Below are 57,671 nucleotides of genomic sequence, written 5' to 3'. Positions count from 1 at the left end.
AGATACAGGCCGGATTGTTTGCCCTGCACTACTCCCGCGAGCGGGAAAGCGGTTGTAACGGTTTTGTTGTGGTCGTTTCTGATATCCAGCACACCAGCCCAGACGCGGGTAAGCTGCGCATTGTGCAGGGACAGGAACTCCCATGAAGACATGGAGGTGGCGGACAGGTCGATCCGGGGGCCGTTATCGGTTGTTCCGCTCATGCGCAGGGAGGACGCCTTGGGCAGACGCCATACGACAATACGTGCACGATCCATGTTGACGCTCTGCACATCGACCCCTGCGGCGGTCAGGCGCGGCAGGATATAGCCATTTCCTGTCAGGGCCAGTTGCGGCATGCGGTCGCCCGTGGCAACGGACACGTGGACAGGTACAGCCAGTTTGCCGCCCTCCATGTCGCGCAGGCCGGGGGAAAGGGCGATCTGGTAGCGTGTGTTCCAGCCCAGCCCCCCAAGGCACAGATCTGTACCACTGACCCGTACATCGGGTTTGAAGCTGGGGGTCAGGGTCAGGTGGTCGGCGTATTGCGGGGCAGCTGCGCTGTCCAGAGGCTGGTCAAAGCGCAGGCAGGCCTCTGGCGTATCTCCACCCGTGTTGAGGGTAAGGCGCTGGAAGTTTAGCCGGGGTGAGCCGGGCATATCAGGTGGTGTGGGTGTTTTTGCGGCACACAGGGGCGTTGCAAGGTAGGCAGTTGCCAGAACGATCAGGGCAGTCTGCTGTAGTTTCATGTTGAGTGTGCTTCCCGTGGTAGCCGGATGGCTGACTGGAGCCACCTTCAAAATAAGGGGCGATAATAATCGCGCCAGTGGAAATGGTAAAACAAATTGTTTCTGGCAAATGATTTTCTGTTTTTACTATTCTTTAATCTGCCCAGCGCATAGTCTCCTGCCCGGATTGCGTAATACACGCAGTATTGCTTGCACAGTGCAGCCCATGGCGGCGTGCCCGCCTGCCAGATATGCACGCCAGCAGCCAAATTTTGTGTTTCCCCGCGTATGGTGTGTGGCACTATGGCCGCCGGTCAGGAAAAGGCTAGATAAAATCAGTCTGTTCTCAACAGGAGCAGGATTGAGTAAAAATTTCAGGGAGACGATCATGAAACTGAGCGCGCGCAACCAGATCAAAGGCACCGTCGTTAAAATTGAAAAAGGGGCTACGACATCGCATGTCAGTATCGAAATCGGTGGCGGGGTCGTGCTCATGGCGTCCATCACCAATGAAGCCGTGGCCGATCTCGCCCTGACACAAGGCGCTTCCGCTTATGCCGTTATCAAGGCATCGGATGTCATGGTAGGGGTTGAGTAAGGCTTACGGTCTCTGGCAGACTGCATAAGTCAGGTGAATATCCGGTGATGTTCACCATCCCTCATCCCATTCCGGTCTGCCCCTGAAATAATCGGCCAGAAAATCCGATAATACCCGCACCTTCAGTGCAAGATGGCGGGCAGGCGGGTAGAGCGCATGCACGCCCAGAGGTGGAGCCTGTGCCTCCAGCAAGAGGGGAACCAGCCTGCCTTCGCGCAGTTTTGGCCCGGCAATGAAGCTGGGCAGTAGTGCCACGCCCAGTCCACGTTCAGCCGCCATGAGACAGGCCTCGCCATTGGAAAGGGTAATCCGCCCCGTAACCGGAATGGTGATGGACTGGCCCGATACCGTATTGCGGAATGGCCAGCTATAGGGGTTACGGAAATTGGTGTCGATAATGCATTCGTGGTGCGTCAGGTCTTCGGGTGTTGTGGGGGTGCCATGCGCTTCGAGATAGGCGGGAGAGGCAACCATGACAATTCTGGCATCGCAAAGCCTGCGGGCAATCAGGCTGCTGTCTGATAACTGGCCAATGCGCACGGCAAGGTCAAAACCATCCTCGACCAGATCAGCCAGACGGTCGGAAAAACTGACATCGAATTTCAGGGTCGGGTAGCGTTCGGCAAAGTCCAGAAGGGCGGGCATGAGCTGGGCGGAGCCGAACGACATGGGAGCCGTGATGCGTAGGCGGCCGGAGGGTGCGCCGCTGGTGTTGCGTATGGAGGCATCCAGCTCATCACGCTGTTCGAGCAGAACCTTGATACGCTCGTAATAAACCTGCCCGATTTCCGTTGGGGACAGAGCGCGGGTGGTGCGTTTGATAAGCTGGACACCCAGATCGGTTTCAAGCCGGGACAGCATTTTGGAGGCCTGACCGCTGCTGACCCCCATGCGCTCGGACGCCGCGACGAAACTCCCTGTTTCGAGAACGGAGACGAACAGACGGTCCAGACTGATGCGGTCAACCATACATGGCCCCTAGGCTAAAGGCTCCGCTGATGCCGGAGGCAGGCAAGTGTGAATGAAGGCGGCCGCCTGCGCAACGCCCTCTGCGGAGAGTGTATGCTCAACACCGGGCAGGATAACGGTTTTGACGGCTACCCCTGCCTGCTCCAGCGCCTGAGCTGCGCGGGCGGCCTCCTTTACCGGCATGATGGGGTCCGCATCGCCATGCACCAGCAATACGGGGGTATGCAGGGCTGGCGTGTAAGGGAGTGGTGAGGCCAGACGGCCAGAAAACGCCACCACACCCGCAACAGGCCAGCGGCCGGAAACAACCGCGTCCAGCGCCATGATCGAACCTTGTGAAAACCCGACTAGCACCATGCGCTCTGGCTGACCCGTCAGACCGGCATCATCCATGCAGGCCAGCAGGGTCGTATCAAACGTGGCGCGGGCCGAGGCAACCCGCTCCGCTCTGTTGGTGTCTGTCACACCCTGAATGCTGAACCATTGCCGCCCCATTGGGGCATGGTCAAAGGCAAAGGGCGCATCGGGGGCTGCAAAGGCAAGGTCTGGCCTCTGGGTGGACCATTGCCGGATAACGGGGGCAAAAGCGGCCCCGTGGCTGCCAACACCGTGGAGCAGAATGACAAGGCCGCGGCTCATGGCTGATAGCCCTTTCCGCGTGCCGTAGGGCTTAGATAGTGTGCCCAAGCAAGATCAGGCCCGAGCGGGACGATGGTGGTGGGGTTGAGGGCTTTGATAGAGTAGTAGCCTGTTTTGATGTGATCGAGGTTGACCGTTTCCGCAATGCCGGGCACCGCCAGCATGCGCTCAAGGTGGCGGCTGAGCGCTGGGTAATCCGCGATCCGTCGGCGGTTGCATTTGAAAAGCCCATGATAGGCGGCATCAAAACGCACCAGTGTGACAAACAGACGGATATCGGTTTCCGTCAGTGTGTTGCCCACAAGCCAGCCATCGTGCTGGTTCAGCAGGGCTTCGAGCGTGTCGAGCATGCCAAAGACATCAAGAAAGGCCTCGTCATAGGCTTCCTGCGTTGTGGCGAACCCGGCGCGGTAAACCCCGTTGTTAAGACGCTGGTAGAGGCTATCGTTCAGGGTATCGATCTGGGGTTGCAGGGCTATGGGGTACAGATCGTATTCAGCCGAGGCCAGAGCCCCAAAACCGGCATTGAACATGCGGACAATATCGGCGGACTCGTTGTTGACGATGGTGCGGGTTTTCTTGTCCCACAGCACCGGTACGGTTGCGCGGCCGGTAAAATGCGGGTCTGCACGGGTATAGAGCTCATGTATCCACGTGGCGCCATTGAGCGTGTCTTGGTCGGCTCCCGGATAATTGCCAAAGCGCCAGCCCTGATCGGTCAGGAACGGTTCCACCACAGACAGGGACACGCTCTCTTGCAGCCCTTTCAGCCTGCGTGCGATCAGTGTGCGCGAGGCCCATGGGCAGATCAGCGCCACATACAGGTGGTAGCGGTCTTTTTCGGCGGTAAAACCACCCGTACCGGTCGGGCCGGGGCGTCCGTCCGGTGTTACCCAGTTTCGGAAGGATGAGGTCTGGCGGACAAAACCGCCCTTTGCATCCTTGTTCTGCACGGGTTGCCAGTTTTCAACCCATTTTCCATCCACGAGCATAGGGGGCCTCTGTTCCTGTATTGGGGGACCATATGGCTGAAACGGCCCTGAAGGACTTGTGTTTCAGGCGCATACTGCATGAACCCCTGTGTAGGCTCTCCTGCCTGTGCTGAGTATCGGGGCGAATGGCACTGCATTTCTTCCGTAAAGGAATGAATGGGGGTGGTCACATCCTGCCGATGAAAGGGCATGCAATCAGTGTTCAGGTGGGATAAAAGGTTTTCAGAAAACAAAGGGCCATTCAATGAATACCGGATGCGCATCACTGCCGGGCCTGAGCGCGCCATTGTTCGGGCTTGTGCTGACTGGAGGGCAGAGTCAGCGCATGGGCACGGACAAGGCCGCCCTGCCATATGCGGGCCAGCCGCAGCTTGTGCGGGCGTTTACCTTGCTGAGCCCGCGGGTGGCATCCTGTTTTGTCTCGTTGCGTGAGGCGCAGCGCAACGACCCGTTGCGGCGGCACTATCCTGCCATTGTCGATACGCTGGAGGGGTGTGGGCCCATTGCGGGGCTTGTTGCGGCCCATACGGCGTATCCTGACGCGGCGTGGCTGGTGCTAGCCTGTGATATGCCACTGATGGACGGTGCCAGTCTTGATGTGCTGATCGCGCAGCGTGCGCCCCGCTACCATGCGGTGGCGTTCAGGAGTGAGCATGATAGCCTGCCCGAACCATTCTGCACGATCTGGGAACCTGCGGCCCTTGAGCTGCTGGGTCAGCAGGTGGCGGCGGGCAGGCTGAGCCCGCGCCGGGTGCTGGTGGATGAGGCCACACGGGTTGTACCGGCCCCTAGCCCCGTGGTGCTGCATAATGTCAATACCGGGCAGGAGCGTGAAAGAGCCGTGGAGATGATGAACACCATGCGGAATGTAGCCAGAAATGGGTGAGGGTTCCGGCACGCGGCTTTCGCCCCTGCGCCCCCTGTTTGAAACGCTGGACGTGACAGCGCTGGACAGCCCCGATGCGCCAGTTGCACTCAATGTTGCGGATGAAGTGCCAGTCAGGCTGGTTTTCAACGATATTTTCCCACACGGCACCATGATGCTGACGCCTGATGATCTGGAGGATTTCGCGTTTGGTTACTGCCTGACCGAACAGATTGTGCTGGGCGTGGAGCAGATCCGTTCTGTCAGGGTGGTGGATGAGGGCGATGGTCTGGCATTGCATATCGTCATAACGGGAGAGCGGCTGGCTCTGCTGCTCCGGCGCAGGCCCCGTGCCCAGACAGGCCATTCGAGCTGCGGCCTGTGCGGGAGCGATGACGTGCCTACTCCTGAAAATGTGGGCTGCGCGCCGCTGGCATGGGGGGGAGAAATTGCCGCTGAGGCCGTGCGGGATGCCCTGCACGCGCTTGAGGCGTGCCAGATGCTGAATGCCGCAACCCGTATGGTGCATGGTGCGGCTTGGGCTGACCCACAGGGGCGGATTCTGCTTATCCGTGAGGATATCGGGCGGCACAATGCGCTGGATAAACTGATTGGTGCGCGCATGCGCGCTCATGCCCGGCCTTCAGCCGGAATATGCGTGCTCACCAGCCGGTACTCGTTTGAAATGGCGCTCAAGACCGTGCGGGCAGGCATGGATATGGTTGTGGCGGTTTCTGCCCCCACGGGCCGGGCTCTGCGGCTGGCTGAAAGCATGAACCAGACCGTAATCGCCATTGCGCGGCCGCATAGGCAGTTTGTCTTTTGTGGGGGGCAGCGTCTGGTTGGGCGATAGGGAAAACAGGCGTGGGGAGGTTAAAAACGCCAGTATCCGGGTATTGAGGGAAATAGTACTAAGTTAATCACTATAATTTCCCATATATAGATAAAGTGACGGTATTCTTAAAATTTGAAATTATAAGACACAATGTCTTGATTAGGATCAAAGACATAGTAAACCGTACGTGTTTCAAATATTATCCATTTTGTAGCGATCAGAATAACAGGACACATCCTTATGACGAGCCTTGGGCGCAGAGCGTTTTTGGTGAACACCGGCACATGCGTCGCGGGTGCCAGTGCTATTGCTCTGGGGTTTGTCCCGCCCCGCGCGCAGGCGCAGGAAACGCGGCAGTACAAGCTGCTCCGCGCGCGTGAGACACGCAATAACTGCACCTACTGCTCGGTTGGCTGCGGTATTCTGATGTATTCTCTGGGAGACGGCGCAAAAAACGCCAAGCCTTCCATTTTCCATATCGAAGGGGATCCGGATCACCCCGTAAGCCGTGGCTCCCTTTGCCCCAAGGGTGCCGGGCTGGTCGACTTCATTCACAGCGAAAGCCGCCTGCAATACCCGTCCTATCGTGCGCCCGGTAGTCAGGAATGGAAGCGCATAAGCTGGGAAGAAGCGACCGACCGCATCGCCCGTCTGCTCAAGGATGACCGCGACAAGAACTTTATCCAGACCAACGCGAAAGGTGAGCGCGTCAACCGCTGGGTCAGCACCGGCATGTTGGCTTCTTCCGCCGCCAGTAACGAAACAGGGTTGCTGGATTTCAAGTTCGCCCGCTCGCTGGGTATTGTGGCGCTGGATTGTCAGGCCCGGCTTTGCCACGGGCCAACCGTTTCCGCGCTCGGTTCAAGCCTTGGCCGTGGGGCCATGACCAATAGCTGGGTGGATATCAAGAACGCCAATGTCGTGCTGATCATGGGTGGCAACCCGGCGGAAGCGCACCCGGTTGGTTTCAAATGGGTTATGGAAGCCAAGATCCGCAACGCCGCCCATGTGATGGTGGTGGACCCGCGCTTTAACCGTAGTGCAGCGGTGGCGGATTTCTATGCGCCAATCCGGGCCGGGTCCGATGCCGCTTTTCTGCTCGGTGTCGTCAATTACCTGCTGACCCATGACAAGATCCAGCATGAATATGTTGCGGCATATACCAATGCAGCCCTGATTGTGCGGGATGATTTCCAGTTTCATGATGGGCTGTTTACTGGGTACGATGCGAAAACCCGCAGCTATGACATGGCCTCGTGGGAATATGAGCGTGATGAGCAGGGCTATGCGAAAAAAGACCCCACGCTGCAAAACCCGCGCTGTGTGCTCAACCTGCTGCGTGAACACGCAAGCCGCTACACGCCTGAGCTTGTCTCTCAGATAACCGGCACGCCGGAAAAGGATTTTCTCCATGTTTGCGAAACACTGGCCGCCACCAGTGTTCCCGATCGCACCTCCACCATCCTGTTCGCGCTGGGGTGGACCCACCACACCAATGGTTCGCAGATTATCCGCACGGCGGCCATTGTGCAGATGCTTCTGGGCAATATCGGTATGCCCGGTGGTGGCATGAACGCCTTGCGGGGCCATTCGAACATTCAGGGCTATACCGATCTGGGCCTGCTTTCCACCCGCCTGCCCGGTTACATGAACCTGCCCAAGGACAGCCAGCAGACACTTGATACCTATCTGCAGGACACGACCCCCAAGGCTGATGAACAGGGTGAGGTCAATTACTGGCACAATACGCCCAAGTTCTTTGTCAGTCTGATGAAAACCCTGTGGGGCGATCATGCGACGGCCGCCAATAACTGGGGTTATGAATGGCTGCCCAAATGGGATCGCAGCTATGACATGCTGGCCTATTTCGACCTGATGGGGCAGGGCAAGGTTAACGGCTATATCGCGCAGGGTTTCAACCCGCTGGCTGCCATGCCGGACAAGAACCAGATGCGCGATGCGCTCTCCAAGCTCAAATTTCTGGTCACGATCGACCCGCTTGATACGGAAACAGCCAATTTCTGGCAGAATCAGGGTGTGTATAACGACGTAAAACCCGAAGATATTCATACCGAGGTTTTCCGTCTGCCCTCCACCTGCTTTGCCGAGGAAAATGGCTCCATCGTCAATTCCGCGCGGTGGCTGCAATGGCACTTCGCCGGGGCGAAACCGCCGGGCGATGCATGGGGCGATGGCCGTATTCTGGGCACGATCTTTACCAAGCTGCGTGCTCTTTACGCCAAGGAAGGCGGCGTATGCCCCGAGCCTGTGCTGAACATGCAGTGGAACTACCGTGACCCTGAAGAGCCCACGGCAGAAGAAGTGGCGCGCGAAGCCAATGGGTACGCTCTGGCCGATATTCAGGATGCGTCTGGCGCGGTTGTCGTGCGCAAGGGCGAACTGCTGCCTGATTTCTCGGTTATGAAAGATGATGGCACGACAAGTAGCTATTGCTGGATTTTTGCCGGGTCATGGACGCAGGCTGGCAACCAGATGGCCCGGCGCGACAATACCGATACCGGGCTTGGCAACACACCGGGCTGGGCCTGGGCGTGGCCTGCCAACCGGCGTTTGCTCTATAACCGCGCCTCGCTTGACCCGCAGGGCCGCCCATGGGACCCGCGCCGCCAGATTATCGAATGGAACGGACAGCGCTGGACAGGGGCCGATGTGGCGGATTATCCGCCTACCTCGCCGCCGGGCAGCGGAGTTGGGCCTTTTATTATGCAGAGCGAAGGCGTGGCGCGCCTGTTCTCGCGCAAGGGGCTGGTGGATGGCCCGTTCCCCGAGCATTACGAACCGACAGAAAGCCCCATTATGGGCGGTGCATTGGGCAAGACCGTGCGGCACAACCCGGTTGCACGCATGTTCCCTGATGACGTGTCGCGCATGGGCAAGCCTGAACAGTTCCCTTATGTGGCGACAACCTATTCCGTTACGGAGCTGTTCCGCCACTGGACAAAACATTCACGGCTGAACGCCATTATGCAGCCCGAACAGTTTGTCGAAATTGGTGATCGTCTGGCGGGCAAGCTGGGTATTGCGGCGGGGGATATGGTGCGCGTTTCCTCACAGCGTGGCTATATCGAGGCCAAGGCCGTGGTGACCAAGCGGCTCAAGCGGTTGAATGTGCTGGGTCAGGAACTCGATCAGGTGGGTATTCCCTGCCACTGGGGCTTTAAGGGGGCTACGCGCAAGGGCTTTCTGGCCAATACGCTTACACCGGCCATGGGAGACGTGAACTCCCAGACACCGGAGTTCAAGGCGTTCCTTGTTAATGTCGAGAAAGTCTGAGGAGCGCTGAACAATGGGCATGCAGTCACAGGATATTATCAGACGCTCCGCCACCAACGGTTTTACACCTGCGCCACAGGCACGCAGCCATGAAACCGAGGTGGCTAAGCTGATCGATGTTTCCCTCTGCACGGGGTGCAAGGGGTGTCAGGTCGCGTGTTCCGAATGGAACGACCTGCGCGATGAGGTCGGGCATAATGTGGGTATTTACGATAACCCCGCCGATCTGACGTCTGAAACATGGACCGTCATCCGGTTTGACGAGGTGGAGGACGAAAGCGACAAGCTGGAATGGCTGTTGCGCAAGGAAGGCTGCATGCATTGCGAGGACCCGGGTTGCCTCAAGGCCTGCCCGAGCCCCGGTGCCATTTTGCAGTTTGCCAATGGTATTGTCGATTTCCAGTCCGACCAATGTATCGGGTGCGGTTACTGCGTGGCGGGCTGCCCGTTTGATATTCCCCGTATCAGCAAAACGGATAACCGTGCCTATAAATGCACACTTTGTGCAGACAGGGTGGCGGTGGGGCAGGAACCAGCCTGCGTGAAAACATGCCCCACAGGCGCGATTTCTTTCGGCTCCAAGGCAGAAATGAAGGATCTGGCGGCAGACCGCGTGGATGAACTCAAAGGGCGTGGCCATAATGGTGCTGGCCTGTATGACCCGCCGGGTGTTGGCGGCACGCATGTCATGTACGTGCTGACCCACGCTGACAAACCCGAGCTTTATCATCGCCTGCCAGCCGACCCGACTATCAGCCCTGTTGTGCGGGGCTGGAAGGAGTGGCTCAAACCACTCGGTGCGCTTGGTTTTGTCGCAACTGTGGCCGGGGCCTTTGCCCATTACATGGGGGTTGGCCCCAATGAGACGGACGAAACACCCCATAAGGAGCCGGAGCCAGACCCGGCGGAGCAGAAGCCCGATAACGGGCCTTCAGACAAAGTGGGAGATGCGTGATGGATACTGATAATCGCGTGCTGCGCACAAAGTTTGGTGACCGTCTGCTCCACTGGACAATGGTGAGCTGCTTCTTTCTTGTCGCCATGTCCGGTTTGTCGTGGTTTTTCCCGAGCCTGCACTGGCTGGGCAGCGTACTCGGGCCGCCGCAGCTTGCGCGTATCCTGCACCCGTTTCTGGGGGTGGCGGTATTCGTGCTGCTGATGTGCATGTTCGTGCGCTTTGTGCATCATAACATGCCGGTGCGCACCGATGCTGTCTGGTTCCGCCATGTTCTCGATGTGCTGCTGAACCGGCATGGGCAGAAACTCCAGATCGGCAAATATAATGCCGGGCAGAAAATCCTGTTCTGGGGCATTATGGCGCTGATCAGCGCGCTGTTCGTGACGGGGTTGGTGATCTGGCGCGCCTATTTTGCCATGTATTTTCCCATTCCGGTTATCAGGCTCGCCCTTCTGGCCCATTCGGCGGCGGCTTTGGCCCTGATCCTGCTGGTGCTGGGGCATATTTACATGGGGCTGTGGGTGCGCGGGTCTATTACGGGCATGATTACCGGCTATGTTTCGCGCGCCTGGGCACGTCAGCATCATGACAGATGGTATGCCGAGGAAGTAGCCCCTGAAGACACCACGCCCGTAAAGCCTCATTCCTGATGCAGCCTGATTCCGACATTGTTCCGCTGGACAAGCGGACACCGGGTGTGGCGGCCATTGAACCGCTGATTTTTCCCCGGCTTGATCGCCTTTACACACGGCGTGCGGAAAAACTGCGCGCGCTGACGGAAAGCGAAGAAGAAAATACGCCGTTACTGAACAGCGAATATTTTCTTTTTCTGGCGCATCTGGTCGATGGGCAGAAAAAGTTTGTCGAGCAGTTTCCCTTCAACGCGGCAGATGCCGCGATTATCCGTAATCTGGCAAAGGATGGTTACGGGCAGACAGGTCTTGAAGACACGCTTCTGGCCCTGACTGTCTGGCAATCTGCCTACGCGCAGTTGATGGAAGACCTGCGGCCTCACTTACAGCCATCGGTCGCAACGGCGCTGATAGCCGCTCTGGATACGCCCGCCACCCTGAGCGGGCAGGCTGCGCTGCTGCTGCGTGGGCAGTATGATCAGGTTGATCCGGGACTGGCGGTTATTCTGTGGGCAGCTTTGTCCGTGTGCTGGGCGCAGGCCATGAGCCAGCATGAGGTGGTGGCTGGTATCGGGCAGGCTACGCATTGCCCCTGTTGCGGAGCACCGCCGGTCGCAAGTCTTGTGCTTGGGGGCGACCGTGAGGGCCTGCGTTATCTGCAATGCAGCCTGTGCGAGACGCGCTGGCACCGGGTGCGGGGTGTCTGTGTAAACTGCCACTCTTCGGCTGATATTCAGCACTATTCACTTTATGAAAAAGCCCCCGAACAGGCAGAAGCCTGCGGTGAGTGCGAAACCTATATCAACGTATATCGTTTGGATTACGACCCTGATCTGGAGGCAGTATCGGGTAATTTCGTCAGCCAGATACTGGATGGTCTTGTAGAGCAGGAAGGGTTTTCTGGTTTTGGTTTTAACCCTTTTGCCTTCCCCGGATAAATTCGGGCCCGATAGAAAACCGGATATAAGAAACGAGAGAGCCTGAATGCCGGACGATACACCCTGTATGGTTGAATATGATACCGCACAGGCTATTCTGACTGCCGCACTCAACCGGTTGCTGCACGACAGGGTGGAAACCGTTACCCCTCTGCAGGCCTGTGGCCGTGTGTTGGCGGAAGATGTGCAGGCCAGAAGCCCCCGGCCAGAGGTCGATATTTCCGCCATGGATGGATATGCCTTCCGCCTTGGGGAGATGCAGCAGGTTGGTGCTGCGGGCCTTCCGGTGCGGGGTTATATTGCGGCGGGTACAAGACCTGCTCCCCTTCCTGCCGGTGTTGCCTCCGAAATCCTGACGGGTGCGCGTATTCCTGATGGAGCGGATTGCGTGGTGGCGCGGGAGCGGACAGCACTCGTGAGTGGCCATGTCGTTCTGGCGGAGGGTGTTACTGCCAAGCCGGGCATGAATATCCGCTGGGCAGGAGAAGAGTTTTGTGCAGGGCAATGCCTTCTTGAAAGGGGTACAAAGCTGGATTGGCGGCATGTGCCCTTGCTGCTCGATCAGGGCAAGACGGCGGTAAAGGTTTACCGGCCCCTGACCGTGAGCGTGTTAGCCAATGGCGCGGAATTTGGCTGTCAGGCGGAAGATGGCCGAACGGAACTGAATACACACATGCTCGAAGCCATGCTGCGCAGCGAAACCGTGTGTGTGACCAGACAGGTTGCGGCCTCGGACAATCCTGACGAGTTGGAAAACGCTCTGCGCCGCTGTCTGCAACAGGCGGACGTGGTGGTAACGACAGGGGGGATTTCTGTCGGCCAGACAGATCATGTCCTGCCTGTGCTGCAACGGATGGGGGCATCCTGTCTGTTCCGCAGGGTTCGCATGCGGCCGGGCAAACCCATGACGGTCATGCAGGTGGGCAAGACGGTTGTGTTCTGCCTGCCGGGCAATCCGGGGGCGGCGGCGTTATGCGCCCAGCTTTTTGTTGTGCCGTTTCTGGCCGCCATGAGCGGTTGTGCCGCGCAGTTGCAGCCGCGTATGCCCGTTATGGGGCGTAGTCAGTTTGCCTATATGCCGCCGCCGGATGCAACGTGCTTCCTGCCGGTTGCGGCTCATAATGATGGGGATGAAACCCGTTTCAGCCTTGTGCCTTCGGTCGGGGCGTCGGACATCCAGTGCCTGACCCGCGCTTGTGGGGTTATGCAGGTTGATGCGGGCTGTGCGGTGCAGGCGGAAGACTGGGCGCGGATGATACCGTTTAGCGCGCTCAACGCGTAGGTTCTGCCTGATCCAGCACTATGGGGGCTGCATTTTTTCTTATGAATGCAGCAATGTCTTCAAGAGCATCTAGCGCCATGAAGGTCAGGTCAGGTCGGTGTTGCGGTATGCTTGGGCTGTCTGTCACCACCAAGGAAATCGCTGCTGTATCGGGAAAAAGCGGGGGTTTTTGTGTAGTAGGCCGCCAGACTTCCAAACTGGCGGGAACCGTCGCATGAAAGCCTTCCACTAAAATCAGGTCCACGGGGCTCATGGCCTGTAAAAGCGTGGTCAGGGAGGGCGGGTGATCCATTTCATGCTGGAGCACCCATCGCTGCGGGGTTGCCAGCATGACTTCATGCGCACCATTTTGCCGGTGCAGGAACGTATCCTTGCCCGGCTGATCCATATCCACACCATGATGGGTGTGTTTGATAGTCGAAACCTTCATGCCAGTTTCAAGAAAAATCGGTAAAAGACGCGTAATGAGCGTTGTTTTTCCTGATCCGCTGCGCCCGGTTATACCAAAGATTGATTGTGTGCGAGCAACTGGCATGCGGTGGGTCACTGGCTTTGGCAAATGCCGTGGTTACTGAATTTGCGCCTGATAGGCAGCCAGTTTTGTGTTGATGTCTTTTGCAAGTTTGACCAGATCCATATTGGATGAGGCGATGATTTCAGCATCGAGCACGGGTTTCATCCGGGCGATTTCAAGGGTGAGGTAGCGGATATACTGGCGGTCGAAAGCCGCGCCATGGAGTGTTTTCAGCCGGTTGATGACGCTCTGGTCTTCTTTGGGGGCCGCAGTAGGCAACGTGATGGTATGGGGGGCAACCAGCTTTGCAAGGGTAGCCTGCTGGGCTGTGGTGTCCTGCGCGATGGTCGCACCCAGTGTTGCGAGGTCACTGCGGCCTGCATTGGTTTTGGCACTGGCGGCGGTAGCGCTCTGCACGATGTTCATGGTGTTGAGCTGCTGCACGAAGGCAATATCGGCTGGCGTGAGTGCTACAACAGTCGCTTTCAGCGGGGGCAGGGGTGGAGCTGGCGGCTGTGCATGGGTGCAGGCACCGAGCGCGAGCAGCGATGTCATGAGGGGCAGCAGGGCGTGCAGCCTGAAGCGCGATGCTGTTGACATGATCGGCGGTGTCTCCCTGAAGTCTTTGCTCTGTAACGCTGTCGGGCGGGGCATGCCTGCACCACCCCGGCCTGCTGGCCTTGACGATTAAGCCCCCATGATGATGGCTCGGGCAGCGGAAGGCAATGCTGGGGTAGAAGATTATGTGCCGCCCCGGCCCTATTGGGGCGTGTGGTCGGGTTGGTGCGCCTGTTCATGTGGCCGCAAGGGTTGCATCTGGTGGAAAGGGCGCATTAAGTTGACCAGACAGGTCCGTTATGGTGCGCCTGCCAACAGGCCAGAATGTGGAGAGACCCCGGTAGATGAAGTATCGTAATGTGAGTGCGCTGTGCCTGTCTTTTTCGCTTTTTGGCCTGAGTGGATGTGGATATTTTGATTCGCGGGCGGCTCACAAGGCGCAGGTTACCATGATTGGCATGACATCGTATGACCTTCAGGCCTGTGCCGGTTTGCCCAGTTCCACCAAGCAGCTTAACGATACGACACAGATTTTTGTCTATACCGGCACCCAGCCGCAGCCGAGCTTTGGGGGGTCTACCCTTATTCCGGTAGGGGATATTGTCACAACCGTTGCCCAGCTTGGCGGTGGTGGGGGTACATCCTGCACAGCCGTAATCCGTCTGGATCATGATCGGGTGTCAGATGTGCATTATGCCGGTAATAACGACGAGATTATTGGCACAGACGGGATCTGCTCCATTATTACCCGTGGCTGCGCCCGCCAGCCTGAAGGCACGATGAAGTCCTCGGCCGGGGGTGTGTTCGGGGTTTCTGCGTTCCATTCACCGACAACACCTAACCAGTCCACCTCGGCTACCTATTCTACCCAGTCGGGCGGGGTTGTGGTCAATCCTGACAAGACTTCCTCCGAACCGGCGATTATTCCGCGCACCAAGTAAGGGGTGCTCTGCTCAAGTGCTTGCCCGTAAGGAGTGCTTGGGCGGGGGCAGGGCTTAGCTGCGGGGGTATTGTGCTGCCTGTTGCGCTTTGATCGTAACCCAGTGGAGGGCTGTTTCCGCCTCTGGCAGATCAAGCGCACCGGAATCGACATCCTGACCAATGCTCAGCGATGCCTGATCAACCTGAGTTATCAGGCCGTAGTCCGGCCCCATTGCCGCCGGGCCATAATGCTGGTGCGCAAGAGCAATGCAGTTAAAGCGCTCATAAGCACTGCCTTTTTTGAACGGATAAGACGCAAAACACTGCGATACAGCCTCGTGCATGGCACCGCGGCCTTGATCATCTACGCATCCGCAAAGCAGAAAACCCAGCATGCCTAGCGTGTATGGAATGGCAAGGCGTGGTCTGCTGGTCATGCGTGTTTTGTCTGGCTTCATGCGTCTGGCCGTATTGTCGGTCTGTATCATGCCATATGCCGGAAGCAGCCGGTTTCATGGTCGTTTATCAGCCCGCAGGCCTGTAGCCACGCATGTACGATAACTGGCCCCACAAAGCTGAAACCACGTTTTTTCAGGGCGAGGGAGAGCGCATCACCCTGTGCGGAGCGGGGGCTGTGCGTATCGCCCTGACCCATGATGGGCTGATGATCGGTAAAGCTCCAGACAAAATGCGAAAAATCCTCACCATTATCCTGCATGGTCAGGTAGGCCCGGGCATTGCGGATGGTGGCGGTAATTTTCTGCCGGGAGCGGACAATGCCACTATCGGCCATAAGCCGTTCAATATCGCTTTCGCCGTAAAGTGCGATACGGGCTGGATCAAAACCCTCGAACGCCCGGCGGAATGCCTCACGCTTGAGCAGGATGGTGCGCCATGAAAGACCGGCCTGAAAACCATCAAGTATGAGGTTCTCCCATAATGTTCGGCTGTCGCGTACCGGCACGCCCCACTCCCTGTCATGATAGGTCCACTGGGTGGGGTCGTTCTGCGCCCAGCGGCAGCGTGTCAGAGTGTCGCTCATCGTACTTTCCGGAACGTCAGGTTATAGCGCAATGCGCCCGTGAGCGGGTGCATGCCTTCTTTGAGGGCACTGATACCATGAAACACCAGACGTGACGGCCCTCCCCAGACAGCGACATCGCCATGGGTCAGCCGGTAGCGTGCTGTGGGGTCATTGCGCTGTAGCCCACCCCACAGAAAGGTTGCAGGCAAACCGAGCGAGACTGAAACGATGGGCGCGTTATGGTCTTGCTCATCCCGGTCCTGATGCAGGGAAAGGCGGGTGCCCGGTGCGTAGCGGTTGATGAGGCAGGCATCGGGTACAAACGCGCTGAAACCCACAGCCTGTGCAGCCCTGCTGGCAAGTTCCATGAACAGGGGTGGTATGGGTGGCCATGCAAGCCCTGTCTGGGGGTCTATTGGTGTGTAACGGTAGCCGGAGGGGTCTGAAATCCAGCCTAGTGAGCCTGCATTGAGCATGGCTACGGACATGTGCCGGCCACCCGGTGTCTGCATATGGCGAAATGGTGCCAGCCGGGAAAGATGCTCGACCTGTTTGAGAAGCATATCGGCCTGATCAAGGGCAAAACCGCCAAGGATGGCGGCTTCTGGCCCGAGGTCGGTCCGGCGGCGTTCGAAGGCAAAGAGATCAGGCAGCATTGTAAAAATATGCGTCCATGCTGTGGGCTGGTGCGGCATGCGCCCATGCTGACCAAGCCTTGCCTATAACATGGTAACAGCCCGCGCCGAATGCCACAGGCAAGGCTGCTTATCGCAGTTTTTCAGGGCGTGTGGTCGGGTGTCTGGGGCGGTGTGCGTGCTTCACGCTGTTCGATCAGCCACAGCCCCCGCACCATCGCCTGTAGGTGATGGTCCATATAGGCCAGGACTTCCTGATGCGGGATGCCCTGACTGGTTCGCATCGCGCGCACCATGCTGTCCGCATTCGTCATCAGCCACTGGTGTTCGCCAATCCGGCTGCCTGTGCGGGTGATGGCGCGCAGGCGGCGTTCCACCCATGCGGTAGTGCGCCGCAGGTGGTTGTCAGCACGAAAGGGCAAAATGGTGACAAAGGTAAAGCGCACGAACAGCACAGCCGCCAAAAAAGCCAGTGCCGTGTTGAGAAATGCAGCCTCATCCAGCCGTCCCGTATTGGAAGGGCCGATCAGAACAGGCAGGAACATGTTGAAAGCAAAGGCCTGATTGACCAGCCGGGGTGAGCGCGCGGCCAGCCCACCTATGACCATCGGCACAAGCAGCAGCAATGCCAGACATTCTGGCGCGGTGACGGAGGGGATTATCAGAAAGACGCAAACCCCCGCCACCCCCGCGCACAGGGCTGCCCCATGGTAGAAACCGGCCGAGGCCAGAGCAGGCACTTCGCGCGTGGCCAGCAGCCCGTATACCAGTGCTACGAATGAGACAAAGGTAGGCCCGGCAGGCCATGCCGTAACAATCCAGACCAGCCATGCGGCCAGAATGCCAAAGGTCGCCCGGATACCGTTATGCAGGGCTTCGACTGCATGGCGGGGCGAACGGCTGGCAAAGCGGAAGCGGTCCCGCCGGGGTGGGGCCAGAATGGCGCTGATATGCTGGCGCGCTGCCGTCAGATCGCGCGTGCAGATGGTTTGGGCTGCGCCACCACGCGCATGGGCCATGGCGGCAAGCAGGTTGGCAAGTGCCGCACGGGCGTGGTCAGCCGCATGCCCCTGTCCGCCGCCCATTTCCAGCACATCGAATTCAACACGGGCGTTGGTGGCCACCAGATCGCTCAGCAGGTGGCTTTCGGTTTCCACATCAAAGGCAGCGGGAGAGGGGCTGACACCTGCGGCCACCCTGTCCACCAGCGCGCGCAGGCGTGCGGGCAGGCGGATACGGGCTGCCGTGCGCGCACCGGGGAGGAACAGTACGGCCAGAGCCGATTCACATAAAATACCCAGCACAATGTAGCTGCCACGTGCGATAGCGATATCGAAAACACTATCCGGCTGCTCAATGGCTCCGGCGGCAACAATGGCCGAGGTAAAACTGGCGACAAGCAGGCCATAGCCCCGGTAGCCATCGAAAAAGGTGGCTCCGCCACAGCACAGGCCGATCCATAACGCCAGCCCCACAAAAAACAGCCCTTCCTGCTGGGGAAACAAAGCAATCAGGCCTACGCCTGCAACGCAGCCAACTCCTGTGCCCGCCAGTCGCCAGCGTGCTTTTGACAGCGATTCCCCGCGTGATGCAGTTGCCACGACCCAGACTGTCAGGGGAGCCCATTGCGGGCTGTCCAGTTCCATCCACATGGCGATAAGCAGCGAGAGCATTGCTGCCAGCGTGTTGCGCAGCGCAAACCCCAGATCGGCCATGGCAGGGGCGGTCAGCCAGCGCCAGCGGTCGCTCCATACGGGCAGGTTGGTCCCTGCCAGCCCAGCGCTTATTGATCCTTCCGCCACCGCTCCGCTCCAAAAAGCGACAAGGTGGGCCTGCGGGGATTATCCGTCCAAGTGTTTGTTTTCATCTGATCATAAGCATTGCTTATGAAACTGCACGCAGGTTTATGGGGTAGGAAAGGCAGCCGGAGGGGCGAGTGTTAAAGGGACAGCGCATCATCCAGAACAAGGCCGCAGGCAATGTCCCAGCTTCGGTTCATCAGGGCGGTTCTGGCTGGTTGGCGCAGGCGTACAAGCCCGACTTTTGACATGGGGCAGGGTTCAAGCCGCCGGGTCTGTAGCGGGCCAGCAATGTCCCCTCGTGCGGGTATGGCCGCAACCGGCAGGATGCTTGCCATTCGCCCGGCCAGCAGTTCGGCATGCAGCAGTTCCAGCGCATTGGCTTCTAGCAGTACGGTTGGCTCGCACCCCGCGGTATGAAAACCCGCATCAATAATCTGGCGGCTACGGGTGCCGGGCTCCAGCAGGCAGAGCGGCAGAAGGGCTGCATCCTGCCAGCTACACCGGCGGCGTCCGGGCAGGCGGATGCGTGATGAGGCGATCAGCACAAGCTGTTCGGCATACAGGCAGTGGGTTTCAAAAGGGCCATCGGGTGGAACCTGATCCAGATAGGCCAGCCCGATCTGTGTCCGCTGCTCGGCCAGGTCACGCAGGATCTGGGTATTGGGGCCGACTGTCAGGGAAAGTTGCAGGGCGGGCACCACCGCGCGCAGGTTTTCCATCAGCAGTGGAATGATCTGTATGGCAGGTTGCACCACGCTGATAGACAGGCTGCCGCCTGCCACATCCTGCGCGAAGCGGGCTTCCTGCCGCAGGTTATCCAGAGCGGTAACGCTCTGGCGCGCCCATTCCAGCACACGCTCCCCTTCCGCAGTCAGGCCGAAAACCCGCCGGTTGCGCATGACAATGGTCACACCCAGTTCGTGTTCAAGCTGGCGGATTGCGGCAGACAGGGCAGGTTGCGATACGCCGCAATACTCCGCCGCGCGGGAAAAGTGACGAAAGCGATCCAGCGCGATCAGATATGTCAGTTGTCGGAGAAACACGAAAATCTCTGACGCCGCACGTCATGGGAAGAAGGCAGGTGCATCAGTCCGCTTTCTCTGTCAGGCGCTGGCGCTCATGCGGAGTGATGACATCGGCCAGAGTGTAATGATCCAGCACACCCAGCATAGCCCCCATGGCCTGTGACAGCACACCGCGCAGGCGGCAGCCGGGCATGAGCGCACACAAGTCAGCTTTGCGCTCTGCGTCTGGTTCCATGCAGGCAAGCAGGGAGAGGTCTTCCTCCATATAACGCACGACAGCCCCGATCAGGATGGTTTCTGGTGCTCTGCCCAGCCTCACACCGCCATTGCGGCCGCGTATTGTCTCGATAAATCCGCCCATGCCCAGCCGGTGAATCACCTTGATCATATGCCCTTCCGAGACCTGATAGGCCTGTGCGATCTGGCGGATCGAGCACAGCCCTTCGGTTCGGACGCCAAGGTAAATCAGGGCGCGCAGGGCATAATCAGTCTGCAATGTTAATTTCATAAGACCGAAGATGCACGCTCTTGACAGGTTTTCCAAGATATTAAAAGGTATATGAATTGTATACCTTTAGGACGTAAACCCCATGCCCACCCCCCTTGATGAAAAAACCCGCTCCATAATCCTCGCGACCGTGCCCGCCCTTAAGGCGCATGGTCTGGCCATTACCGAGGAAATGTACAAGCGCCTTCTGGCCCGCCCCGAAATCCGCGATCTGTTCAACCAGTCGCACCAGCGCGATCTGGAGCAGCCCAAGGCTCTGGCACTGGCCGTGCTGGCTTATGCCCAGCACATCAACGACCTCGGGCGGCTTGGCGGTATGGTTGAGCGCATTGCTGAAAAGCATGTCGGTCTCAATATTCTGCCCGAGCATTATCCCTTTGTGGCGGATGCGCTTCTGGGGGCCATCGGGCATGTGCTCGGCAGTGCTGCAACTCCCGAGATTGTCGAGGCCTGGGGCAAGGCTTACTGGTTTCTGGCCGATGTTCTGATCGGGCGCGAAAAGCAGATTTACGACGAGCATGAGCAGGCACCGGGCGGGTGGAAAGGCTGGCGCGCCTTTACAGTGCGCAGCCGGCGGCAGGAAACCCCGGAAATTGTTTCTTTCGATCTGGTGCCTGCTGATGGTGGTGCTCTGTTCCGGCACAAGGCCGGGCAGTATCTCAGCTTCCGGCTGGATATTCCCGGTCATGGTTCCCAGCGCCGCAATTATAGCATTTCGTCATCCCCCGGCGCGGATCATTACCGTATTACCGTGCGGCGGCATGAACTTGGGCTTGTCTCGCCATGGCTGCATGAGAGTGTGCGGGAAGGGGATACCCTGCTGGCCGCCAATCCGGCAGGTGATTTCTTCCTTGATGAATCCGCTTCTGGCCCGGTTGTTTTGCTGACAGCCGGAGTGGGGCTGACCCCCATCGTATCCATGCTGGGTGAACTTTGTGGAACAAAAGCCGGGCGTGCAATACGCTATGTGCATGGTGCGGATAGCCGGGAACTGGCGGTTTTTGTGCCCGAAATTACGGCACTTGCCGCAGATAATGTTCTGAGTGCTGACTTTTTTTACGCGCGAGACACTGGGGTGGATGAAGAAACCGGCAAGGGTGTAACCCGCCATGCCGGGCGGATCAGCACGGAATGGCTGCGCGCGACGGTGGACCCCACGGCTACGTATTATATCTGCGGGCCGGAAAGTTTCATGCAGGACATGATAGGCACCCTGCGGGATGCAGGACTGCCCGCAGCCCAGATCCGGTATGAAATTTTCGGCTCGGCCTCCAATCCTGATCTGGTGCTCTGAAACCAGAACGCATCCTTGCGGTTTCCATGATGGGAACCGCAAGTGGCGTGCGGCTAATGCAGCCCGTGGCAGGAGAAGGAAAACGGTCATGACCCTGAAACACAGAGTGCCGGATATCAGAATAAAGCGGGTTTATGCCGCAGCAGAGCCGGATGACGGCGTACGGATTCTTGTTGATCGGTTATGGCCAAGAGGGCTGCATAAATCCGATGTCAAAATGGATCTCTGGCTGAAGGATGTCGCCCCCAGCACCGAGTTGCGGCAGTGGTTCGGTCATGATCCGGCGCATTGGGAGGTGTTTCAGGCCCGGTATCGTCAGGAGCTCTCGCAGCCTAATGCCGAGCTTGAGCAGATTATTACACTCATGAAAAACAGCACGGTCACGCTGCTCTATGCAGCCCATGATACTGAACATAATCATGCACGGGTTTTAATGGAGTATCTGGAACAGGCGGTGGCCTGAAAGAGCACTGACTCAACAATATGCCTGTTTTTTCATTGCTCAGTTTTTGATGATAGAAGCAATGAAATGCGAAAACAGCATGCTCTGGCTCGATATGCCAAGTTTTGCATAAATGTTCTTACGATGGATTTTGACCGTTCCTTCTGTAATGCCAAGGTTTTTTGCTGCGGATAACGAACTGTGGCCCCGTAGCAGAAGGGCCACCACATCCTGCTCACGCGGAGAGAGCCTGTCTCGTTCAAAATCCCGGAAAGATTTGTTCAGATTTTCGGTATTCAGGGCAGTTTTTTCTAACGCCTTTTTTTCGGTCCGGTTGATCCAGTGCTGGATCAGCGCTGCATTGATGATGGGGGCAAATGCTTCCAGCTCTGAAAAATCTTCTTTCGAAAAAGCTTCCATCCCTGTGGAGCGCATAAGAGAAAAAACCAGTGCCGTGCCATCAGGCGCGTGGGTGCAAAAAGCAATTTCCTCTACCAGACTGCCGCTTTCCATAGAGATACAGGGATGTACAAGAGGCGACAGGAAGTAATCGCTCTCAAAAAAAGCATCCGGTGCCAGTGTGGCAAGGCGGTATAGCCCGTCAGCCAGTCCCTGCATGCACGCTACGTAAACAGCATCAAGCAGATAACCACCCGCCAGATAATCCTGCATGGCATTGGGTAGGGAAATGCCTTTCAGCCCATCATGCAGCATTTCGGGCTGTTCAGCCGGAGGGTAGGCAAAAATCGCGGCAATATCAAAAAACGCGACTGTACGCAGTGCAGACTCGATTGCAGCAAAAACCTCGCTGTCATTTATGTGTCTGATGGCGAGGGTCGCCACTTCTGACAGGACATCTATCCGGTTAACCACGCTGGTCTCCTTGCCCGCGGCGTTTGGGCCTGTATCCGCGCACTACCCCTTTGGGGATATAGGCCGGTTCTCTGCTCTCACTCTATTATTACGATATGGCAACCGTAAAGGTTGAGGGGCAATGTCCGCCGGTAACGGAGGTGAAGATGCAGGGCAGGGATCGGGTCATCCAGTCTGATGACAGCAACCTTGAGCAGTTTGGTTATAAACCGCAGTTTCACAGGGTTCTGGGGTTTTTTGCTGATTTTTCAATAGGATACTCCTATATGAGCCCGCTTGCGGGTTTTTATGCGCTGTTTTCCTATGCGCTTGCGACAGCAGGCCCCGCGTTTTTCTGGACAATGCCCCTCGTTCTGCTGGGCCATACTGTCAATGCCCTGATTTTTGCCGAAATATCTTCTGAATATCCAATCGCCGGGGGTGTCTATCAGTGGAGCAGGCGTCTGGTTGGGGAGCGGTGGGGATTTTTGACCGGGTGGATGTATTTTCTGGCGCTGGTTGGCGTGGCGGCTGGACTTGCCGCAGGGGTTGCGCCGTATCTGGCTGCGTTGATTGGCATAGAGGCCACCAATACGTTTGATACCTGTGTGGCACTGAGCATTATTGTTCTATCGGCCGCGCTGAATCTGATTGGCACAAAAGTGCTGGGCAGAATGACCGAACTGGGCGTGTGGGCGGGCCTTGTGGGGTTGGCTGTCTGCGGGGGGTATATGCTGTGTTTTGCCCGCCTTCAGCCTTTCAGTGTTCTGTTTGAGAGTTTTGGCGCGGGAGAAGGGCACCACACAGGCGCGATGCTGGCTGCCAGCTTGCTGGGAATATGGATATTTTTTGGCCATGAAGCCTGCGGCGATCTGGCCGAGGAAGTGCATGACGCCTCGCGGGAGGTGCCCCGCGCCATGCTGACAACCATGCTGGCCGGTGGTGGTTCAGCCCTGCTGATCGCTCTTGGCATGATTCTGGCCGTGCCCGATATGGCTGGCGCTGTCTCGGGTGCTGTGTCCAACCCGGCAGATGCAGCCCTGCGTGCTGCTATTGGGCCAATAGGGGCGACTGCCATGCTTGGTTGCCTCATGCTGGTTGCATTCAGTGCGACTATTTCGGTCATCGCCTCTACCAGCCGTTTACTGTTTTCCATGGGGCGGGATCGGGTCATTCCGTTTTCTGCGGCGATGTCGCGCGTCAACCCGCGAACCGGCCTGCCTACGGCCGCCGTGCTGGCGGCGACCGTGCTGCCCTGTATGGTTCTGCTTGTTGGTGGTTTTGCGCCGCATATTGCGGAAGCGGTTATCAATTTTGCTACAGCGGGTATTTATACCACATTTACCATGGTGCTGATTGCCGGAGCCTTTGCCCGTTTTGGCGGGTGGGTGCCATCGGGGCCGTTCCGTCTGGGTGGCTTCGGGTGGCCGCTTACGGTTATTGCACTCTGTTTTGAGGTTGGGGCATTGATCAATCTTGTCTGGCCGCGCCCGGCCTCATCGGATCAGAGCTTGGTTTCGGTCATGCTGATTCCGGTTGTTTTGCTTAGTGTGTTCTGTATTGGCGTCGTGCTGGCGGTCCGGCGTCCCGTCAGCCTTGTCGGGTCGAGTGAAGGAAATTGAAAATGGCACTGAAATTTGCGGGCAAAACGGTTCTTGTTTCGGGTGGCGCTACGGGTGTGGGGGCGGCAAGTGTTGTACGCTTTGCTCAGGAAGGGGCGCAGGTTGCCATCTTTGACCGCAATGCCGAAGCGGGAGAAGCGCTTGCAAACCGCCTTTCAGCAGCGGGTCATTCCATCGCTTTTTTTAAGGTTGATGTTTCCGATACCCATATGGTGAGCGAGGGTGTGCGTGCCTGTGTGGAAACATTTGGTAAAATCGATGTGCTTTTCAACCATGCAGGTACCATACTGATAAAGCCGTTCCTTGAGATTAAAGAGCAGGAGTGGGATTCTCTGTTTTCTATCAATGTCAAAAGCATGTTTCTTGTTACTAAGGCTGTACTGCCCCATATGATTGCGGGTGGTGGTGGGGCGATTGTCTGCACATCTTCAATTTCCGCTATTGCCGCAACCCCGACAGAAGTCGCGTATAATGCCACCAAGGGGGCCTGCCATATGTTTGCGCGCGCCATCGCTACCGAATTCCGGGATCGTAATATCCGGTGTAATGCGGTCTGCCCCGGTTTTATTGATACGCCTCATGGACAAAGGGAGCTCAGCGCGTTGCAGGCTCAGGGTGTGGGCGCTTCCGAAGCAGAGCTGACTGCCCGGCAGGGACGTGCGGCCACACCGGATGAAGTGGCGGATGCCGTGCTGTTTCTTGCCAGTGATGATGCCCGTTTTGTCAACGGCACTCATCTGTTTGTGGATAATGGGTTTACAGCCTGGTAGTCCTGAAAGCCCCTGGCAGAAAGCCGGGGGCTAAACTCAATCATAATAGTGTGGGAAAATTTTCAGTTTTTCTATGGCCTGCGGGTCATGGAACAGAACAAGCTCGGCATCAAGCTGTGTTTTCAGGTCGTTAAGACGTTTAATTGAGAGCAGGGCGTCCTGAGCGTTCGTTGTCGATCCGGGGATACGGAGAGCCGTAAAGTTTTCCTGTAGGTCGCCCGTGTCGAAAGACAGAATCATGGGGCCTGAATGCGGGAGGGTGACAATGGCGGACTGGTGGCCGGGCGTATGGCCAAAAGTCGTGATGAGGTTCAGACCCGGAAAAGCCTGCCAGTCGCCATCCTGAAAGTCCCATTGAATATCATCAGAATTAAAATCTTCCTGAATATAGCCGGGGCAGGATGATGACAGGGCGGCAGTATATTCTTTTCTCTGCACGGAAATGCGCGCATTTTTCAGATATTTTATATAGCCGCAGTGATCGAAATGAAGATGCGACAGGATAACCCATGCAATGTCTTCTTTTCTGATGCCAAGGGCTGCAAGCTGATTTTCAAGATTGTGTGCCGGCCTGATGATAGGCGGTGTCATATTCAGGGAAGTAAAATATTTTTGTTTCTTCGCGGGGTTCTCAATATTGGCCGGGTCCAGACCCGCATCGAGCAGAACCCATCCATGGTGTGTTTCAAGTAGATAGGCGCATATAGGCTCACACAACATCAAGAGCGGGTCTGCACCGGCTACAGAGACGGATTTAGGCAGGATTTCATATCCGCAAAGAAGTATATAAAACTTTTTTATATCTGTAGCGCTGTTTTGATGAGCCATGTTGGGTTTACTGTCCATTTGTATGCAAGCTGTCGGTATAATACCGCCTGATATGCTCCTCCCATGGCACGGTATCGGCATAGGAGGCCGTGGCCTGCTTCAGGGCGCGCCGCACAATGTCATGGAGTTCTTTCTCCATATCTTCCTGTGGGATAGTCTGGCACTTTCCATTATCCACAATGGTATTTCCATTGATGACAAGTGTGCGTACATCACGCCGTGTCAGGCGTGTAAGCAGGAGTTCGGGCAGAATGGCATCGGGTATCTCATAAGGCAGAACCCGGTCTGTATTAACAATAACCATGTCAGCCGGTCGCCCTTCTTCAAGCAGGCCGCCATTATCGGGGCCTGTAATACTTTCCCGTCCCGTGCGCATAAGGGCATTGAAGCAGAGCGGCGTGCTGATGCGGCTGTCACCCGGGCCAAGGATGCCGGGTTGGGTTGTTTGCATGAGGCCACGCAGAAGGCGGGCTTCTCTTAAAATGTCGTCATCATCTTCAAGGGACATGCCGTCCAGACCGATGCCGAACTTCATGTTTTTGTCGATAATGGTGCTGATGGGAGGTAGGCCGGATGCCAGCCGCATGTTGGATGAAATATTGCACGACAGCAGAACACCGCGTGCAGCCAGCAGTTCAATTTCATCGGGGCGCAGCCACACGCCATGTGCCAGTGTTAGTCTGGGTGAAAGCAGGCCAATCCTGTCAAAATAGTTGACAATACCTTCAGGGAAAGTTGCATCTGCCCATTCCTGCTGAAGGCGGGTTTCGAAAAAATGCATGTGAACACGACGGCCGGTGCTGGCCGAGCGTGCGCTGATTGCTTCCAGAGTGGCCCTGTCGGTCCATTGTGGGCCTACGGGGCCGTACTGCACATGGAAAGTCTCGCTTTCCAGTTCGGCCAGCGCATCGGTAATATCCAGCCCTTCCTGAAGGCTTCTGCGATAGCGTGATGCTGAAAGTGCCGGGAATTGATCCGGGTAGTCAAAAATATCCCTGAACGGTGCGCTGCTTTCATACACAAATGGGTTTTCCCCCGCGAAGGGAACTGCAAAGGCAATACGGATACCAACAGCTTTTGCCGCCTTGGCAACACCTTGCGCTTCTTGCAGAAGGGTGCGTCCATTTTGTGTATTATGGCAATGTACTGCCGCACCGATACCGGATTGTGCCATGCGGGCAAAAGCGCAGGCGGCGTTCAGGAAAGACAGTGTGTGTGGTTCTACACCCAGACGGGAAACCCAGAGTTCGAGCGGGCCATCAGGAATACCGCAGGAAAGTGTCGGCAGGCCCCGACCGTGGTCATGGGCATTGGCAAAAGCAGGCATGGCAAGAGAGCCTGCCAGCACGTTTTCTCCAGTAGTCGGAGCAATGCCCTCAATCATGCCATCACGGGCACTGAGTGTATGGTTACGCAGAACCGGGCCATGGCCCGGGAGCGGCAGCAGGCGTTCGACTGCCCATGAGGCGCGAGGTGAGGACATGTGCATCAGTTGAACGGAATACCGGGCAGGGCATCCTGCACGGGGCCGGGGGGTGTCAGGTTGCCACAGGAGGATGGCACGGCTTTGCCAGACAGGACATCTTTGACAAAAATTGCAGAGTCAGGAAGCGAGTAATTGACGGCTCCCCCATGGCTTAGGCCGGGATAGGTGTGCCACTGCACGGTGGAACCTGCCCGGCACAGGGCCTGTGCGGCATCGTACTGTCCCTTTGTGCCTGCCATGCCGTCCGCCAGTCCTGTGCCCAGAAACAGCGGGATGGTTACATGCCCGTCCGGGAGTTCGAAATACCGGTCCATGTCCTGATCATAGGCGGTAATGTCATGCGCCAGCATTTCTCCCCCCTTGGTAATGTGCAGCTCCTTGGCTTTGTCGAACAGGTCGTGCAGGCAGCCATGTTCGGCAACGCTGAACATGATACGTCCTTTTTCACTCAGGAGCGTTTTGGGGTCCGTTTCGGGGTGAATGGCCTGATCGCTGCCCGCAAGCCGCAAGGTGGCAAAAGCCGGGTCCATGTTGCTGACCGTGGTATAGCGTTTTTCGTTGGCGTCTTCACTCTGCGGGTGATCCTGATGGATGGCAGTCACCAGACCGGTCATGACCGCAGCCTTGATGCCGAGTTCCGGTGCATAGTGGGGGAAGACCCATGACGCACCCAGTGTTGCACCAGCACCCTGAGATTGTCCGACAATCAGCATGGTATTGCGAACAGGGAAGTTTTTCTGGCTCAGAATGGCCCGGCCCGCGTCCAGAAGGCTGTAAGCTTCGGGTTGATAGAGCAGGTAGGGGTGCACACCGGGCGTGCCAAGACCCTGGTAGTCGGTGGCTACGATGGCAAAGCCGCGCTTGAGCCACGCGCCGAGATAGGCCGTATCGCGCGCACGCGGGCCCATCCATGAAGGCGCGCAGCGATCCGCCACACCGGTGGTACCATGTGCCCAGATGACAACCGGCCAGCCGCCTTTGGGGGCCGGTCCGTCAGGGAACAGCATATAGCCCGAAACAGCGACGTGCTGCTTGGGCTGCATGCCGTCTGTAGAGCTGTACAGGAAGCGATAGGCCGCGCCGGTATCGGCTGGTAGCCAGCTTGCCTTGAGCGGTTCGGAGCGCAAGATGGTGCCCGGAGCCGCAGTGACAGGGGCCTGCCACTGGTAGAAAGACGAGACATCCGGCGTGGCCATCGCGGGGCTGGAGAGAAGGCCAAGTGCCAATGGCATGAGAAGAAGTTTTGAAAAATAACCTGACATGTTGAAGATGCTTTCTCGTCTTGTCTGGGTTCTGGTCATGATGGCGGGTTAAGGGTGCTCAGAGCAACTGCATACGCAAGGTGTCGGCTTCTTTTTGCAGATGGGGCAGATAATCACTTTCCATCTGCTCCTTACTGGCCTGCTCCAGCCTGATACCGATATTAAGGGCTGCGACGGGTGTTCCATCCCTGCGGAAGAGGGGAACCGCAATGGACCGGAAACCGATCTCCACTTCCTGATCAACAAGAGTGTATTGTTTTTCCCTTGTTGATAGAAGTATTTTTTCGAGTTTTTTCCTGTCCGTAATCGTGTGCTCGGTAATTTTTTCCATGTCTATGGCCGACAGGGTTGCATCAAGCTGCTCACTGTCGAGATTGGCCAGAAGAACCCGCCCGACAGCACTGCAATAGGCTGGCAGGCGCAGGCCGATATGCTCCGTTATGCCAAAAGGCTGTGTGCGACGGGCCGAGGCATAGGTGATCATGACGGCTTCTGTTCTGTCCAGAACCGCCATGGAGCAGGTTGTATTGAGTGTGCGGGCCAGACGTTCGCACACAGGCTGGATCAGGGTGGAAATGAGGTTTGACTGAAGGTACGTGGCTGCAAGTTGCAGCACCCGGGGCTGAAGGCGGAACAGGCGTCCCTCATCGGCAATATAACCAAGGTGCAGTAATGTCAGCAATGCACGGCGCACGGTTGCGCGCGGCAGATCCACCTTGCGAGCAAGGTCACTGAGTGTCATGGCAGGATGATCGGCATCGAACGCGGACAGAATCAGAAGGCCGCGCGCAAGAGCTTCCGAAAAATCACGCCCGACAGGGTTATTTTTGCGCGCTTCCGCATCGCGCGGTATGATTCTGGACACCGTTGCCTCACTTTCTGCAAGAAAACACTATGACAAAGTGATGGGCGTTAAAAACGAATGACAGGAGCGTTGTTGCGGGCAACTAGAACATGTCAAAATATTCACGCTGCTCCCATTCGGAAACCTCAAGTTCGTAACGCTTTATTTCTGACTTTTTGATTTCAGTCAGATAATTGATGAAGCCATCCCCCATGGCGGTGCGGAAAACACTACTGTGCTCCAGTGCTTCTACCGCGCGGGCAAGGGTGGTGGGCAGGAGCGGGGCTGGCGTGCCATAGGGTTCATCCGCTGGTGTGCCGGGCGATGTCCGTCTGGCAAGGCCATCCAGCCCGACGATGACCTGCGAAGCCAGATAGAGATAGGGGTTGGCTGCCGGTTCGCCCACACGGTTTTCAATGCGGGATGCAGGGTCGTTTTGCGCGGAGATAACCCGTAGCATCACCCCTCGGTTGTCCATACCCCAGATTGCGCGGTCTGGGGCGAGCGAAAACGGCCTGTAGCGTTTGTAGCCGTTGATGGTGGGGGTGGAGAATACAGTGGCCGCCGCCGCGTGTTCCAGCAGGCCCCCGAGCCAGAACAGGCCGGTTTCCGACAGGGGTGCGGCCGAGTTGTCGGGTACGAAGGCATTCGCCCCGGAAGATAGAACCTTGAGCGACTGGTGCAGGTGCCACCCACTGGACATAACATCGGGCAGGCGCGGGCGGCACATGAAGCTGGCGTGGTAGCCATGGCGGCGGCAGACCTGTTTGACCGCCGAGCGGAACAGCACCATGTCATCGGCGGACTGGATGCCTTCGGCAACCTTGAACACCATTTCCACCTGACTGGGGCCGAACTCGATTTCCATCGAATGCAGGCCAAGGCCAAGTCCCTGAATGTTCTTTCTCAGAATATCCAGAATGGGCTCGAGTTGATCGTAGTTCAGCTCCGTCAGGTAATTGTAGCCCCTGTGTGTAAGGCTGACATCGGGCGCTATGGCGGGCTGGCCTGCGTCTTCGGGGGCAAGGCGTGGGTTTTCCAGACGGGTGAGGTGAAACTCTACCTCCAGCCCGGTCATGAAAGCATAACCGGCATCCGTCAGACGGGAGAGCGCATCGCGGCAGATATGCCGGGTGGCAAAGGGCACCTTGCGCCCATCGCGGAAATACAGGTCACACAACATCCAGCCTGTCGCATGCGCCCAGGGCAGGATTTTGAATGTCGTGGGGTCCGGCACCATAATGATATCGGCAGACCCGCGCACTTCCGTCATGCCCGTGCTGTTCTGGGCCGAAAAGATGGAGATAACCGTCCGATGAGCTGTATCTTTCATCAGCAGGGAAGACGGGACGGATATACCCGCCGAGAACGCTCCCCCCAATGCGGAGGCAACCAGTGTTTTGCCACGCAGGATGCCGTGCTGATCGGGGAAGGAGAAACGGATGGTTTCAAGCCCATCCGCCTGTATGCGCTGTTCCACCGCGCGTGCGGCTTCAGCCTGCTGCGGTGTCCATAGTCCGTGCTGTTCAATAAAGCTCATCGCACTGCTCCCTAGCTGGCTGCGGCGAGTGTTTGCCACGGGGCTCCGGCACGTCGGCGCGAATCGACTTCATGCCAGTGTTCGAGATCGCTGGAAGCGCAAACGCCATCCATGGTCGATGGGCCCTGAATGTGTGCGGCTTCCTGCGGGGTCAGCACCATCAGGGGTGTTTCGCCACGCTCTGCCTTTTCAATGGCTTCCACCAGCATCCGACGGTAGGCGATAATGCCCTTGTCCGCCTGACTCAGATGTTCGCGGGTGCGATCCTGTATATGGCCCTGCGATTCAATGGCCCACTGGTCGTGTACGTTAATATCTTCACCCATGCCGGTATAGGTTTTGTGGAGCTGTTCCTCGGGGTCAAACCCATAATTGTTTTCGCGACCGACGCGCGGCAGGTAGTCCGGCAGGGTGTAGAGTTGCAGACGCTGTTCGCGCATTTTTTCCTTGTCCACGGGGCCGGTAAAGCTGGTGAAAATGGCGTACCAGTATGTGCGCGTATCACTAATGGGCACATGCCATTGCGTGATGGTCATTTCGCTGGACATGGGAATGTTAAAAGCCTGCGGGAACAGCACATTGGTAACGCGCACATGGGTTTGCGATTCGTTCATCGTGCGGGTTGTAACCAGCTGTAGCCCGTAAGGGGTTTTTTCCACGGCGATGTCCGGGCAGTCGAATTCACGTAGGACGCGTGTCATGGGAATATCGCTTTCCGCGGATGTCGAGCGGAACTGCCGTCCGTAAGCGGTTTCCGTATCATCATCTTCAAAAAAACGATGGAGGAAGCTTGCATGTGATGGATCAATGCCAACTTCAAGGGCCTGAAGCCAGTTGCAGTCAATCAACCCCTTGAAAGCAAAGGTATGGCTTTCAGGGGCAATAAAGCAGTCAAGGTCGGGAAAGCTCGGGGCATCCCCTTCGCCCAGATAGACGAAAATGATGCCGCTTTTCTCAACAACCGGATAGGATTTCTGGCGGATACGCTTGCACAGGGTGCTGCCTTTGGGCTCTGCTGGTGTTTGCAGGCAATTACCTTGTGTGTCGAAAAGCCACCCGTGGAAAGGGCAGCGCAGCCCGCCATCTTCCAGACGACCATAGGCAAGATCCGCGCCGCGATGCGGGCAGTCCCTGTCCAGAAAGCCCAGAGCCCCGTTTTCGTCTCTGAAAAGGACAAAGTTCTGGCCCATAAGTTGCACCGGGCGTACGGGGCGTGTGCCTTCCAGCTCAATTGAAAGTGCCGCAGGCTGCCAGTAGTGGCGCAGCAGATTGCCCGCGGGCTTGCCAGCTGAAACCTGGGTTATCAGTGCATTTTGCTCGGCACTCATCATGAGAGATCGGTCTCCGGAGAACAGGGTTTTGCGTGCATTTGTTCGTTTAACGAACATAAATACCTTATGTGAACAATATGCTTGCAAGAAATGAAAAAACTATGCAAGCTTGTTTTGAAGTCGAGACAATAAAACAGGATGGCGGCCTGACAGGGCCTTACGCATCCTTTCGCGGAGTTTTCGAATATGGCTGAAATTTTTTTTCGACAGGGTGACGGGAGTGTCAAAAAAACAGAGGCCAAAGCGGGTGGTAGCGTGATGCAGCTTGCCATTCAGGAAAATATTCGCGGTATCGAAGCGGAGTGCGGTGGCGCCTGCGCCTGTGCCACCTGTCATGTATATATAGATGATGCATATCTGCACCTGCTGACCCCGCCGGCTCAGGAAGAAGAGGAAATGCTCGAAGGTGTGGCGGCTGAACGGCGTGATGGCAGCCGGCTGGCCTGTCAGGTCATTGTGAGTGATGCGCTCGACGGTATGGTGGTCGAAGTGCCGGATCGTCAGTTCTGATGACCGCGGGTGTTGTCATTCTTGGAGCGTCTCATGCCGGTGTGCAGTGTGCTGCTGCATTGCGGGAGTCCGGTTATCTGGGTTCCATAACGCTTGTTGATGTACAAAAGGATCATCCTTACCAGCGCCCGCCTCTTTCCAAGGGGTTCATGATGGGAGCAGCATCGGCGGAAAGCCTTTGCCTGCGGGGTGAGGTGTTTTACGATGCGGAAAACATCGACCTGCGGCTTGGTGTGCAGGCCGAACGCATCGTGCGGGATGAGCATAAAGTGCTTCTGTCTGATGGGCAGGTACTGGCGTATGAAACGCTCGTTATCGCCACGGGCAGCCGTGCACGGCCGTTCCTTGAAGATTGCGCAGTTGAGAATGTCTACACCCTGCGGACACTGCGCGATGCCGAAGCGATCCGCGCTGCGGCAGAAACGACCGAAGGGCCGGTCGTTATTGTTGGCGGTGGGTATGTGGGGCTGGAACTGGCGGCCACATTCCGCGCGCATTTTCAGCGCAAAGTGCATGTTGTCGAGGCTGCACCCCGCCTGCTGATGCGTGCGGCTTCGCCCGCTCTTTCGGCTCTGGTCGCCGCCAGGCATCAGGAAGCGGGTACCGTCGTGCATGCTGGTCGCTGCGTGACAGGGCTGGAGCAGGTGAACGGCGCGGTTTCTGGTGTTGTGATGCAGGATGGCGAGGTTCTCCCCGCCGGGCTTGTGATCAAGGGTGTTGGTATTCTGCCAAATCAGGAACTGGCAGCCATGGCCGGTCTGGATTGTCAGGATGGCATTCTGGTTGATCAGTATTGCCGGACATCGGATTCTTCCATTTTTGCTATCGGGGATTGCTGCCGTTTTCCAGAAGCATTTTCTGGTAGGCTGGTGCGTCTGGAATGTGTCCAGAATGCTCATGATCAGGCCAGAACCGTTGCGTCGGTTATTTCAGGCAAAGCCCAGCCCTATACGGCAGTTCCGTGGTTCTGGTCCGATCAGTTGGGCATGAAACTGCAGACTGCCGGTAGGTGGGAAGATGGCATGACCTGTGCAGTGCGAGACGAATCTGAAAAAGGGAAAATGTCTTTCTTTCATTTTTCATATTCTGGTCAGCTCTGTGCAGTGGAAACGGTTAATCACCCTGCATTGCATATTCTTTCAAGGCGGATGATTTTATCCGGTGTTTTTCCAGAAATCTCTCAGGTTGAAAATGTCGATTTTGATCTGAAAAGGCTTCTGGCATGAATAGATGATAATTGATCACAGTTATTTGGGGTGAAGAGGGTATTTCTGATGTAAATCAGAAATAGTATTCTGTTATGCTCGCGTTATTTTAATATGGTAATTATATTTATAATAAAATTAAGAAAAATCTTTTCATTTTTCTGGAATCTCATTACGATTACGAATCGTTACGGAATCAAAAAATAGATGCGGTGTTCCGTGAGTTTGTTCACAGGCAAATCTTCAACCTATCAAAGGCGACGGAGGACCGGGGATGCGTTATGGTCGGAAATTTCTACTTTTGGCAGGCTGTATCAGTCTGGCTGCGCCACCAGCAATGGCTGCCACAGCAGCTTCAGGCTCATCTGCCAGCTCGGGGAAAAAAGCGGCAAGTGAAAGCCGTAAGAATGAATATCTGGAAGTCGTGGGCGGAAATGTCATTTCCGCTACAGGGGTAACCGGGCGGCAGTTCGGTGGTGGTCTGATCCGTGCGGAAACGGGGGATAAATCCGCCAGTACTGTTTCGCGCGATTTTATTGCCAAGCAGTCTCCCACGCAGTCCACCTTCCAGATGCTTAAACTGACGCCGGGGGCCAATGCCGCGTCGTCGGACCCGTTTGGCATGCAGTATGGCGGCGGGGGTTTTTCGGTGCGTGGGCTTGATTCGTCACAAATGGGCTTTGTCTATGAAGGCATTCCCGTGACCAGCAGCTATAACAGCCAGGTCAATCCTTCCGAGTGGGCGGATACCGAAAACCAGGAGCAGATCCGCCTTGAGCAGGGTTCTCCTGATATTTCAACGCCGACTGTCAACGCCTCTGGTGGTGTAGTCTTTATCCAGACCCGCGATCCCTCGCATCATTTCCATGTTACTGCGGATGCCACGGGTGGTTCCTACAGCATGGCTCGCGGTTTTATGCGTGTCGATACGGGTGATCTTGGCCGTTCAGGCGTGCGGATGTTCATGTCCGTCTCGCATATGGAGGCTGATCATACCCGTGGGGCTGGGCATGATTCCAAAACCCATTTCGATCTTGGGGCCGTCAAGGACTGGGGTGCGGAAAGCCGCTCTAAGCTGACGATTTCCTATTCGAATTTCGATATCTCGAACTATGCGTACCCCACTCAGGCACAGTTCGATAAGGGTGGGTATAACTATACCAATGTTTATACCGGCACGAACACGAACTATTACAAGCTGCACCAGAACCCTTACGAGGCATTGCTGGTCTCCTTGCCCACAAAGCTGAAGCTGATCAAGGGTCTGACCTTCAACTTCACGCCCTATACATACTACAACTACGGAACAACAGGTTTCGGTGGTATGGTTGCGGAAAATGCTGTCTATAGCGGGCTGAGCAAAGAGCAGGTTGACCTGAATGGTGATGGCAGCATCACCAGTAACAAATATATGACTTACGAGCCCTATATCGAGGAAACATCCCGCTCCGGCTTTAACACCAATATGGTTTATCAGCGCGGGCACAACACGCTGACATTCGGCTACTGGTTCCAGTACGAGAATGATAACCTTTTCTCGCAGTATGGTCGGGTTAGTAGTAGTGGTTCTCCGCTCAATCCGTGGGGCGATTCCAATTATTATACGGTCAATGGCCACCCCATCATGCTGATGGCGTCTCATTCTTATGTGACGACAAACGTGCTCTATATCGGGGATACGCTGTCCCTGCTGCACGACAAGCTGAAGCTGACGGCTGGTTTCCGTGAGGCGATGGTGAACCGACAGGGCACAAACTCCCTTCCGGGCACGCCGTATCACATCGAAACCAACACAGCCGAACCTTTGCCGGCAGTTGGTGTGACGTACAAGCTCAATGATCACCATCAGTTTTTCATGAATGGTAGCACAGCCTTCAGAACACCCACGTCGAATGCGATGTTTGAAAGCACCTATAACGGTGCGGTGTCGTCGGTTGGTAATCCGAATCTGAAGCCTGAATATTCGATCAGTGAGGAAATTGGTTACCGTTACACGTCCAAACTGATGATGGCGCGTCTGACTTTCTTCAACTACAACTTTACCAATCGTCTGGTCAGCACTGTCATTTATAACGGCACCCAGCAGATTCCCTCGCAGCTTAATGGTGGTGGCCAGCATGCGCGTGGGGTCGATTTTGAAATCGGCACGGCACCCATTCACCATTTCCGGCCTTATATGTCAGCGGAATATCTGGATGCGCGGCAGGACAATAACCTGAAGGTTGGCAACGACTATCTGCCGACAAGCGGGAAAACGGCTGTCAATGCACCGAAATACCAGCTTGGCTTCGGTCTGGATTATGATGATGGCCGGTTTTTCGGCAATGCGGGAATCAAGTGGGTTGGTCGGCAGTATTCGACATTCATGAACGATGCTTCCATCGATCCGTATGTGCAGGCAGATATGACGGCAGGTTACCGCCTGCATGATATCGGTATGCTCAAGAACATGGAATTTCGCCTGAATATCGTCAATCTTGCGAACAACCATTATCTCTCGGGCGTATACAGTGTGAAATCGAACGCTCAGGCCACAACCGGCACCATGGGTTCGACAATCGCTGCATCCGGTGCGCCGTCTTACTATGTTTCAACGCCGTTCATGGCCATGGGAACGGTTACCGCCGGTTTCTGAGGCAACGGACAGGTCTGGAGTGGTCAATGCACGATAGCCAGTATGGACGACGTACTTTTCTCGCCGGTGCGGCGGGAGCGACCCTGATTGGTGTCGGGGCGGGCCGTGAGCCCGTCCGGCAGACAACGGCAGGGCTTGTCAGGGGTAAGGCAACCGCCGTGCCCGGAGTTACGGCCTGGCTGGGTATCCCGTTTGCCGCGCCACCTGTTGGAGCGTTACGGTGGCAGCCACCGCACCCCCCCATACCATGGGCCGGGGTGCGGGATGCTACGCGCTTTGGGGCAAGCCCCTGCGCGCCATCCATGCCGGGCGTCAGTCTTGACTACAGCCCGGACAGGATGAGTGAGGATTGCCTGACCCTGAATGTCTGGGCCCCGCCGGAAGATGGGCGGCGGCGGCCTGTCATGGTCTGGATTTTTGGCGGTGCGTTCGTCATGGGCAGCAGTGCCAACCCACGGTATGACGGCGCACAGATGGCTGCCGAAGGCACTGTGTTTGTATCCATTAACTATCGCGTGGGAATTCTGGGGAGCTATGTGCACCCGGAACTCTCAAGCGAATCACCTGCAGGCGTGTCGGGTAATTATGGTCTGATGGATCAGATTGCTGCCCTGCAATGGGTCAAGGACAATATTGCGAATTTTGGTGGAGACCCTGATAATGTAACGATCTTTGGTCAGTCGGCCGGGGCGTTCAGTGTCGGGTTTCACCTTGTCATGCCTCAATCCCGTGGTCTGTTCCACAAGGGTATTGCCCAGAGCGGTGCACCCATGGGGCGTCCGTCATCCAGCATTCTGCTGGGGCGGCAGGCGGACATGCAAAAGGAAGGCGTGGCATTTGCGCAGCGCATGGGGGCCAGCTCCATTGCCGATATGCGCCGTATGGACGCCATGCACCTTGTAACGACATATGGTTTTAACTGGCTGTTTTATCCCAATATCGATGGCTGGCTGATCCCTGATCATCCCTGTACCTTGATGGAGGCGGGGCGCTGCGCCAATGTGCCGGTTATTGCCGGTCATAATCATGATGAAGGGCGGGTTTTCCCGCCGCTGGGTGGCGGTACCCTGTCGGGCCTGCAAGCGAGCCTGCAGGAAAACTACGGCACATATGCACCTGAAATCCTGCGAGTTCTGCAGGCACAGGGCTCTACCGATCCGGCGGTTATGGGCCAGGAAGCCTTTGGGGATGTCGTGTTCAACTGGAACAGTGTTGCTCTGTTCATGGCCATGTCACGCGTTTCAAAAAGTTATGCCTATCGCTTCGATTACGCGCATGCCTCAACCAAACCTGATAGTTTTGTAAAAGGGCAGGGGCTGGGAGCCTTTCATGGCGCCGAAATCGATTTTGCCCTGCGAACCTGCCGCTTTGACGTGCCAGAGCGCCGTGCGGAACAGGAACGGCTGATGAACACACTGTCGCGCTACTGGCTCAATTTTGCCAGAACCGGCACACCTAACGGTGCGGGCCTGCCGTACTGGCCAGAATATCAGGTTGGTTCAGGCAAGGTACTGCGTTTTGGAGAAGGCGTGCCAGCATTGGACGATATCGCTTTCCGTGAGCGTCTGGTGCTGCTTGGGCGCGCCATGGATAACCGTATGGTGGAGCAGGCCTGACATGAAAGAACCCGTTTTCGACAAACCCCTGTTTGACAGTCGCGGCTCTTTTCTTCTGCTTATGCTCTGTTACGCAGCCGTTGTGGCCTCCATGGGCGGCGTTGGCGTTTTTGTCTCCTTCCTGCCGCAGATCGCACAGGATATGGGGATTTCCAAATCCGAAGCGGGCATGGCGCTTTCGCTGTTTTCCGTGCCTTCCGCGCTGATCTGCCTGCCGATTGGCCGGTTGATTGACCGTATCGGCATCTGTCTGGGTATGGTGCTGGCTGGCCTGCTGATGGCAGCGGGAGATGCCGTGCTGGCTCTATCCAGCATGCGGGCGGAACTGTATCTGGGTATGCTGCTGGCCGGGAGTGGCTTTGGCTGTCTTGTCGTGGCTTGCCCGAGCGCTCTGGTTTCGTGGCTGAATGGCGATACGAGAACCCGCGCACTATCGTTCTGGTCAACCTATGGGCCTGTTGGATATGCTTTTGGCCTGTTGCTGTCAGTTCCGTTTGCTGAAGGTCTGGCATGGCGGCATGCGTTTCTTACGCATGGTTTGGTTGCGCTATGCCTGACCGTGCTGTCATTTTTCCTGCCCCGCAAGGATGCCGCGGTTGCATTGCGGCCTGATAATGTGGGCTTCAGCCTTTTGTTTAAGGATACCCGTGTTATCAGGCTTGCGGCGGCGCTGGCTCTGCCCAATGCGGTTGCCTATGGCGTGAGTGTTGTCATGCCTTCTTATATCAACCGGGTTTATGGTGTGGGGCTGGGGTTGTCCAATAGTGGCATTGCGAGTGCCAAAATTTTTGCCATGATACTGGGCGGAACACTGACAGGCTATGTGCTGACCAAGAAGTTCCATTTCAGGGCCATGTACAGAGTGCTTGTCTGTGTTGGCGCGGTGGCCCTTCTGATCCTGTTTTTCCCCAAAGGTACATTCGGGCTGGCCTTGGTGGGGCTGATCATCTGGCTTCTGGCATTTGGTGGCATGGCGGGTGCGGTTACGGCGCAGTTCCCGACCTATGTTAACAACAAGGAAGATATCGGGGTGGTATCCGGCCTGATCGGGCAGGTTACATCCATTGTCTGCCTCGCCACCCCCCCGACTTATTTTGCCCTTTCCGGCTGGACACAATACTGGGGCCTGTCGTGCATCGTGTTGTGTCTTGCCGCCTTGGTCGTGCCATCCAAACGGTGATGGTGTCTGTAATGAAGCAGGAAAATTTCATTAAAAATAATGATTTTTCCTGTCTGTAAAAGCATGAGGCGTGTGGTGTGCTTTGCTGGTGCGCCACCGCATATGTGGAGATGATATGGTGAAGATTGTTTCTGTTCAGGCCTATCCCTTTTCCCTTCCTACCCGGCGTGACTTTCGCTGGGCGGGCATGCTCGGGCAGCTTGGCAATTTTGTTCTTGTCCGTATTGAAACCGAAGATGGTGTGGTGGGTTATGGCGAAGCAACGCCTCTGCCGGATTGGGGCGGGGATTTCAGCCGCCATGCGGGTGAGACCATCAGCACGGTTATTGCCATGGTGCGCGATGTACTGGCCCCGGCGCTAATCGGGCATGATGTTACCGCGGTAACGGAAGCTGCCAGCATTATGGACCGGGTAGCGGTCGGCAATGTCTACGCCAAATGTGCTGTCAGCATCGCCCTGTATGACGCCTGGGGAAAAAGCGTGGGCCTGCCGGTTTACAAGCTTCTGGGGGGGGCGGTGCGCGAGAGTGTGCCTGTCGCTCACATGGTCGGCCTGATGCCTGAAAAAGAAGCGCTGGATGAAGCCATTCTGGCGGTGGAAGACGGTGTCCGGGCGTTGCAGATCAAGGGCGGTGTTGATGCGGAGCGCGATATCCGCCTCGTTGCTGCCCTGCGCAAGGAGTTCGGGGAAGGCGTTGCCCTGCGTCTGGATGCCAATCAGGGCTATGGCCATGTCAAGAACGCCCTTGCCATTGTGCGGCGTCTGGTTGATGCCGGGGTTAGCCTGATTGAGCAGCCATCCGAAGGCCTGCGCTATATGGCGGAAGTAACCGCCGCCAGTGCTGTGCCGATTGTTGCTGATGAAAGCTGCTGGGATATTCATGACGCGGTGGATGTGCTGCAGGCCCGTGCGGCGGATTGCATTTCCATCTATCTGGCAAAAGCCGGCGGCTTTGGTGGTGCCTGCAAGGTGGCGGATCTGGCTGGGGCAGCGATGATGGCCTGCGATGTCAACGGTTCGATCGAATCTGCTATCGGCACGGCGGCCAATGTGCATTTTGCCCTTGCGCGTCCGGCTGTGTCCCTGCCTGCGGTTATTACGATCAGTGCTCCGGCGGGTACGCATCCTTGCCGTGTGGCGGGCCATTACTATGATGATGATATCCTGACAGAACCGATGCAGGTCAGGGATGGCGCGATCCTGCCGCTGGATACGCCGGGCCTTGGTATCACCATTGATGAAGACAAGCTTCAGGCTTTCCGGTGTGATCAGTGATGCAGACAACAGATTATCGCATTGCAGCCGATATTGGCGGCACTTTTACCGATGTGGCCTGCCTTTCTTCTGAAGGGCAGCTTATCACCGCCAAGGTGCCCTCCACCCCGCACGATTATGCCGAAGGCATTCTTGTAGGGATCGGGCAGATTGTGGAGCAGCTTGGGCTGGAGGCTGGCAACTTTGGCCAGCTTCTTCATGCCTCGACCATTGCGACCAACGCCATTCTGGAATCCAAGGGCGCTAAAACCGGCCTTGTGACAACAGAAGGTTTCCGCGATGTTCTGGAGTTGCGCCGTATCAGGGTGCCCCGGCTGTATGAACCTCTGTACGAAAAGCCTGCACCACTTGTGCCGAGGCGCAACCGGTATGAAGTGGCGGAGCGTCTGGATGCTACTGGGGCTGTCGTGCAGCCGCTGGATGAAGCGGGGGCGCGGGCCGTAGGCCGAGCGCTCGCGCAGGCGGGTGTGGAAGCCGTGGCTATCTGCTTTTTGCATAGCTACGTTAATCCCGAGCATGAACGTGCAGTAGAACGTATTCTGCGTGAAGAACTGCCCGAGGGCTGTTTTATCTGCGCCAGTTACGATGTCCTGCCTGAAATGCGCGAATACGAACGGACCAGCACAACGGTTGTCAATGCGTATGTAGGGCCGGTTGTCAGGACATATCTCGAAAAACTCGTGCAGCGTCTTGAAGCCGCCGGGTTTGATGGCAACGTGCTGATGATGCAGTCCAGCGGTGGTCTGCTGGATGTAGCGCAGGTGCAGGAACGGCCTGCAACCGTGGTGGAAAGTGGACCTGCCGCCGGTGTGGTAGGGGCGGCGCGTCTGGGCATGGCCGCAGGCTATAAGGACATTATTACCTTTGACATGGGCGGCACGACCGCCAAGGCCTCGCTTATTCAGGATGGCTGCGTAACCGCCACCGATGATTATGAGGTGGGTGGCGGTATTTCGATGTCGAGCGCGCTGGCCAAAGGGGGTGGTTACGCCCTGCGGTTGCCTATTATCGATGTGTCCGAAGTGGGGGCCGGGGGCGGCAGTATCGTCCGGATTGATGCGGGCGGTGTGCTCAAGATCGGGCCGGAAAGTGTTGGCGCGGTACCCGGTCCTGCCTGTTATGACCGTGGGGGCGAGCACGCAACGGTGACTGACGCCAATGTCGTGCTGGGTTATCTCAACCCGATCGCCCTTGCCGGTGGTACCGTGCCAGTCAAGGCCATACGCGCGCAGGAAGCGATTACGCGCACGGTCTGTGACCCCACAGGGATAGATCTGCTGGAAGCGGCTTACGGTATTCACCGTGTGGCCAATGCCACCATGATGCGGGCGGTCAAGGCGGTTTCCACATATCGTGGGCGGAACCCGCGTGATTTTACGTTGCTGGCGTTTGGCGGCAATGGCGGCATGCATGCCGCAGCTCTGGCGCGGGAGTTGAATATCGGCCGGGTTATCGTGCCGCCGGGTGCTGGCGTGTTCAGTGCGGTGGGTCTGCTGGTGGCCGATTACGAAATGGGTCGTTCGCTGTCGCTATCCCTGCTCCTGAAGGACGGAGAGACAGAACTGCTTGAGAAAGCGTTTTCTGATCTTGAAACGTCTGTTCTTGAAGGCATGACATACGAAACCACACCAACCCTGACCCGCTCGGTGCAACTGCGCTACAAGGGGCAGGGGTCGGAACTAGGTGTTGTCGTGCCACCCGGCGTGATTGTGGACGAAACCCTGAACCTGCTGTCAGCAGGTTTCGAGACCGAGCATAAGCGCAGCTACGGCTATATCAACGAAACGGGCCTGATCGAGCTTGTCAGCCTGCGGGTTGTGGCCTCATTGCCGCCAGCGCGTGCGCCGCGTGTGAGTGGTATTACCGGGCTTGTTGATACGGGTGAGATCGTTACCCGGAAAGCCTATTTCGGTTCCTCGTCAGGGCTTATGGAAACGCCGGTTATCACCCGCATGGCGCTGAGTGATACGCCCCGTTCCGGGCCAATGATTATCGAGGAATATGAAGGCACCACCATTGTGCCGCCTGACTGCACGGCATGGCGGGATAGCCACAACAATATCGTGATTCAGCTTGGGGCGGAGGAGCAGCAAGATGGCTGAGTGTGATCTGGCGCTGCTGGAAATCATCAAGAACGGGTTTGAGGCTGTCGCCGATGAAATGGCGATTATCCTTATGCGCACGGCCCATTCTCCCATTGTGCGCGATGCCATGGATTTTTCCACGGCCCTGTGCGACCCGTATGGGCAGAATATTGCGCAGGGGCTGACAACCCCCATGCATCTTGGCAGCTTTTACGATGCCATGCAGAACCTGATCGGGCAGTATGAAGGGGATATAAACGACGGCGATATCTTTATCGGCAACGACCCTTATATTGCCTCTGGCCAGCACCTGCCTGATATTTACGTTATCAAGCCGATTTTCCATGCAGGTGCACTGTGTGGCTGGGCTGCGACGATTGCGCACCATGTTGATGTCGGCGGGCTTGTCCCTGGCAGTAACTCGCTCAGCTCCACCAGCATTCATCAGGAAGGCCTGCGGCTGCCTTTTCTCAAACTGTTGAAAAAAGGCGTTGTCGATACCGCTATTCAGGCGATTATCGCGGCCAATGTCCGCACGCCGGATCTGGTTCTGGGCGATATTTCCGCTCAGTGTGCGGCCGTGCAGGCAGGGGACCGTGGTCTGCACGACATGTTGCAGCGTTATGGTGCGGAACGCCTTGCCGGATACACCACGGCGCTGCATGACTATGCTGAAAAGCTCTCCCGTGCCGCTATCAGCAATATTGCTGATGGCACCTATACGTTTGAAGACCATATCGATGGTCTTGGCGAGGAGGGTGCCCCCGTTGTCTTTCGCCTCAGGCTTGAGGTGAAGGGGGATGAGGTGACAGCGGACTGGACGGGCACGTCCACACAGGTGGCGGGGGGTATCAATGCACCGCTGTCTTTTTGCAAATCCAATGTCTATGCCGCGTTGCGTTCGGTCATGGGCACGGATGTCCCCAACTGCCATGGCTATACGCGGCCTATTCATGTTCTCGCCCCTGAAGGCACCGTGCTGAACTGCACCTATCCCGCGGCTTGCGGGGGGCGTGGCATCACAGGTTACAGGATTGTGGACTGCGTGTTCGGCGCGCTGGCGGCCTGTCTGCCCGATAGCGTTGCGGCGGATGGCGCTGGCGGCTCTACCCTGCCCAGCTTCAGCGGCCGTCAGAATGGGCGGACATTCGTGTTTTCTGAATGTGTGATGGGTGTCTGGGGGGCAACCAGCGCGCATGACGGGCAGGAAGGTGTGCCGCATATGGCCTCCAATCAGGCCAATGTGCCGGTAGAGGTGATCGAGGCGGATTACCCGATCAGGGTCGAGCGTTACGGCATAGCACCAGACACCGCCGGGGCCGGACGGAACCGGGGTGGGTTTGGCATTATCCGCGATTACCGCATCCTGCAGGATGGTGTGTATTTTGGGGTACGCTCAGACAAGCTGCGCTTTCCGCCCCATGGTCTGGATGGCGGGCGTGCGGGTGCCGCGGCATCCAATATCCTGCTGATGGATGGGAAGGAACACAGGCTGCCCGCCATGCCGCTGGAGCCTATCATGCTCAATACGGGCGATCTGTACCGCCATGTCATGGCTGGCGGCGGGGGATATGGCAGCCCGTACGAGCGCGAGCCAGCCCGCGTGCTGGAGGATGTGCTGGACGGTAAAATGACCCAGTCCCACGCCTTTGATGAATACGGTGTCGTGCTGACAAAGGAGATGGGGGTCGATCTGGCGGCAACCCATGCCCGCAGGAACACCCTTACGGAGAAAACCAATGCAGATAGCCACTGACCGTCGCGTTGTTTCCGATATTGATCCGTTTTCGGAAAGCTTTCGGGCCGACCCCTACAGCCATTATGCCCAGCTTCGTGCTCTTGGGCCGCTTGTTTGGCTGGAAAAATACGGTATCTGGGTTGTGCAGCACCATGCGCAGGTCAAGACGGTTCTGACCGACTGGAAGCGCTTCAGCAATGCCGGCGGTGGCGGACTGACCAATTATTTCAAGGAAAAAAACTGGCGCAAACCCAGTATTATTCTTGAGGTTGACCCACCGGAGCATGAGCGTACCCGCCGGGTTCTCATGCGGTTGTTCACCCCCGGTGCGTTGCAGAAGATGCGTGAGGAATTCACGCAGGTTGCCCAGTCCATGGTTGCGTCTGCCATTACGCAGGGGCAAGTAGATGGTGTGTCCGATCTGGTGCAGCCTTTCCCCATGAAGGTGTTTCCCGATGCGGTGGGCATGCCTCCGCTCGATCGTGATATCATGCTGGTTTATGGCGGCATGGTGTTTGGCGCTTTTGGCCCGCGTACACCATGGTATGATCAGCTTCTTTCCCGTGCGGATGAAGTGAGTGCATGGATCGATGCGCATTGCGAGCGCTCGGCCCTGACGGATGACGGCCTTGGCGCGGCTATTTATGCTGCGGCTGATGGGGGGGAAATCACCCACGAGGAAGCCAAGCTGCTGGTGCGTTCCTTCCTGTCTGCCGGGGTGGATACAACCATTGATTCTATCGGTCTGTGCCTGCGGGCACTGGCAGAACACCCCGAGCAGTGGGCGGCCTTGCGTGAAGACCCCTCTCTGGCCCGTGCGGCGTTTGAGGAGGCCACGCGCTACGACAGCTCATCGCAAAGCCTGTTCCGCACCACCACTGAGGATTTTGAGTTCGAAGGGCAGATGCTGGGCAAGCACGAAAAGGTGCTGGTGCTGATCGGCTCCGCCGGGCGCGATCCGCTGGTGTGGGATGAGCCGGAGCGTTTTGATATTCGCCGCAAGATTACACAACAGGTCGGGTATGGAGCGGGCGTTCATGGTTGCGTGGCGCAGATGATGGCGCGCCTTGAAGGGGAAGTGTTCTTCCGCGCTCTGGCAACACAGGTGGACAGGCTGGAAGTGACCGGCCCCTCTACCCTGCGGCTGCATCCGGGGCTGAGGGGGCTTGTCAGCCTGCCTCTGGCGCTCACCGGCAAGTAAAATAAGGATAGCAGAACCATGGCAACGGTTATTGTTGCGGGCGGCGCCACAGGAATTGGCCGCGCCTGCGTTGGGTTGTTCAGGGAACGGGGCGACAATGTTGTCCTGATAGACCATCGCCCCGAAGCACAGGCGGTCGCGGATGAGAGCGGGAAGGGCGAATGCCTGTTCCTCCAGCGTGATCTGGCGGACCCCGCCGTGCCGAAAGAGGCCGTGGCGCTGGCTGTGGAGCGTTTTGGCGGGGTTGATACCCTGCTGATTACGGCTGCATTGATGGTGTCTTCCGCCCTTGAGGACTGGACGAACGAGATGTGGGACCGCACGGTGGCGCTCAATCTCAAGATGCCGTTTTTCTTCACACAGGCGGCAGCGCCCTATCTCAAGGCTTCTGCCAATCCGAGCATCGTGTTCACCTCCTCCACCGGGGCGATCAAGGGCCATGCCGGTATGTCGGCCTATCAGGCCACCAAGGCGGCCCTGCCGGGGCTGGCGCGTAGTCTGACTGCCGAGCTTGGCCCGGCAGGTGTGCGGATAAACTGTGTGCTGCCTGGCTGGATTGAAACACCGTTCAACGACCCGTTCTGGTCATACCAGCGCGACCCTGCGGAGCGCCGCACCCTGATCGATGCGGAAATTCCGCTGGGGCGGCATGGCACACCGGATGAGGTTGCCTCGCTTGTGCTGCTGTTGACCTCCAGCGCAGGGCGCTACATTGCTGGCACATCGATTGTGGTCGATGGCGGTTATACGGCGGTCTGACCCTATGCTGTACACGAACTGGCGGATAGCGGATGGCTATTCTTCTGCCGTAAGGCCGGTGCTGATGGGCGATGTGGGGGCGGTATCCGCTGCCCACCCGCTGGCTGTTGCCGCCGCACAGGATATGCTGCTGCGCGGTGGCAGCGCTGTGGATGCAACCATTGCCGCTCAGGCCGTGCTGTGCGTGATCATGCCCGATGCCTGCGGCATTGGGGGCGATCTGTTTGCGTTGGTGGATGACGGTATAGGCACGAGCGCCATCAGTGGCGCAGGTGCAGCCCCCCGGCATGGCACCGTCTGTTCGGATGACGGGGCGAACAGCATCACCGTACCCGGTCTTGCCGGTGCATGGGCCAGTATGCATGCCCGTTGGGGAACACTGCCGTTTTCGGATATTCTCGCCCGTGCCATTCATCTGGCCGAAGGCGGGGTGATGGTGTCCGCCTCCATGGCGCAGACAGTCCATACGCATGCCGAGCGCCTGCGCACCAATGGCGCGGCCTCGTGGTCTCTCCTGAACCTCCCTGCCGGAGCGCGCTTTGTGCAGAAGGAACTGGCAGCGCTGTTGCGGCTGTTTGTCCAGCATGGGCCGCAGTGTTTTTACGAAGGGGATGTGGCAGCGCATATCGTGCGCGCCGTAAAGGCACAGGGTGGTGCGCTGGATGCGCAGGATCTGGCGGCTCATGTCACGGAAGTTGTGCCTGCCCTGTCCGTTGAGTTGGGTGAACTGAGCGTAATGGTGCAGCCTCCGCCCACGCAGGGTGTGTTGCTGGGCATGGCGTTACGCAATTTCAGCCGTATGGAGCAGGGCAGTGCCGTTCTGTCCGATCATCTGGCTGTGGAACTGACAGAAGCCTCCTTTGCCTATCGGGATCGTGCGGGGGAGGGGGAGGCCCTGCTGGATGTAGCCTTGCAGGTTGATCCGGCGCAGGCCAGCCGCCGGGGCGGGCCACGGGCTTATCTGCACACCGCAGGTGTTTCCGTGACCGACCGCAACGGGCTGGTTGTTTCTTCGCTTGTCAGCGTTTTTGATGATTTCGGCTCCTGCCTGCTGGTGCCGGAACTGGGCATTACGCTCAATAACCGGGCAGGCGGGTTTACACAGGGTGCCAATGCGTGGCGGCCGGGTGCGCGGCCTGTGCATACACTGGCCCCCGCTCTGCTGCGCTCGCCACAGGGTAGGATGGCGCTTGCAACCCCCGGTGCAGATGGGCAGGTACAGACCCTGCTGCAACTGATTATTCGCATGCAGTGTCAGGGAGAGGACCTTGCTGCTGCCGTTGCAGCGCCACGCTGGCGCAGTCAGGGCAAGCGACTATTGATGGAAGAGGGCCATCCCTCTCAGGCGGGTCTGGCGGCCATGGGGCATGACGTGCTGCCGACAACACCCGGAGCTACCTGTTTTGGGGCAGTGGTGTGTACGGGTATCGATATGGCGGGTAGTCCTTTTGCCGTAGCGGACTGGCGGCGTAATACATGGGCCGGAGTGGCGTAAAAAACTTCTCTGGAATATGTAAGTTTTGATAAAATATGGCGGAGCGCCTGTTACACGCTCCGCCACATTCTGCTGTCCTGTCAGTTGGGCTGATACGCCTTGCCGAAAGCGCGTAGCGCTGCGGTAAAGCAGCCTTCAGGAGCCTGTGTCTGGCCTGCCCCGATAACACCGCCCTTGCAGTGGGCAATGGCGGTGTCGATCACAGGCGTAATGCCCTGCTGCACAACCTTACGGATATCAATACCCGCCGGAACCCCGATGAAATCCATGGTCGGGATCTTGAATTCCATCAACTGACCAACGGTGATCAGCTGCATGCTCTGCACGGTCGAGACCGCGCGGGCAAAGGAGCCGTTCACGAACTGCTGGAGTGCAGGGGCCGCAGCCTGTGCATGCCCGCCAAGGCCGATGGTTTCCATAATGCTGCTGTCACCGATATCTGGCACAGCATCGGCATCGCCCCATTCAGACGAGAAATATAATCCCTCAATCCGGTTGGCCGGTGCGGTAAACCACTGCTCACCCAGTCCGCTGACCTTGATGCCGAACTCAACACCGTTGCGGCACATGGCGGAAACAACCGTGCTGTATGGAATGTTTTTGATGGAATCGGCCATGGCTTTACCTGCCGCCATGGACAGGCAGAGCGAGAACTGTTCGTTCACTTTCAGATAGGCCAGCGTTTCCTGCAACAAGGCGCGGTCCGTGCAGGTATCGTACAGCGCCAGTGCAATGGCGTTGAGGATAACGGCGCTGCCAGCGCTGTTGCGGTTATGGCATTCGTCGCCCATTTCCAGTGCGCGGGCAATCATGGGCTTGACCGGAATGGGGGGAATACTGCGGATGGCAGCGCCCAGAACCGGGCCCAGCACGGTTTCCAGCCAGCGCCAGCGCTTGCGGGCTTCGTTATTGTATTCATCGCGGTTCAGAAGGCCCGAGGCCGGGCCCTGAAAAAGCTGCGAGTAACCATAGCGGTCGTGAACAGGGTCATGCACCACCGCCAGTGGGCTGGAGGCACTGGTAATGCCCGCCATGCCGCCAACGGCCCCGTATTCATGACAAGGGGCTACGACAATCTGCCCCTGCAGGATCATCTGCTCGGCTTCGGCTTCCGTTCCCGCAAGGCCTTCGTGAAGGACAGCCTGCACAACTCCCATTTTCTGGGGGTTGCACATATCCTGCCAGGCAATGGGGGGGCCCGCATGCAGCACGGTGGCGCGTGTCATACCGGGCAGTACGTCAATGGCCGGGCGCACATCCACCCAGACCGGGCGTGCCGCGGCAAAGCGGGACAGGGCTTCGTTGTTGGCAGCGGCGATCTTGTCAGGGAGTGTCATGTCATGCCGCTCCTTGCAGGCTCTGGCCGAAGGCCCGCAGTGCCAGTTCAAAACAGGCCAGTGGGGCATGCACTTCACCCGCGCCGATCAGCCCGCCTTCCTTATGGGTTATGGCGGTGTCCAGCAGGGGGGTAATGCCGGTCTGCACAACCTTGCGGATGTCGATACCGATGGGGCCGGGCGCAAAGTCCATGGCCGGGATGCGAACATCGGGGTTGGTTCCATGGCAGATGGACAGCATGTCATGCGTATTGGCGATAGCCTGCTGCATGGTGGCCTGAACATACTGGGTAACCGTGGGGGCCGCAGGCTGGATGAAACCGCCAAGGCCGATGGTTTCGGTAATGGCGCTGTCTCCCAGATCGGGCGCGGCATTGGAATCATTCCATTCCGCACGGAAAAACAGACCGCGCACGGGGTTGGCTTTGGCGATAAACCACTGGTCTCCAAGGCCGCTCACCTTGATGCCGAATTCAACCCCATTGCGCGCCATGGCGGTGACAATGGTGCTGTATTCGATACCTTCGGCTGGTACCAGCATGGACTTGGCCGCCGCCATAATGGCATGCAGGAAGAAATGCTCAGATTCCACAAGGAATTTTATGGAAGCGCGTACGTCTTCCGCCGGCATGTCCACAGCCATGAGATGGCCATAGATTTCCTTGAGAAACTGCGCCGTGGCGGCAATCGAGCGGTTATGACACTCATCCCCCATTTCCACCGCGCGGGAAATGATGTTGCGGATATCAATCGGACCGGCGGCTTTGAGCGCCTGCTTGAGCACCGGGGCAAAAACCTTAGCCTGCCATGTCAGGTTACGAAAAACCGTTTCATCATACGCACCCCATTTGAGCAGGCGCAGCCCGCCACCTTCAGAAATGCAGCTATAGGCGCGGTTGCCGAAAGTGGCGTTTTCCACCACCAGCATGGGGGTGGAGGCAGAGGTAATGCCTGCTCCAGCGCCAACTGCCATGTGATGGTGGCAGGGGGCTGTCAGGATTTCGCCCGCGCGGATCTTCTGCTCCGCCTCTTCCGGCGTGCTGGCAAGGCCTTCCCACAGAGCTGCACCAATAATGCCATGCTTGTGCGGGCCGCACATGTCATCCCACGCAATGGCGGGTGCGGAGTGCAGGATCAGGTTGGGCAGCATGCCCGGCAGCACGTCCAGTGCGGGGGCTACGTCCACCAGTTGCGGCTTGCCCTGTCGGATAATGTCAACCGTGCGGGTATTGGCGTCTTCTATCCGGTCTTTAAGCGTCGTCATCAGTGGTTCTCCGGTCAGATCAGGGAGTCGAGCAGGTTGAGCAGGTCATCGTCCTGCGGCGGGGGCGGCTTCCACAGAACCTGCACCACCGTAATGGATTGCTGCCTGAGCGTTTCGGCAAACAGGTCAATGCCGACATTCACAACACAGGGGGGCTGGCCCGCCAGGAGCGGATTTCCGGTATCAGTCATGGAGCATCCTCAGGTAACGGCCGGCCAGTGTTACGGCTTCGGCATTGTTGCGGGCGACCAGAATGTCGGCTTTTTCCAGCGTGGCGGCCTGCAGGGCATAATCCTGCGGGTCTGCACGGGTGCCGCAGATTGTCACGATCACGGGCAGGTTTCTGCCCTGTGCGTCAGCAAGGGCGCGGGCCTGTGCAATGGTTTCGGCCAGCAGGGCCGCCGGGTTTGCATGCGCGCCATAGCCCAGAACCAGATCAATTAGCAGCAGGGCGACCTGTGGGTCCTGCGCTTCGTGCAGAATGCGCTGGTTACGCAACAGGGGGTCGATCATCGGGTGAGCGCGGCCTTCGGTATAGGCGTCCTCCCCCAGATCAATGACCGTATGCTCTTTGCTGGTAAATGGGTCTGTCAGAGCATAAGCGCCGTGCTCCAGATTGGAATACACGCCGTTTACAACATCCTTCAGCAGAAACAGCGCCTCGTAGCAGAGCGTGCCGCCAGCATAGAGACCACGCAGGTAACGCTGTTCCGGTTTGCGGCCCTGTAGGCTGTTTTGCAGAAAACCGTCCTGTGTGGCGGTATCGAGTGCTGGCAGGGGCGTGGAGGCCCCCATCGCCTGTGCCGCAGCCAGCGCGGTTTCCGCCAGCGTGCGGGTGAAGGTGAGATTACCCTCGGAGCCCGTAGCTCCCTGCCCGATAAAGTTGATGATAACGGGTTTTGGTAAAGTCGCGCAGGTGGCAAGAATTTTTTTCGCCACGGTAGGGCTGGGTGGCTTGGATGTCACAACGATCACATCGGTATTGCTGTCTTGTGCAAGGATATGCAGTCCCTGCAGCATGCTCAGCCCGCCGATTTCCTGTTTGAGGTCGCGCCCCCCCGTGCCGATAGCCTGACTGACACCAAGGCCTAACCAGTCCAGTAGCGAGGAAATTTCCTGTGTGCCGGTGCCAGATGCCGCCACAATGCCCACACGCCCACGGGCGACGGCATTGGCAAAGCCGATCCCGGCACCATTTATGAGCGCGGTGCCGCAATCCGGCCCCATGAGCAGGCGGTTTTTGGCGGCGGCAAGCTCTTTCAGGCTGCGTTCATCTTCAAGGCTGACATTGTCGCTGAACAGGAAGACATTCAGGCCCAGTTCCAGAGCGCGCTTGGCCTCGCGGTAAGCGTAGGTGCCCGGCACGGAAATACAGGCCAGATTGGCCTGCGGCTGCATGGTTACAGCGGCATCAAGCGAGCGCGGCTGAAGCGTACCCTGTGCGTTCTGCGGTTTTTGTGCCAGCAGCCGGGTTGCGGCCTCAAGTGCTTGTTCCGCCAGAGCCTCGGTATCAGCCACGATGGCGATGATGAGGTCGTCCGGGTTTGCCGCACTGGCCTGCGGTGTCAGCAGGCCCGAGGTTGCAAGAATTTTGCGGTTGTTTGGCGTTGCCATCATGGCGATGGCTTCCGTTACGCCCTCCTCATGGCGGAGGGCTTCGGAAACGCGCATCAGCCTGACGGAATCATGGTATTCCCGCGGTCGGATGATAAGTCTGGATGCCATGGTTCAGGCCTTGTCCTGCTGGAATGTGGTGTCATGAAAAAGCGGGTAGGCTCCGATGGCATCAAAGCGCAGGCCCGTAATAGTGTCGCGTGCAGCAACGATTGTTGCATTGCAGTGGAGCGGCACCGCCAGTGCAGCCTGCATGACCTCCATCTGCACCTGAGCGAACAGGGGCATGAATTCTTCCGGGGTCAGGCAGTTTTCCGCCTCATCTATCAGGGTGTCGATCTGGGGATAATCCGCAGCAGCGCGTTTGCTCCAGCCATAGGAGCCCTGACCGCTTTTGCGGGAATGATAGACAAACCCCAGAAGCTGCGAGGAGCTTGCGTATTTGCCCTGCGGAATGAGGTTGTGTAGCCCCTGCATGCCAGCCTGAATCCATTGTGGCGGGGTGCAGAGTTCAACATCGACAGCAATACCGACCTGAGCCAGTTGCCGCGTTACAATCGCGCCGAACTGGGGGTAGAAATTGACTGGCAGCGCATAGAATGTCACGCGCAGGGTTTCCCCTTCACGCATGCGTATACCATCCGGGCTGGGTAGCCACCCTTCCTGTTGAAGCAGATCGACTGCTTGGGCAGGGTTGTGAGGGTACATATTTTCCACGCCGGGTTCATATCCCAGCGTAAACTGCGAAACCGGGCCGTAGGCGCGGGTGAACTCGCCATGGAAAACTTCTTGCACCAGTGCATCGACATCCAGAGCATGGCTGATAGCCTGCCGCACGGCGAGACTGCTGGTGGGGCTCCGTTTGATGTTCATCATCAATGAAACCGGCACACCCCGGATAGGCCATGTGGTGACGTCCAGCCCGTCTGTTGCGCGCAGGTTCTGCGCCTCTGCAGGATTGGCGGCAAAAATCATGTCCACGCTACCGTCCAGCAGCGCAGCGGTGCGGGTGGCGTCATCTGGCAGGAATTTGAACAGGATTTCGTCAATCAGGGGCGGGCCCTGATTATCCACGCAATCCGGTGCCCAAGCATAGTGTTCGTTCCGGCGAATAACGAGGCAGTCTGTCTTGTCCCAGCGTACAAACTGGAAAGGCCCCGTGCCAACCGGGTGCGGCATGAACGCTCCACCGGCACTTTGCGCGCAGGCCAGAGAAACAGGGGCCAGCCAGCCCTGACTGAGAGCATCGAGCAGCAGGGCGTAAGGAGAATCCAGCACAATTTCGAGGCAGTGCTCGTTCACCACCCGGCTTTCGCGGTAGCTGCCAAGCAGGCCTCCCGCCAACTGGGAGCGGTTGTCCGGGTTGCGGGCCCGATCAAGCGAAACCTTCATGGCCTCGGCAGTAAAGGGTGTGCCGTCGTGAAACAGGACATCTTTGCGAAGGTGGAACGTATAGGTCAGATGATCATCTGAAATACTGAACGTTTCCGCCAGACCGGGGCGGTACGCACCATCGGTCGTCTTGTTCACCAGTGTATCAAAGACACCATTGGTCATCTGCAGCGCGAGTTCCGCAGCGCCGAGATGGGGGTCCACATTAGAAGGTTCGTAGTGAACGCCTATGCGCAACTGTCTGGATGCACCCATGCTGGCCTCTTGGTCTTATAGTGAACATATGTGCGTATTAGCAACAAATGGCCGGGCGAATGCAAGGGAGAAATTACGAACCCATGTGCCAGCCTGCGTTTTCTGATCTGATGTGGTTCATGGTTATGTTTTGAAAAATAAAGATTTTTCCAGAAATAAAGGGGCTGAGTATGCTCAGCCCCTTTGGGTTGGTCTGTATATTGGGTGCGGAGTCAGATCAGTGTTTGGCTGATATCTTCGGCAGCGGCCAGCATGTCGGGCAACACGTCGGCCAGCAGTTTTTCCATGGGCACCATGGAACTGAAAGTGAAAGTGTTGAAACTGGCGACAACCCGCTGGCGGCTGTCAAAAATGGGCACGGCCAGAGAGCGGACGCCGATCTGCATTTCCTGATCGACAATGGCATAACCCTGCTTGTGGATCGTGCGGCATTCACGGCGCAGGGCTTCCATGCTGGTCAGGCTCTGTTCCGTAAGCGGCTCAAGGGTAATCTGTTTGAGCAGCGCGTCCCGCTCGCTTTTTTCCATCATAGCCAGAATACAGCGCCCGGCGGAGGCATAGGCCAGCGGAAAGCGGCGGCCGATGGTGAGCGCGGGAAAACTGAATGCATCCGTGTTGGCGGAGGCAATGTGCACAATGTCGAGTCCATCGCGAATACCCAGTGCCGCGGGAAAGCCCGACTGGTCACGGATTTTTTCGAGATAATATTGCGCCTTCTCGGACAGAGGCACGGAGGACAGGTAGGCGTAGCCCAGTTCCATGACTTTAGGGGTCAACTGGAACAGGCGCCCGTCCTGCGAAACAAACCCCAGATGCACCAGTGTCAGCAGGTAACGACGTGCTCCCGCCCGGTCCATTCCGGTTTTTTCAGACACTTGAGAAAGGGTCATGCGCGGGTTGGCCCGCCCGAATGCCATGATGATGTTCAGGCCGTAGGAGAGAGAACCAACAAATGTTTTTGGTCTGTCTTGAGTCTCTGCTTCTGAAGTCGTCACTGATTGATCCACGCTCTTAAGAATTAATTTGGGGGTAGCATATAGGGAAAGATTTCTAATGTTTCCATGATCTGGAACATGATGGGCTCCGGGCAAAAGCTTTTACATCACGTTTGCGTGATGTCTGGTTCTAAAACCAGCTTTCGTCGAATGTTCACAGAGCGCTCTTTTTTTCACAATGCACACAGTGTCCGGTGCAGGGGGGGGGCTGGTTGACGCATTTGATTGTTTAATACGAACTTATGTGCATTATATGAACTTAATGCCAGTCATGGCACCATGCAGGTAGGGAAAATTCAGTCATGAAACTGGTGATCGCACTGGGCGGAAACGCGTTGATGCAGCGGAACGAACCGCTGGGTATGGCGGTGCAGTGGAAAAATGCACGGGTGGCCGCCGGTGCGCTGGCGGAGGTTGCGCGGCAGCATCAGCTCATCCTTACTCATGGCAATGGCCCGCAGGTCGGGCTTCTGGCTATGCAGTCCGAATCCTTCAAAGGAGCAGAGCCTTACCCGTTCGATGTGCTGGGTGCGGCAACCGAGGGCATGATCGGTTATATTCTCGAGCAGGAGCTGGGGAATATTCTGGGTTACGATGTCCCTGTCGCAACGCTGCTGACGCGCGTGGAGGTCGATCCGAATGATCCGGAGTTTTCAGACCCCAGCAAGTTTATTGGCCCAACCTTTGAATACGATCAGATAGAAGCGCTTCAGGCTGAATATAACTGGGTATTCCGTCAGGACGGGCGCAAATGGCGCAGGGTGATTGCCTCTCCGCAGCCGCAGCGCATTCTGTGGCACAGGCCTATCCGCTGGCTGCTGGATAACGGCACGGTTGTCATATGTGCTGGGGGTGGGGGTATTCCGGTTGTCAAAAAAGAGGGTCAGCGCATGGAAGGTGTGGAGGCGGTTATCGACAAGGACCGGGCCTCCAGTCTTCTGGCTATGCAGATACCGGCTGATCTTTTTGTTATTGCCACCGATGTTCAGGGGGTTTTCGAACATTACGATACACCGCAGCAGCGTCTTTTGCGGCGGGTCACGCCCTCTCACCTTATGGCGGAGCAGTTTGCCAAAGGATCAATGGGGCCGAAGATCGAAGCGGCCTGCCGTTTTGTAAACCGCACGGGTAAACCTGCTGTCATTGGTGCGCTGTCTGAAATTGCAGCCATTGTAGCCGGAGACGCCGGAACCTGGATCGTGCCAGAGCAAGACGGGGCTGAATGAAACAAGTCAGAGCCTGCCGGGTCGGGGCGTTTGTCGCGGCCTCTCTTATGGGGGTGAGTGCACCCGTGCGGGTTCTGGCGGTGTTTGCACGCCATGTTTATCTGGCGGTCAGCCTGCGCGCGGAGGATAAGGTTGTTATCCTGTGTCCGCTGAGCGAACAGGATGGCCCGTTATGTATCATGCTGGATCACTGGCCTGTCTGGTCTGAGCTTGCGGGGCAGGAGGGTTTTTTCGACAACGGTCATATACGGATCGGTCCGTACGATATTCAGGTTGGTGATGCGGCTGCGTGGCCATCGGTTGTTGCCACATTGTCTGACAGCGCAGTCTGTTTGCGGCAAAAACTGACCGAAACAGCGCGGCTTCTCGTGCATGGATCAGACTTACTGTCTTCTGTTCTGGGGGCGTGCGATCCATCAGCCCTACCCAGCTATGCTCTGTCACAACTGGCGGCGGGGATCAGACGGGACGATGCGTCATTGTTACGCCAGGGCGCTGCGGAGCTGGCAGGTCTGGGGATAGGGCTGACACCAGCGGGGGATGATTTTCTGTGCGGGCTTATGCTGGCAGCATGGTTTTTTCTGCCTGATCCTGTTCGTGTATGCGCGCCTCTGCTGGAAGGAGCCCGAGGGGCGACCACCACATTATCCTTTGCTTTTCTGAATGCCGCATCAAAAGGACATGCATCTTCCGTATGGTGTGCGTGCCTTCGGGAGCTAAAAAACACCCGGACCAACACTGTATTACAGGAGCATATGACGCGCATTGTTGCGTATGGCGCAACATCAGGAGCCGACTCTCTGGCTGGGTTCATATGGGGGGCGGCACTGATGGAGCCAACCTGCTAGTGGTAAGCAAGCCTCCATGCAGGAGAGAGTGTTTATGGAACGGAAAGCGTTCTCGTTAGAAACACATACCCATAAATATGGAATAATTTCTTGAGTTTATGAGAGCCCCCTCTTTGTTGCTGACAGGCAGGGAATGGTCAGAGCCATGATGGTGGGCCTTTGTGTGTCAGTATGGTTGGGCATCTTTCATGCTGTATTTTCATCATGTTTTCATATTGTCGCGCTCCTGATCATATTTTTGTTTTCATCGGTGCGGTTTATGCGTTAGAAAAACAAAAGTTTCTTGAACGAAACGTTCGGTGATCGAACAAACTGCAAAGAGATCCAAGAATGACCATTGGTCTTGATGAGGCACAAAAGGCACTGGCAGCATCTTTCGCAAAGGCGGAAGAGCTTGGTATTGCCGTGTGTGTCAGTGTCTGTGATGCAGGGGGCCGTCTGGTTACGTTTGCCCGCATGGATCAGTCTAACTGGGCCAGCATCTATGGCAGTCAGGGCAAAGCGCTTACAGCAGCGGCTACTCGGTGCCGGAGTGGGGTCATTCCTCCAGAATCCGTCGTTATGCAAAGAATTGCGGAAATGGAAGGTAAAAACATGATCTATGCGAAGGGAGCTGTCCCTTTGATCAGGGATGGTGTGCTTCTGGGGGCCGTTGGTGTTGGCGGTGCCAGCGCAGATATGGATGAAGCCTGCGCGCTGGCGGCTGCTCATGCCCTTTCATGCGATGTGTAACTGACCTTATTGGGTAAGTTATAAGCTTATTATGGGTATTCCCTGTTCTTCATTGATTCAGGAAAGTATCCTTATCTGGAACTATTCTTTTCACTGTTCATGTATGGCGTGTTCTGTGGGGGCGAGGAAAAGGGTGGAGTATTATGCACGATAAAACCGGGCATGACACTGTCGAGCTTCGGCAAGGACAGCGCAATGCCCTGCGGGTCGGGGTTGGTATCAGCGCGCTGGCTCTTTTAACGGTCTTTGTGCTGCATGTGTTGGGTATCGTCATGCTGGTAAAAGGCATGGGGAATGGCGGGGCATTACCTGAGCACAAACCGCCGATGCAGACACGTATTT

The 57,671-nt window shown here is 57.2% G+C and carries 52 protein-coding genes and 1 pseudogene (1 of these 53 running past the window's edge); 28 read left to right on the top strand and 25 right to left on the bottom strand.

All coding sequences use genetic code 11. The annotated features are described in order from the left end of the window. Positions 1-728: the 5' end (the start) of an alpha-2-macroglobulin family protein gene (locus ABF757_RS04440; RefSeq protein ID WP_415481098.1), read on the bottom strand. The gene continues 4,252 nt to the left of window position 1, outside the view; 728 of the gene's 4,980 nt are visible here — the first part of the coding sequence; it begins with the start codon at positions 726-728; its stop codon lies off the left edge, out of view. A 367-nt stretch (positions 729-1,095) separates the two neighbouring features. Between ABF757_RS04440 and ABF757_RS04435 the strand changes: the two genes are divergently transcribed. Continuing rightward, positions 1,096-1,305: a TOBE domain-containing protein gene (locus tag ABF757_RS04435; RefSeq protein WP_415481097.1), complete on the top strand. Its 210-nt coding sequence runs from the start codon at positions 1,096-1,098 to the stop codon at positions 1,303-1,305. Positions 1,306-1,356: 51 nt separating this feature from the next. Here the strand turns inward: ABF757_RS04435 and ABF757_RS04430 are convergent, their stop codons facing one another. The 3 genes from ABF757_RS04430 to ABF757_RS04420 are packed head-to-tail and all read right to left on the bottom strand — an operon-like array spanning position 1,357 to position 3,905. Further along, positions 1,357-2,274, bottom strand: coding sequence for a LysR family transcriptional regulator (locus tag ABF757_RS04430; RefSeq protein ID WP_415481096.1), 918 nt, complete (start codon positions 2,272-2,274; stop codon positions 1,357-1,359). 9 nt (positions 2,275-2,283) lie between these two features. Further along, entirely contained in the window at positions 2,284-2,913 is a 630-nt protein-coding gene (locus ABF757_RS04425; RefSeq protein WP_415481095.1) for an alpha/beta hydrolase, read from the bottom strand. Then, a complete protein-coding gene (locus ABF757_RS04420; protein WP_415481094.1) occupies positions 2,910-3,905 on the bottom strand; it encodes a glutathione S-transferase family protein in 996 nt (331 codons plus the stop codon). The genes ABF757_RS04425 and ABF757_RS04420 overlap by 4 nt, the downstream gene beginning before the upstream one ends. 244 nt (positions 3,906-4,149) lie before the next feature. Between ABF757_RS04420 and mobA the strand changes: the two genes are divergently transcribed. From mobA to ABF757_RS04385, 7 genes are all read left to right on the top strand, one after another. Further along, positions 4,150-4,791: a molybdenum cofactor guanylyltransferase gene (gene mobA / locus ABF757_RS04415; protein ID WP_415481093.1), complete on the top strand. Its 642-nt coding sequence runs from the start codon at positions 4,150-4,152 to the stop codon at positions 4,789-4,791. Continuing rightward, entirely contained in the window at positions 4,784-5,623 is an 840-nt protein-coding gene (gene fdhD, locus ABF757_RS04410) for a formate dehydrogenase accessory sulfurtransferase FdhD (RefSeq protein ID WP_415481092.1), read from the top strand. Before mobA ends, fdhD begins: the two co-directional genes overlap by 8 nt. Before the next feature lie 222 nt (positions 5,624-5,845). Beyond that, a complete protein-coding gene (fdnG, locus tag ABF757_RS04405; RefSeq protein WP_415481091.1) occupies positions 5,846-8,899 on the top strand; it encodes a formate dehydrogenase-N subunit alpha in 3,054 nt (1,017 codons plus the stop codon). A 13-nt stretch (positions 8,900-8,912) separates the two neighbouring features. Further along, positions 8,913-9,854 (top strand): formate dehydrogenase subunit beta, encoded by a 942-nt coding sequence (gene fdxH / locus ABF757_RS04400; protein WP_415481090.1) that lies wholly within the window; start codon positions 8,913-8,915, stop codon positions 9,852-9,854. Beyond that, on the top strand, positions 9,854-10,507 hold the full coding sequence (locus tag ABF757_RS04395) for a formate dehydrogenase subunit gamma (protein WP_415481089.1): 654 nt from the start codon (positions 9,854-9,856) through the stop codon (positions 10,505-10,507). Before fdxH ends, ABF757_RS04395 begins: the two co-directional genes overlap by 1 nt. Further along, positions 10,507-11,427 carry a formate dehydrogenase accessory protein FdhE gene (locus ABF757_RS04390; RefSeq protein WP_415481088.1) on the top strand — a complete coding sequence of 307 codons (921 nt, stop codon included), beginning with the start codon at positions 10,507-10,509 and terminating at the stop codon, positions 11,425-11,427. Before ABF757_RS04395 ends, ABF757_RS04390 begins: the two co-directional genes overlap by 1 nt. A gap of 46 nt (positions 11,428-11,473) precedes the next feature. Continuing rightward, positions 11,474-12,709, top strand: coding sequence for a molybdopterin molybdotransferase MoeA (locus ABF757_RS04385; RefSeq protein ID WP_415481087.1), 1,236 nt, complete (start codon positions 11,474-11,476; stop codon positions 12,707-12,709). Here the strand turns inward: ABF757_RS04385 and mobB are convergent. Both mobB and ABF757_RS04375 read right to left on the bottom strand, forming a co-directional pair. Then, entirely contained in the window at positions 12,699-13,244 is a 546-nt protein-coding gene (gene mobB, locus ABF757_RS04380) for a molybdopterin-guanine dinucleotide biosynthesis protein B (protein ID WP_415481086.1), read from the bottom strand. The two genes, ABF757_RS04385 and mobB, sit on opposite strands and share 11 nt — an antisense overlap. Before the next feature lie 33 nt (positions 13,245-13,277). Beyond that, positions 13,278-13,823, bottom strand: a complete 546-nt coding sequence (locus ABF757_RS04375; RefSeq protein ID WP_415481085.1) for a DUF4142 domain-containing protein — start codon at positions 13,821-13,823, stop codon at positions 13,278-13,280. Positions 13,824-14,230: 407 nt separating this feature from the next. Between ABF757_RS04375 and ABF757_RS04370 the strand changes: the two genes are divergently transcribed. Beyond that, complete coding sequence (locus tag ABF757_RS04370) at positions 14,231-14,722, top strand: hypothetical protein (RefSeq protein ID WP_025859851.1); 492 nt, start codon at positions 14,231-14,233, stop codon at positions 14,720-14,722. Between the two features lie 54 nt (positions 14,723-14,776). Here the strand turns inward: ABF757_RS04370 and ABF757_RS04365 are convergent, their stop codons facing one another. The 6 genes from ABF757_RS04365 to ABF757_RS04340 all read right to left on the bottom strand — a co-directional run bounded on the left by ABF757_RS04365 (position 14,777) and on the right by ABF757_RS04340 (position 19,696). Beyond that, positions 14,777-15,190, bottom strand: coding sequence for a hypothetical protein (locus ABF757_RS04365; protein ID WP_415481084.1), 414 nt, complete (start codon positions 15,188-15,190; stop codon positions 14,777-14,779). Continuing rightward, positions 15,187-15,744: a DNA-3-methyladenine glycosylase I gene (locus ABF757_RS04360; protein WP_415481083.1), complete on the bottom strand. Its 558-nt coding sequence runs from the start codon at positions 15,742-15,744 to the stop codon at positions 15,187-15,189. Before ABF757_RS04360 ends, ABF757_RS04365 begins: the two co-directional genes overlap by 4 nt. Further along, positions 15,741-16,382: a DNA oxidative demethylase AlkB gene (alkB, locus tag ABF757_RS04355; RefSeq protein WP_415481082.1), complete on the bottom strand. Its 642-nt coding sequence runs from the start codon at positions 16,380-16,382 to the stop codon at positions 15,741-15,743. The genes ABF757_RS04360 and alkB overlap by 4 nt, the downstream gene beginning before the upstream one ends. Before the next feature lie 122 nt (positions 16,383-16,504). Continuing rightward, complete coding sequence (locus ABF757_RS04350) at positions 16,505-18,163, bottom strand: FUSC family protein (RefSeq protein ID WP_415481081.1); 1,659 nt, start codon at positions 18,161-18,163, stop codon at positions 16,505-16,507. A 137-nt stretch (positions 18,164-18,300) separates the two neighbouring features. After that, positions 18,301-19,206 carry a LysR family transcriptional regulator gene (locus ABF757_RS04345; RefSeq protein ID WP_415481080.1) on the bottom strand — a complete coding sequence of 302 codons (906 nt, stop codon included), beginning with the start codon at positions 19,204-19,206 and terminating at the stop codon, positions 18,301-18,303. A 43-nt stretch (positions 19,207-19,249) separates the two neighbouring features. Continuing rightward, on the bottom strand, positions 19,250-19,696 hold the full coding sequence (locus ABF757_RS04340; protein WP_415481079.1) for an Rrf2 family transcriptional regulator: 447 nt from the start codon (positions 19,694-19,696) through the stop codon (positions 19,250-19,252). 82 nt (positions 19,697-19,778) lie between these two features. On the opposite strand from ABF757_RS04340, the gene hmpA reads away from it, so the two are divergent. Then, complete coding sequence (hmpA, locus tag ABF757_RS04335; protein ID WP_415481078.1) at positions 19,779-20,990, top strand: NO-inducible flavohemoprotein; 1,212 nt, start codon at positions 19,779-19,781, stop codon at positions 20,988-20,990. Positions 20,991-21,078: 88 nt separating this feature from the next. Then, positions 21,079-21,453: a DUF488 domain-containing protein gene (locus ABF757_RS04330; RefSeq protein WP_415481077.1), complete on the top strand. Its 375-nt coding sequence runs from the start codon at positions 21,079-21,081 to the stop codon at positions 21,451-21,453. Positions 21,454-21,492: 39 nt separating this feature from the next. Here ABF757_RS04330 and ABF757_RS04325 read toward each other — a convergent pair whose 3' ends face one another. After that, positions 21,493-22,305, bottom strand: coding sequence for a helix-turn-helix domain-containing protein (locus ABF757_RS04325; protein ID WP_415481076.1), 813 nt, complete (start codon positions 22,303-22,305; stop codon positions 21,493-21,495). Between the two features lie 146 nt (positions 22,306-22,451). On the opposite strand from ABF757_RS04325, the gene ABF757_RS04320 reads away from it, so the two are divergent. Together ABF757_RS04320 and ABF757_RS04315 are read left to right on the top strand one after the other, a co-directional pair. After that, entirely contained in the window at positions 22,452-23,906 is a 1,455-nt protein-coding gene (locus tag ABF757_RS04320; protein WP_415481075.1) for an amino acid permease, read from the top strand. 2 nt (positions 23,907-23,908) lie between these two features. Beyond that, entirely contained in the window at positions 23,909-24,676 is a 768-nt protein-coding gene (locus ABF757_RS04315) for an SDR family NAD(P)-dependent oxidoreductase (protein WP_415481074.1), read from the top strand. A 36-nt stretch (positions 24,677-24,712) separates the two neighbouring features. Here ABF757_RS04315 and ABF757_RS04310 read toward each other — a convergent pair whose 3' ends face one another. From ABF757_RS04310 to ABF757_RS04285, 6 genes are all read right to left on the bottom strand, one after another. Beyond that, positions 24,713-25,504 (bottom strand): N-acyl homoserine lactonase family protein, encoded by a 792-nt coding sequence (locus ABF757_RS04310; RefSeq protein WP_415481073.1) that lies wholly within the window; start codon positions 25,502-25,504, stop codon positions 24,713-24,715. Positions 25,505-25,511: 7 nt separating this feature from the next. Then, on the bottom strand, positions 25,512-26,987 hold the full coding sequence (locus ABF757_RS04305) for an amidohydrolase family protein (protein ID WP_415481072.1): 1,476 nt from the start codon (positions 26,985-26,987) through the stop codon (positions 25,512-25,514). A 5-nt stretch (positions 26,988-26,992) separates the two neighbouring features. Beyond that, positions 26,993-28,252 carry a lipase family protein gene (locus ABF757_RS04300; RefSeq protein WP_415481071.1) on the bottom strand — a complete coding sequence of 420 codons (1,260 nt, stop codon included), beginning with the start codon at positions 28,250-28,252 and terminating at the stop codon, positions 26,993-26,995. Positions 28,253-28,310: 58 nt separating this feature from the next. Then, complete coding sequence (locus ABF757_RS04295) at positions 28,311-29,117, bottom strand: IclR family transcriptional regulator domain-containing protein (RefSeq protein WP_025859865.1); 807 nt, start codon at positions 29,115-29,117, stop codon at positions 28,311-28,313. Positions 29,118-29,199: 82 nt separating this feature from the next. Continuing rightward, entirely contained in the window at positions 29,200-30,636 is a 1,437-nt protein-coding gene (locus ABF757_RS04290) for a glutamine synthetase family protein (protein ID WP_415481070.1), read from the bottom strand. An 11-nt stretch (positions 30,637-30,647) separates the two neighbouring features. Continuing rightward, a complete protein-coding gene (locus ABF757_RS04285; protein WP_415481069.1) occupies positions 30,648-31,967 on the bottom strand; it encodes an aromatic ring-hydroxylating dioxygenase subunit alpha in 1,320 nt (439 codons plus the stop codon). Positions 31,968-32,153: 186 nt separating this feature from the next. On the opposite strand from ABF757_RS04285, the gene ABF757_RS04280 reads away from it, so the two are divergent. The 11 genes from ABF757_RS04280 to ABF757_RS04230 all read left to right on the top strand — a co-directional run bounded on the left by ABF757_RS04280 (position 32,154) and on the right by ABF757_RS04230 (position 47,666). Next, positions 32,154-32,477, top strand: coding sequence for a 2Fe-2S iron-sulfur cluster-binding protein (locus tag ABF757_RS04280; protein WP_415481068.1), 324 nt, complete (start codon positions 32,154-32,156; stop codon positions 32,475-32,477). Continuing rightward, positions 32,477-33,703 carry an NAD(P)/FAD-dependent oxidoreductase gene (locus ABF757_RS04275; protein ID WP_415481067.1) on the top strand — a complete coding sequence of 409 codons (1,227 nt, stop codon included), beginning with the start codon at positions 32,477-32,479 and terminating at the stop codon, positions 33,701-33,703. The genes ABF757_RS04280 and ABF757_RS04275 overlap by 1 nt, the downstream gene beginning before the upstream one ends. Positions 33,704-34,019: 316 nt before the next feature. Then, entirely contained in the window at positions 34,020-36,317 is a 2,298-nt protein-coding gene (locus tag ABF757_RS04270; RefSeq protein WP_025859869.1) for a TonB-dependent receptor, read from the top strand. A 26-nt stretch (positions 36,318-36,343) separates the two neighbouring features. Continuing rightward, a complete protein-coding gene (locus tag ABF757_RS04265) occupies positions 36,344-37,933 on the top strand; it encodes a carboxylesterase/lipase family protein (RefSeq protein WP_415481066.1) in 1,590 nt (529 codons plus the stop codon). A 1-nt stretch (position 37,934) separates the two neighbouring features. After that, a complete protein-coding gene (locus ABF757_RS04260) occupies positions 37,935-39,113 on the top strand; it encodes an MFS transporter (protein ID WP_415481065.1) in 1,179 nt (392 codons plus the stop codon). A 115-nt stretch (positions 39,114-39,228) separates the two neighbouring features. Continuing rightward, positions 39,229-40,389, top strand: coding sequence for a mandelate racemase/muconate lactonizing enzyme family protein (locus tag ABF757_RS04255; RefSeq protein WP_415481064.1), 1,161 nt, complete (start codon positions 39,229-39,231; stop codon positions 40,387-40,389). After that, positions 40,389-42,491: a hydantoinase/oxoprolinase family protein gene (locus ABF757_RS04250; protein ID WP_415481121.1), complete on the top strand. Its 2,103-nt coding sequence runs from the start codon at positions 40,389-40,391 to the stop codon at positions 42,489-42,491. The genes ABF757_RS04255 and ABF757_RS04250 overlap by 1 nt, the downstream gene beginning before the upstream one ends. Next, complete coding sequence (locus ABF757_RS04245; protein ID WP_415481063.1) at positions 42,484-44,229, top strand: hydantoinase B/oxoprolinase family protein; 1,746 nt, start codon at positions 42,484-42,486, stop codon at positions 44,227-44,229. The genes ABF757_RS04250 and ABF757_RS04245 overlap by 8 nt, the downstream gene beginning before the upstream one ends. After that, on the top strand, positions 44,213-45,412 hold the full coding sequence (locus ABF757_RS04240) for a cytochrome P450 (protein ID WP_415481062.1): 1,200 nt from the start codon (positions 44,213-44,215) through the stop codon (positions 45,410-45,412). The genes ABF757_RS04245 and ABF757_RS04240 overlap by 17 nt, the downstream gene beginning before the upstream one ends. Positions 45,413-45,430: 18 nt before the next feature. Next, complete coding sequence (locus ABF757_RS04235; RefSeq protein ID WP_415481061.1) at positions 45,431-46,171, top strand: SDR family NAD(P)-dependent oxidoreductase; 741 nt, start codon at positions 45,431-45,433, stop codon at positions 46,169-46,171. A 4-nt stretch (positions 46,172-46,175) separates the two neighbouring features. Then, a complete protein-coding gene (locus tag ABF757_RS04230; protein ID WP_415481060.1) occupies positions 46,176-47,666 on the top strand; it encodes a gamma-glutamyltransferase family protein in 1,491 nt (496 codons plus the stop codon). Between the two features lie 80 nt (positions 47,667-47,746). Here the strand turns inward: ABF757_RS04230 and ABF757_RS04225 are convergent, their stop codons facing one another. The 6 genes from ABF757_RS04225 to ABF757_RS04200 all read right to left on the bottom strand — a co-directional run bounded on the left by ABF757_RS04225 (position 47,747) and on the right by ABF757_RS04200 (position 54,523). Next, entirely contained in the window at positions 47,747-49,003 is a 1,257-nt protein-coding gene (locus ABF757_RS04225) for a YlbE family protein (RefSeq protein ID WP_415481059.1), read from the bottom strand. 1 nt (position 49,004) lies between these two features. Then, entirely contained in the window at positions 49,005-50,267 is a 1,263-nt protein-coding gene (locus ABF757_RS04220) for a YlbE family protein (RefSeq protein WP_415481058.1), read from the bottom strand. A gap of 14 nt (positions 50,268-50,281) precedes the next feature. After that, complete coding sequence (locus ABF757_RS04215) at positions 50,282-50,458, bottom strand: hypothetical protein (protein WP_199897803.1); 177 nt, start codon at positions 50,456-50,458, stop codon at positions 50,282-50,284. Beyond that, entirely contained in the window at positions 50,451-51,992 is a 1,542-nt protein-coding gene (gene fdrA, locus ABF757_RS04210) for an acyl-CoA synthetase FdrA (protein ID WP_415481057.1), read from the bottom strand. Before fdrA ends, ABF757_RS04215 begins: the two co-directional genes overlap by 8 nt. 3 nt (positions 51,993-51,995) lie before the next feature. Continuing rightward, positions 51,996-53,528 carry an ABC transporter substrate-binding protein gene (locus tag ABF757_RS04205; protein ID WP_415481056.1) on the bottom strand — a complete coding sequence of 511 codons (1,533 nt, stop codon included), beginning with the start codon at positions 53,526-53,528 and terminating at the stop codon, positions 51,996-51,998. 212 nt (positions 53,529-53,740) lie between these two features. Further along, complete coding sequence (locus ABF757_RS04200) at positions 53,741-54,523, bottom strand: IclR family transcriptional regulator domain-containing protein (RefSeq protein WP_025859877.1); 783 nt, start codon at positions 54,521-54,523, stop codon at positions 53,741-53,743. A 302-nt stretch (positions 54,524-54,825) separates the two neighbouring features. On the opposite strand from ABF757_RS04200, the gene arcC reads away from it, so the two are divergent. From arcC to ABF757_RS04180, 4 genes and pseudogenes are all read left to right on the top strand, one after another. Further along, entirely contained in the window at positions 54,826-55,749 is a 924-nt protein-coding gene (gene arcC / locus ABF757_RS04195; protein ID WP_415481055.1) for a carbamate kinase, read from the top strand. Then, on the top strand, positions 55,746-56,597 hold the full coding sequence (locus ABF757_RS04190; protein ID WP_415481054.1) for an oxamate carbamoyltransferase subunit AllH family protein: 852 nt from the start codon (positions 55,746-55,748) through the stop codon (positions 56,595-56,597). Before arcC ends, ABF757_RS04190 begins: the two co-directional genes overlap by 4 nt. A gap of 330 nt (positions 56,598-56,927) precedes the next feature. After that, positions 56,928-57,329, top strand: coding sequence for a GlcG/HbpS family heme-binding protein (locus ABF757_RS04185; protein WP_415481053.1), 402 nt, complete (start codon positions 56,928-56,930; stop codon positions 57,327-57,329). A 143-nt stretch (positions 57,330-57,472) separates the two neighbouring features. Further along, positions 57,473-57,671 (top strand): annotated as a pseudogene (locus ABF757_RS04180) (hypothetical protein); the annotation flags it as partial.

The sequence above is a fragment of the Acetobacter papayae genome (assembly GCF_047721125.1).
Lineage (GTDB): Bacteria > Pseudomonadota > Alphaproteobacteria > Acetobacterales > Acetobacteraceae > Acetobacter > Acetobacter papayae.
The sequence above is the reverse complement of the archived record's forward strand: the minus strand, read 5'-3'. Positions and strand labels throughout refer to the sequence as shown.

Bases quoted from the DNA above. Each gene is read 5' to 3' on its own strand.
- ABF757_RS04435 (WP_415481097.1), top strand. From the start codon at position 1,096: ATGAAACTGAGCGCGCGCAACCAGATCAAAGGCACCGTCGTTAAAATT.
- ABF757_RS04430 (WP_415481096.1), bottom strand. From the start codon at position 2,274: ATGGTTGACCGCATCAGTCTGGACCGTCTGTTCGTCTCCGTTCTCGAA.
- ABF757_RS04425 (WP_415481095.1), bottom strand. From the start codon at position 2,913: ATGAGCCGCGGCCTTGTCATTCTGCTCCACGGTGTTGGCAGCCACGGG.
- ABF757_RS04420 (WP_415481094.1), bottom strand. From the start codon at position 3,905: ATGCTCGTGGATGGAAAATGGGTTGAAAACTGGCAACCCGTGCAGAAC.
- mobA (WP_415481093.1), top strand. From the start codon at position 4,150: ATGAATACCGGATGCGCATCACTGCCGGGCCTGAGCGCGCCATTGTTC.
- fdhD (WP_415481092.1), top strand. From the start codon at position 4,784: ATGGGTGAGGGTTCCGGCACGCGGCTTTCGCCCCTGCGCCCCCTGTTT.
- fdnG (WP_415481091.1), top strand. From the start codon at position 5,846: ATGACGAGCCTTGGGCGCAGAGCGTTTTTGGTGAACACCGGCACATGC.
- fdxH (WP_415481090.1), top strand. From the start codon at position 8,913: ATGGGCATGCAGTCACAGGATATTATCAGACGCTCCGCCACCAACGGT.
- ABF757_RS04395 (WP_415481089.1), top strand. From the start codon at position 9,854: ATGGATACTGATAATCGCGTGCTGCGCACAAAGTTTGGTGACCGTCTG.
- ABF757_RS04390 (WP_415481088.1), top strand. From the start codon at position 10,507: ATGCAGCCTGATTCCGACATTGTTCCGCTGGACAAGCGGACACCGGGT.
- ABF757_RS04385 (WP_415481087.1), top strand. From the start codon at position 11,474: ATGCCGGACGATACACCCTGTATGGTTGAATATGATACCGCACAGGCT.
- mobB (WP_415481086.1), bottom strand. From the start codon at position 13,244: ATGCCAGTTGCTCGCACACAATCAATCTTTGGTATAACCGGGCGCAGC.
- ABF757_RS04375 (WP_415481085.1), bottom strand. From the start codon at position 13,823: ATGTCAACAGCATCGCGCTTCAGGCTGCACGCCCTGCTGCCCCTCATG.
- ABF757_RS04370 (WP_025859851.1), top strand. From the start codon at position 14,231: ATGATTGGCATGACATCGTATGACCTTCAGGCCTGTGCCGGTTTGCCC.
- ABF757_RS04365 (WP_415481084.1), bottom strand. From the start codon at position 15,190: ATGATACAGACCGACAATACGGCCAGACGCATGAAGCCAGACAAAACA.
- ABF757_RS04360 (WP_415481083.1), bottom strand. From the start codon at position 15,744: ATGAGCGACACTCTGACACGCTGCCGCTGGGCGCAGAACGACCCCACC.
- alkB (WP_415481082.1), bottom strand. From the start codon at position 16,382: ATGCTGCCTGATCTCTTTGCCTTCGAACGCCGCCGGACCGACCTCGGG.
- ABF757_RS04340 (WP_415481079.1), bottom strand. From the start codon at position 19,696: ATGAAATTAACATTGCAGACTGATTATGCCCTGCGCGCCCTGATTTAC.
- hmpA (WP_415481078.1), top strand. From the start codon at position 19,779: ATGCCCACCCCCCTTGATGAAAAAACCCGCTCCATAATCCTCGCGACC.
- ABF757_RS04330 (WP_415481077.1), top strand. From the start codon at position 21,079: ATGACCCTGAAACACAGAGTGCCGGATATCAGAATAAAGCGGGTTTAT.
- ABF757_RS04320 (WP_415481075.1), top strand. From the start codon at position 22,452: ATGCAGGGCAGGGATCGGGTCATCCAGTCTGATGACAGCAACCTTGAG.
- ABF757_RS04315 (WP_415481074.1), top strand. From the start codon at position 23,909: ATGGCACTGAAATTTGCGGGCAAAACGGTTCTTGTTTCGGGTGGCGCT.
- ABF757_RS04310 (WP_415481073.1), bottom strand. From the start codon at position 25,504: ATGGCTCATCAAAACAGCGCTACAGATATAAAAAAGTTTTATATACTT.
- ABF757_RS04305 (WP_415481072.1), bottom strand. From the start codon at position 26,987: ATGTCCTCACCTCGCGCCTCATGGGCAGTCGAACGCCTGCTGCCGCTC.
- ABF757_RS04300 (WP_415481071.1), bottom strand. From the start codon at position 28,252: ATGTCAGGTTATTTTTCAAAACTTCTTCTCATGCCATTGGCACTTGGC.
- ABF757_RS04290 (WP_415481070.1), bottom strand. From the start codon at position 30,636: ATGAGCTTTATTGAACAGCACGGACTATGGACACCGCAGCAGGCTGAA.
- ABF757_RS04285 (WP_415481069.1), bottom strand. From the start codon at position 31,967: ATGATGAGTGCCGAGCAAAATGCACTGATAACCCAGGTTTCAGCTGGC.
- ABF757_RS04280 (WP_415481068.1), top strand. From the start codon at position 32,154: ATGGCTGAAATTTTTTTTCGACAGGGTGACGGGAGTGTCAAAAAAACA.
- ABF757_RS04275 (WP_415481067.1), top strand. From the start codon at position 32,477: ATGACCGCGGGTGTTGTCATTCTTGGAGCGTCTCATGCCGGTGTGCAG.
- ABF757_RS04270 (WP_025859869.1), top strand. From the start codon at position 34,020: ATGGCTGCCACAGCAGCTTCAGGCTCATCTGCCAGCTCGGGGAAAAAA.
- ABF757_RS04265 (WP_415481066.1), top strand. From the start codon at position 36,344: ATGCACGATAGCCAGTATGGACGACGTACTTTTCTCGCCGGTGCGGCG.
- ABF757_RS04260 (WP_415481065.1), top strand. From the start codon at position 37,935: ATGAAAGAACCCGTTTTCGACAAACCCCTGTTTGACAGTCGCGGCTCT.
- ABF757_RS04255 (WP_415481064.1), top strand. From the start codon at position 39,229: ATGGTGAAGATTGTTTCTGTTCAGGCCTATCCCTTTTCCCTTCCTACC.
- ABF757_RS04250 (WP_415481121.1), top strand. From the start codon at position 40,389: ATGCAGACAACAGATTATCGCATTGCAGCCGATATTGGCGGCACTTTT.
- ABF757_RS04245 (WP_415481063.1), top strand. From the start codon at position 42,484: ATGGCTGAGTGTGATCTGGCGCTGCTGGAAATCATCAAGAACGGGTTT.
- ABF757_RS04240 (WP_415481062.1), top strand. From the start codon at position 44,213: ATGCAGATAGCCACTGACCGTCGCGTTGTTTCCGATATTGATCCGTTT.
- ABF757_RS04235 (WP_415481061.1), top strand. From the start codon at position 45,431: ATGGCAACGGTTATTGTTGCGGGCGGCGCCACAGGAATTGGCCGCGCC.
- ABF757_RS04230 (WP_415481060.1), top strand. From the start codon at position 46,176: ATGCTGTACACGAACTGGCGGATAGCGGATGGCTATTCTTCTGCCGTA.
- ABF757_RS04225 (WP_415481059.1), bottom strand. From the start codon at position 49,003: ATGACACTCCCTGACAAGATCGCCGCTGCCAACAACGAAGCCCTGTCC.
- ABF757_RS04220 (WP_415481058.1), bottom strand. From the start codon at position 50,267: ATGACGACGCTTAAAGACCGGATAGAAGACGCCAATACCCGCACGGTT.
- ABF757_RS04215 (WP_199897803.1), bottom strand. From the start codon at position 50,458: ATGACTGATACCGGAAATCCGCTCCTGGCGGGCCAGCCCCCCTGTGTT.
- fdrA (WP_415481057.1), bottom strand. From the start codon at position 51,992: ATGGCATCCAGACTTATCATCCGACCGCGGGAATACCATGATTCCGTC.
- ABF757_RS04205 (WP_415481056.1), bottom strand. From the start codon at position 53,528: ATGGGTGCATCCAGACAGTTGCGCATAGGCGTTCACTACGAACCTTCT.
- arcC (WP_415481055.1), top strand. From the start codon at position 54,826: ATGAAACTGGTGATCGCACTGGGCGGAAACGCGTTGATGCAGCGGAAC.
- ABF757_RS04190 (WP_415481054.1), top strand. From the start codon at position 55,746: ATGAAACAAGTCAGAGCCTGCCGGGTCGGGGCGTTTGTCGCGGCCTCT.
- ABF757_RS04185 (WP_415481053.1), top strand. From the start codon at position 56,928: ATGACCATTGGTCTTGATGAGGCACAAAAGGCACTGGCAGCATCTTTC.